58 protein-coding genes, 2 tRNA genes and 1 pseudogene are annotated in these 57,208 nt (G+C 46.6%); 21 read left to right on the top strand and 40 right to left on the bottom strand.

The genetic code is table 11. From position 1 onward, the window contains the following. Positions 1–174: 174 nt before the first annotated feature. The 3 genes from QTP81_RS13205 to purE all read right to left on the bottom strand — a co-directional run bounded on the left by QTP81_RS13205 (position 175) and on the right by purE (position 1,946). Positions 175–250, bottom strand: a tRNA-Thr gene (locus QTP81_RS13205). 68 nt (positions 251–318) lie between these two features. After that, positions 319–1,458 carry a 5-(carboxyamino)imidazole ribonucleotide synthase gene (locus QTP81_RS13210; RefSeq protein WP_289366160.1) on the bottom strand — a complete coding sequence of 380 codons (1,140 nt, stop codon included), beginning with the start codon at positions 1,456–1,458 and terminating at the stop codon, positions 319–321. Continuing rightward, positions 1,455–1,946 carry a 5-(carboxyamino)imidazole ribonucleotide mutase gene (purE, locus tag QTP81_RS13215; RefSeq protein WP_289366162.1) on the bottom strand — a complete coding sequence of 164 codons (492 nt, stop codon included), beginning with the start codon at positions 1,944–1,946 and terminating at the stop codon, positions 1,455–1,457. The genes QTP81_RS13210 and purE overlap by 4 nt, the downstream gene beginning before the upstream one ends. Before the next feature lie 194 nt (positions 1,947–2,140). Here purE and QTP81_RS13220 point away from each other — a divergent pair, with 194 nt between their 5' ends. Beyond that, entirely contained in the window at positions 2,141–3,031 is an 891-nt protein-coding gene (locus QTP81_RS13220; RefSeq protein WP_289366163.1) for a LysR family transcriptional regulator, read from the top strand. 24 nt (positions 3,032–3,055) lie between these two features. On the opposite strand, the gene QTP81_RS13225 is transcribed toward QTP81_RS13220, so the two are convergent. From QTP81_RS13225 to QTP81_RS13240, 4 genes are all read right to left on the bottom strand, one after another. Beyond that, positions 3,056–5,869, bottom strand: a complete 2,814-nt coding sequence (locus QTP81_RS13225) for an ATP-binding protein (protein WP_289366164.1) — start codon at positions 5,867–5,869, stop codon at positions 3,056–3,058. Between the two features lie 15 nt (positions 5,870–5,884). Further along, complete coding sequence (locus tag QTP81_RS13230) at positions 5,885–7,186, bottom strand: amidohydrolase (RefSeq protein ID WP_289366165.1); 1,302 nt, start codon at positions 7,184–7,186, stop codon at positions 5,885–5,887. Positions 7,187–7,300: 114 nt separating this feature from the next. Beyond that, complete coding sequence (rho, locus tag QTP81_RS13235) at positions 7,301–8,566, bottom strand: transcription termination factor Rho (protein WP_289366166.1); 1,266 nt, start codon at positions 8,564–8,566, stop codon at positions 7,301–7,303. 209 nt (positions 8,567–8,775) lie between these two features. Next, complete coding sequence (locus tag QTP81_RS13240) at positions 8,776–9,402, bottom strand: 2OG-Fe(II) oxygenase (RefSeq protein WP_289366167.1); 627 nt, start codon at positions 9,400–9,402, stop codon at positions 8,776–8,778. Positions 9,403–9,494: 92 nt separating this feature from the next. Here QTP81_RS13240 and QTP81_RS13245 point away from each other — a divergent pair, with 92 nt between their 5' ends. Next, positions 9,495–10,460 carry a calcium/sodium antiporter gene (locus tag QTP81_RS13245; RefSeq protein ID WP_289366168.1) on the top strand — a complete coding sequence of 322 codons (966 nt, stop codon included), beginning with the start codon at positions 9,495–9,497 and terminating at the stop codon, positions 10,458–10,460. Positions 10,461–10,535: 75 nt separating this feature from the next. Here the strand turns inward: QTP81_RS13245 and trxA are convergent, their stop codons facing one another. Further along, on the bottom strand, positions 10,536–10,862 hold the full coding sequence (gene trxA / locus QTP81_RS13250; RefSeq protein ID WP_289366169.1) for a thioredoxin TrxA: 327 nt from the start codon (positions 10,860–10,862) through the stop codon (positions 10,536–10,538). A gap of 100 nt (positions 10,863–10,962) precedes the next feature. On the opposite strand from trxA, the gene rhlB reads away from it, so the two are divergent. Next, a complete protein-coding gene (rhlB, locus tag QTP81_RS13255) occupies positions 10,963–12,237 on the top strand; it encodes an ATP-dependent RNA helicase RhlB (protein WP_289366170.1) in 1,275 nt (424 codons plus the stop codon). Between the two features lie 3 nt (positions 12,238–12,240). Then, positions 12,241–13,749: a Ppx/GppA phosphatase family protein gene (locus tag QTP81_RS13260; RefSeq protein ID WP_289366171.1), complete on the top strand. Its 1,509-nt coding sequence runs from the start codon at positions 12,241–12,243 to the stop codon at positions 13,747–13,749. Positions 13,750–13,762: 13 nt separating this feature from the next. Here the strand turns inward: QTP81_RS13260 and hemB are convergent, their stop codons facing one another. From hemB to tatA, 7 genes and pseudogenes are all read right to left on the bottom strand, one after another. Further along, positions 13,763–14,764, bottom strand: coding sequence for a porphobilinogen synthase (gene hemB / locus QTP81_RS13265; protein ID WP_289366172.1), 1,002 nt, complete (start codon positions 14,762–14,764; stop codon positions 13,763–13,765). A 2-nt stretch (positions 14,765–14,766) separates the two neighbouring features. Continuing rightward, positions 14,767–16,692, bottom strand: coding sequence for a sensor domain-containing diguanylate cyclase (locus tag QTP81_RS13270; protein ID WP_289366173.1), 1,926 nt, complete (start codon positions 16,690–16,692; stop codon positions 14,767–14,769). Further along, on the bottom strand, positions 16,685–17,467 hold the full coding sequence (locus tag QTP81_RS13275; protein ID WP_289366174.1) for a TatD family hydrolase: 783 nt from the start codon (positions 17,465–17,467) through the stop codon (positions 16,685–16,687). Before QTP81_RS13275 ends, QTP81_RS13270 begins: the two co-directional genes overlap by 8 nt. Next, on the bottom strand, positions 17,468–18,055 hold the full coding sequence (locus QTP81_RS13280) for a hypothetical protein (protein WP_289366175.1): 588 nt from the start codon (positions 18,053–18,055) through the stop codon (positions 17,468–17,470). Continuing rightward, the gene (tatC, locus tag QTP81_RS13285; protein WP_289366176.1) at positions 18,052–18,789 is read right to left on the bottom strand and encodes a twin-arginine translocase subunit TatC; all 738 of its coding nucleotides are present in this window, start codon (positions 18,787–18,789) and stop codon (positions 18,052–18,054) included. Before tatC ends, QTP81_RS13280 begins: the two co-directional genes overlap by 4 nt. A 70-nt stretch (positions 18,790–18,859) precedes the next feature. Beyond that, positions 18,860–19,153 (bottom strand): annotated as a pseudogene (gene tatB / locus QTP81_RS13290) (Sec-independent protein translocase protein TatB); the annotation flags it as partial. A gap of 5 nt (positions 19,154–19,158) precedes the next feature. Then, a complete protein-coding gene (tatA, locus tag QTP81_RS13295; RefSeq protein ID WP_289366178.1) occupies positions 19,159–19,392 on the bottom strand; it encodes a Sec-independent protein translocase subunit TatA in 234 nt (77 codons plus the stop codon). A gap of 193 nt (positions 19,393–19,585) precedes the next feature. On the opposite strand from tatA, the gene QTP81_RS13300 reads away from it, so the two are divergent. Next, a complete protein-coding gene (locus QTP81_RS13300) occupies positions 19,586–20,512 on the top strand; it encodes a hypothetical protein (protein ID WP_434532986.1) in 927 nt (308 codons plus the stop codon). Here QTP81_RS13300 and ilvN read toward each other — a convergent pair. The 4 genes from ilvN to QTP81_RS13320 form a co-directional block, all read right to left on the bottom strand. After that, the gene (gene ilvN, locus QTP81_RS13305) at positions 20,509–21,006 is read right to left on the bottom strand and encodes an acetolactate synthase small subunit (RefSeq protein WP_289366181.1); all 498 of its coding nucleotides are present in this window, start codon (positions 21,004–21,006) and stop codon (positions 20,509–20,511) included. The two genes, QTP81_RS13300 and ilvN, sit on opposite strands and share 4 nt — an antisense overlap. Next, the gene (locus QTP81_RS13310) at positions 21,006–22,724 is read right to left on the bottom strand and encodes an acetolactate synthase 3 large subunit (RefSeq protein ID WP_289366182.1); all 1,719 of its coding nucleotides are present in this window, start codon (positions 22,722–22,724) and stop codon (positions 21,006–21,008) included. Before QTP81_RS13310 ends, ilvN begins: the two co-directional genes overlap by 1 nt. Before the next feature lie 235 nt (positions 22,725–22,959). Beyond that, positions 22,960–23,337 (bottom strand): MaoP family protein, encoded by a 378-nt coding sequence (locus tag QTP81_RS13315; protein ID WP_289366184.1) that lies wholly within the window; start codon positions 23,335–23,337, stop codon positions 22,960–22,962. A gap of 117 nt (positions 23,338–23,454) precedes the next feature. Further along, positions 23,455–23,952 (bottom strand): DUF4442 domain-containing protein, encoded by a 498-nt coding sequence (locus QTP81_RS13320; RefSeq protein WP_289366186.1) that lies wholly within the window; start codon positions 23,950–23,952, stop codon positions 23,455–23,457. 161 nt (positions 23,953–24,113) lie between these two features. Here QTP81_RS13320 and QTP81_RS13325 point away from each other — a divergent pair, with 161 nt between their 5' ends. Further along, the gene (locus tag QTP81_RS13325; protein WP_289366187.1) at positions 24,114–24,863 is read left to right on the top strand and encodes a sugar-binding protein; all 750 of its coding nucleotides are present in this window, start codon (positions 24,114–24,116) and stop codon (positions 24,861–24,863) included. Between the two features lie 107 nt (positions 24,864–24,970). On the opposite strand, the gene QTP81_RS13330 is transcribed toward QTP81_RS13325, so the two are convergent. Together QTP81_RS13330 and orn are read right to left on the bottom strand one after the other, a co-directional pair. Next, a tRNA-Gly gene (locus QTP81_RS13330) sits at positions 24,971–25,046 on the bottom strand. A gap of 126 nt (positions 25,047–25,172) precedes the next feature. Beyond that, positions 25,173–25,712 (bottom strand): oligoribonuclease, encoded by a 540-nt coding sequence (gene orn / locus QTP81_RS13335; protein WP_434532987.1) that lies wholly within the window; start codon positions 25,710–25,712, stop codon positions 25,173–25,175. A 105-nt stretch (positions 25,713–25,817) separates the two neighbouring features. On the opposite strand from orn, the gene rsgA reads away from it, so the two are divergent. The 5 genes from rsgA to QTP81_RS13360 all read left to right on the top strand — a co-directional run bounded on the left by rsgA (position 25,818) and on the right by QTP81_RS13360 (position 30,129). Further along, positions 25,818–26,864, top strand: a complete 1,047-nt coding sequence (gene rsgA / locus QTP81_RS13340; protein ID WP_289366188.1) for a small ribosomal subunit biogenesis GTPase RsgA — start codon at positions 25,818–25,820, stop codon at positions 26,862–26,864. Between the two features lie 157 nt (positions 26,865–27,021). After that, positions 27,022–27,552 (top strand): CIA30 family protein, encoded by a 531-nt coding sequence (locus QTP81_RS13345; protein ID WP_289366189.1) that lies wholly within the window; start codon positions 27,022–27,024, stop codon positions 27,550–27,552. A 68-nt stretch (positions 27,553–27,620) separates the two neighbouring features. After that, positions 27,621–28,511 carry an archaetidylserine decarboxylase gene (gene asd / locus QTP81_RS13350; protein ID WP_289366190.1) on the top strand — a complete coding sequence of 297 codons (891 nt, stop codon included), beginning with the start codon at positions 27,621–27,623 and terminating at the stop codon, positions 28,509–28,511. Positions 28,512–28,519: 8 nt separating this feature from the next. Continuing rightward, positions 28,520–29,395 (top strand): DMT family transporter, encoded by an 876-nt coding sequence (locus QTP81_RS13355; RefSeq protein WP_289366191.1) that lies wholly within the window; start codon positions 28,520–28,522, stop codon positions 29,393–29,395. Positions 29,396–29,415: 20 nt separating this feature from the next. After that, positions 29,416–30,129: a glycerophosphodiester phosphodiesterase gene (locus QTP81_RS13360; protein ID WP_289366193.1), complete on the top strand. Its 714-nt coding sequence runs from the start codon at positions 29,416–29,418 to the stop codon at positions 30,127–30,129. Here the strand turns inward: QTP81_RS13360 and QTP81_RS13365 are convergent. Beyond that, a complete protein-coding gene (locus QTP81_RS13365) occupies positions 30,126–30,995 on the bottom strand; it encodes a divergent polysaccharide deacetylase family protein (protein ID WP_289366195.1) in 870 nt (289 codons plus the stop codon). The two genes, QTP81_RS13360 and QTP81_RS13365, sit on opposite strands and share 4 nt — an antisense overlap. 134 nt (positions 30,996–31,129) lie before the next feature. On the opposite strand from QTP81_RS13365, the gene QTP81_RS13370 reads away from it, so the two are divergent. Further along, a complete protein-coding gene (locus tag QTP81_RS13370; protein WP_289366196.1) occupies positions 31,130–32,110 on the top strand; it encodes a threonine/serine dehydratase in 981 nt (326 codons plus the stop codon). A 7-nt stretch (positions 32,111–32,117) separates the two neighbouring features. On the opposite strand, the gene QTP81_RS13375 is transcribed toward QTP81_RS13370, so the two are convergent. Together QTP81_RS13375 and gpmI are read right to left on the bottom strand one after the other, a co-directional pair. After that, positions 32,118–33,215 carry a murein hydrolase activator EnvC family protein gene (locus QTP81_RS13375; protein ID WP_289366198.1) on the bottom strand — a complete coding sequence of 366 codons (1,098 nt, stop codon included), beginning with the start codon at positions 33,213–33,215 and terminating at the stop codon, positions 32,118–32,120. Positions 33,216–33,384: 169 nt separating this feature from the next. After that, positions 33,385–34,929: a 2,3-bisphosphoglycerate-independent phosphoglycerate mutase gene (gene gpmI / locus QTP81_RS13380; RefSeq protein ID WP_289366200.1), complete on the bottom strand. Its 1,545-nt coding sequence runs from the start codon at positions 34,927–34,929 to the stop codon at positions 33,385–33,387. Positions 34,930–35,189: 260 nt separating this feature from the next. Here gpmI and QTP81_RS13385 point away from each other — a divergent pair, with 260 nt between their 5' ends. The 5 genes from QTP81_RS13385 (at position 35,190) to QTP81_RS13405 (ending at position 38,072) form a co-directional block, all read left to right on the top strand. Further along, complete coding sequence (locus tag QTP81_RS13385; protein WP_289366202.1) at positions 35,190–35,615, top strand: rhodanese-like domain-containing protein; 426 nt, start codon at positions 35,190–35,192, stop codon at positions 35,613–35,615. A 15-nt stretch (positions 35,616–35,630) separates the two neighbouring features. Beyond that, positions 35,631–35,894: a glutaredoxin 3 gene (grxC, locus tag QTP81_RS13390; protein ID WP_289366203.1), complete on the top strand. Its 264-nt coding sequence runs from the start codon at positions 35,631–35,633 to the stop codon at positions 35,892–35,894. 21 nt (positions 35,895–35,915) lie between these two features. After that, entirely contained in the window at positions 35,916–36,428 is a 513-nt protein-coding gene (secB, locus tag QTP81_RS13395; RefSeq protein WP_289366204.1) for a protein-export chaperone SecB, read from the top strand. After that, complete coding sequence (gpsA, locus tag QTP81_RS13400) at positions 36,428–37,429, top strand: NAD(P)H-dependent glycerol-3-phosphate dehydrogenase (RefSeq protein WP_289366205.1); 1,002 nt, start codon at positions 36,428–36,430, stop codon at positions 37,427–37,429. Before secB ends, gpsA begins: the two co-directional genes overlap by 1 nt. Before the next feature lie 76 nt (positions 37,430–37,505). Beyond that, positions 37,506–38,072 carry a GspH/FimT family pseudopilin gene (locus QTP81_RS13405; RefSeq protein WP_289366206.1) on the top strand — a complete coding sequence of 189 codons (567 nt, stop codon included), beginning with the start codon at positions 37,506–37,508 and terminating at the stop codon, positions 38,070–38,072. A 21-nt stretch (positions 38,073–38,093) separates the two neighbouring features. Here QTP81_RS13405 and QTP81_RS13410 read toward each other — a convergent pair whose 3' ends face one another. Next, a complete protein-coding gene (locus QTP81_RS13410) occupies positions 38,094–39,791 on the bottom strand; it encodes a protein adenylyltransferase SelO (RefSeq protein WP_289366208.1) in 1,698 nt (565 codons plus the stop codon). A 25-nt stretch (positions 39,792–39,816) separates the two neighbouring features. Then, the gene (gene pepF, locus QTP81_RS13415; protein ID WP_289366211.1) at positions 39,817–41,706 is read right to left on the bottom strand and encodes an oligoendopeptidase F; all 1,890 of its coding nucleotides are present in this window, start codon (positions 41,704–41,706) and stop codon (positions 39,817–39,819) included. A gap of 345 nt (positions 41,707–42,051) precedes the next feature. Between pepF and QTP81_RS13420 the strand changes: the two genes are divergently transcribed. After that, positions 42,052–43,116 carry a DUF2868 domain-containing protein gene (locus QTP81_RS13420; RefSeq protein ID WP_289366213.1) on the top strand — a complete coding sequence of 355 codons (1,065 nt, stop codon included), beginning with the start codon at positions 42,052–42,054 and terminating at the stop codon, positions 43,114–43,116. Then, entirely contained in the window at positions 43,113–44,498 is a 1,386-nt protein-coding gene (locus QTP81_RS13425) for a GTPase/DUF3482 domain-containing protein (protein WP_289366215.1), read from the top strand. Before QTP81_RS13420 ends, QTP81_RS13425 begins: the two co-directional genes overlap by 4 nt. Positions 44,499–44,501: 3 nt before the next feature. Here the strand turns inward: QTP81_RS13425 and QTP81_RS13430 are convergent, their stop codons facing one another. The 7 genes from QTP81_RS13430 to QTP81_RS13460 all read right to left on the bottom strand — a co-directional run bounded on the left by QTP81_RS13430 (position 44,502) and on the right by QTP81_RS13460 (position 49,765). Further along, positions 44,502–46,268 (bottom strand): GGDEF domain-containing protein, encoded by a 1,767-nt coding sequence (locus tag QTP81_RS13430; RefSeq protein ID WP_289366217.1) that lies wholly within the window; start codon positions 46,266–46,268, stop codon positions 44,502–44,504. Positions 46,269–46,478: 210 nt separating this feature from the next. Next, positions 46,479–47,390: a hypothetical protein gene (locus QTP81_RS13435; RefSeq protein ID WP_289366218.1), complete on the bottom strand. Its 912-nt coding sequence runs from the start codon at positions 47,388–47,390 to the stop codon at positions 46,479–46,481. Then, the gene (locus QTP81_RS13440; protein ID WP_289366219.1) at positions 47,387–48,247 is read right to left on the bottom strand and encodes an ABC transporter ATP-binding protein; all 861 of its coding nucleotides are present in this window, start codon (positions 48,245–48,247) and stop codon (positions 47,387–47,389) included. Before QTP81_RS13440 ends, QTP81_RS13435 begins: the two co-directional genes overlap by 4 nt. After that, the gene (locus QTP81_RS13445) at positions 48,244–48,609 is read right to left on the bottom strand and encodes a GntR family transcriptional regulator (RefSeq protein ID WP_289366221.1); all 366 of its coding nucleotides are present in this window, start codon (positions 48,607–48,609) and stop codon (positions 48,244–48,246) included. Before QTP81_RS13445 ends, QTP81_RS13440 begins: the two co-directional genes overlap by 4 nt. Before the next feature lie 119 nt (positions 48,610–48,728). Then, entirely contained in the window at positions 48,729–48,971 is a 243-nt protein-coding gene (locus QTP81_RS13450; protein ID WP_289366222.1) for a DUF2164 domain-containing protein, read from the bottom strand. Positions 48,972–48,977: 6 nt separating this feature from the next. Continuing rightward, a complete protein-coding gene (locus QTP81_RS13455; protein WP_289366225.1) occupies positions 48,978–49,295 on the bottom strand; it encodes a hypothetical protein in 318 nt (105 codons plus the stop codon). Then, on the bottom strand, positions 49,292–49,765 hold the full coding sequence (locus tag QTP81_RS13460; RefSeq protein ID WP_289366227.1) for a DUF4920 domain-containing protein: 474 nt from the start codon (positions 49,763–49,765) through the stop codon (positions 49,292–49,294). The genes QTP81_RS13455 and QTP81_RS13460 overlap by 4 nt, the downstream gene beginning before the upstream one ends. 125 nt (positions 49,766–49,890) lie before the next feature. On the opposite strand from QTP81_RS13460, the gene ppiC reads away from it, so the two are divergent. Further along, positions 49,891–50,175 carry a peptidylprolyl isomerase PpiC gene (gene ppiC / locus QTP81_RS13465; RefSeq protein ID WP_289366229.1) on the top strand — a complete coding sequence of 95 codons (285 nt, stop codon included), beginning with the start codon at positions 49,891–49,893 and terminating at the stop codon, positions 50,173–50,175. Here ppiC and trmL read toward each other — a convergent pair. Genes trmL through QTP81_RS13485 form a run of 4 tightly spaced genes read right to left on the bottom strand, consistent with a single transcriptional unit; the run spans position 50,172 to position 53,741 of the window. Further along, on the bottom strand, positions 50,172–50,636 hold the full coding sequence (gene trmL / locus QTP81_RS13470) for a tRNA (uridine(34)/cytosine(34)/5-carboxymethylaminomethyluridine(34)-2'-O)-methyltransferase TrmL (RefSeq protein ID WP_289366231.1): 465 nt from the start codon (positions 50,634–50,636) through the stop codon (positions 50,172–50,174). The two genes, ppiC and trmL, sit on opposite strands and share 4 nt — an antisense overlap. Beyond that, positions 50,629–51,615 (bottom strand): alpha/beta fold hydrolase, encoded by a 987-nt coding sequence (locus QTP81_RS13475; protein ID WP_289366233.1) that lies wholly within the window; start codon positions 51,613–51,615, stop codon positions 50,629–50,631. The genes trmL and QTP81_RS13475 overlap by 8 nt, the downstream gene beginning before the upstream one ends. Positions 51,616–51,621: 6 nt before the next feature. Continuing rightward, the gene (locus tag QTP81_RS13480; RefSeq protein ID WP_289366236.1) at positions 51,622–53,046 is read right to left on the bottom strand and encodes an ATP-binding protein; all 1,425 of its coding nucleotides are present in this window, start codon (positions 53,044–53,046) and stop codon (positions 51,622–51,624) included. Continuing rightward, on the bottom strand, positions 53,046–53,741 hold the full coding sequence (locus tag QTP81_RS13485; RefSeq protein WP_289366238.1) for a response regulator: 696 nt from the start codon (positions 53,739–53,741) through the stop codon (positions 53,046–53,048). The genes QTP81_RS13480 and QTP81_RS13485 overlap by 1 nt, the downstream gene beginning before the upstream one ends. A gap of 159 nt (positions 53,742–53,900) precedes the next feature. Here QTP81_RS13485 and QTP81_RS13490 point away from each other — a divergent pair, with 159 nt between their 5' ends. After that, the gene (locus QTP81_RS13490; RefSeq protein ID WP_289366241.1) at positions 53,901–54,665 is read left to right on the top strand and encodes a Spy/CpxP family protein refolding chaperone; all 765 of its coding nucleotides are present in this window, start codon (positions 53,901–53,903) and stop codon (positions 54,663–54,665) included. A gap of 1 nt (position 54,666) precedes the next feature. Here QTP81_RS13490 and QTP81_RS13495 read toward each other — a convergent pair whose 3' ends face one another. The 3 genes from QTP81_RS13495 to QTP81_RS13505 all read right to left on the bottom strand — a co-directional run bounded on the left by QTP81_RS13495 (position 54,667) and on the right by QTP81_RS13505 (position 57,142). Beyond that, entirely contained in the window at positions 54,667–55,497 is an 831-nt protein-coding gene (locus tag QTP81_RS13495; RefSeq protein ID WP_289366242.1) for a type 2 periplasmic-binding domain-containing protein, read from the bottom strand. Positions 55,498–55,622: 125 nt separating this feature from the next. Further along, positions 55,623–56,033: a methylglyoxal synthase gene (locus QTP81_RS13500; RefSeq protein ID WP_289366243.1), complete on the bottom strand. Its 411-nt coding sequence runs from the start codon at positions 56,031–56,033 to the stop codon at positions 55,623–55,625. Next, on the bottom strand, positions 56,030–57,142 hold the full coding sequence (locus QTP81_RS13505) for a Kelch repeat-containing protein (protein ID WP_289366244.1): 1,113 nt from the start codon (positions 57,140–57,142) through the stop codon (positions 56,030–56,032). The genes QTP81_RS13500 and QTP81_RS13505 overlap by 4 nt, the downstream gene beginning before the upstream one ends. Positions 57,143–57,208: the final 66 nt, after the last annotated feature.

Below are 57,208 nucleotides of genomic sequence, written 5' to 3' on the forward strand. Positions count from 1 at the left end.
GTGGGGTGTTGATACAACTGGTGGTCGTTGCGTTTCTTTCGGTGTGGATAAATGGTGCCGACTGCCGGAATCGAACTGCTGCTCTTACAAAGGCTACTGATTTATCAGTAGGGTGTCAGTTCGTGGGGTGTTGATACAACTGGTGGTCGTTGCGTTTCTTTCGGTGTGGATAAATGGTGCCGACTGCCGGAATCGAACTGGCGACCTACTGATTACAAGTCAGTTGCTCTACCAACTGAGCTAAGTCGGCACACGAAAGAACGCGCATTTTATGAATGCGGCATAAATTGTCAAGCCTTTAAATTATGTTTGCTTGTTTTATTGCTCTGCCAAGCGTTGAGCTTCGTCTTCTAACACTGGGAAAAACTCCAAAGGTAGGAGTCCTGCAAGCTCATCAAGCCGTTGTGCTAATTGTGCGTAACTCTCTGCAACCACATTAATGTGGCCCATCTTGCGCTTGGCGCGAACGGTTTTTCCATACCAGTGTAAATGGCAGCCTGGTACCGCTAACACTTCCTTAGCAATACTGCCGCAGCCGATAATGTTAACCATAGCACTGACACTGTGAGCAGACATATCACCCAAAGGCAAATTAAGCACAGCGCGTAACTGATTCTCAAACTGCGATGTCTCTGCGCCGTGAATACTCCAATGCCCAGAATTGTGAACGCGAGGGGCTAATTCATTAACGATTAATCGCTCGCCGATTTGGAACATTTCTACAGCTAACACACCAACATAATCTAAGTCTTCAACAATGGTAGTGAATATTTGCTGGGCTTGTTGGGTTAACTCTTCGGTAAGTTTGGGAGCAGGCGCAACCGATACATGGAGCTGACCTTCGTGATGGCGATTTTCAGCAAGAGGATAAAAGTTAACTTGCCCTTGCGCGTTGCGCGCTCCAATCAGCGATAACTCACGTTCAAACGATACCATTTGCTCTGCGATCAAAGGTACAGCGCCTAGGTCTAAATCAGCTAACTGCGCTTTCAATTCGGGTAGCTGAGAAGCGGCTTTTAAGCGCCACTGACCATAGCCATCATAACCATCTAAGCTCGCCTTGATAATGACTTTTTCACCCAGCTCTGCCACGATATTGTCGAGTTGACTGTGCTCAGTGATAATTTGATGGCGGCAGTTGGGGATCTGTAAGCGTTCTAAGAAACGTTTTTCTAACACGCGGTCGGCGCCAATGCGTATTGCCGTAAAAGAAGGATGTAACTTGCCTGACGCATCAGCATCTTCCAAGAGTCCCACCGGCACATGCTCAAATTCAACCGTCAGGGCTTTAGCGTCAGTAATGGCTTGTTTGAGTGATTCGGTGCGCGGCGCTTTGTCAACCGGGTTAACGATGCTGTGATCTTTTACGTTCACAGCAGCAACATCTATTCCCAGAGGTACACCGGCTAAGTTAAGCATTTGTGCTAGTTGGCCGTCACCATAAACGAGTACTCTCATTCTGGCAGTTCCAAATCAGCGCTAGCGAGCACTTTTTCAGTTTGCGCTGCACGGAAATTAATAATGTTTTGTCGCACAGTGTCATCGTGCAAGGCAATGATTTGAGCCGCTAGTAACCCTGCATTAGCTGCTCCGGCATCACCGATAGCAAGAGTACCTACCGCAACACCTTTTGGCATTTGTACGATTGACAGCAATGAGTCCATGCCACTGAGTTGACTGGAGCGCACTGGACAGCCCAGTACCGGCAAGTGCGTGTGAGCAGCAATCATTCCAGGTAAGTGTGCTGCGCCACCAGCGCCAGCGATAATCACATCAAATCCTTGCTCAGCCGCAGTTACTGCAAACTCTGTCAACCGATCAGGTGTACGGTGAGCAGATACCACCTTGGCCTCAAATTCTACGCCCATTTCGCGTAACATTTTGGCGGCGTTTTGCATGGTTGGCCAGTCGGACGTAGAGCCCATTACAATGGCAACTTTATTCATTGAAACTCCTACTGTAGCTAGGTTTGTTTATGTGACGTTCGGTGAATGTCAGAACGGGCGCAGATTATAGCCGTTTTTTTCTTTTGTTCCCAATCCCAAGTATTGACGTACATAAATACACGGTTATTTAATCGCTAAATTTACTTTCACCAATGGAAAGGTAATTTTTTTTTATACTAATCTATTATTAAATTATGAATTCGCTGACGTTTAGACTCTTACAAGTATACCAACAAGTCGTCGATAGTGGCTCGGTGACGGCCGCGTCTGCTGCACTTGGCCTATCCCAACCAACGGTTTCGTTGCAATTAAAAAAGTTATCATCACTATTTGGTATGGTGTTGCTGGAACAGCAGCACGGTCAACTGCAATTGACCGAAGCGGGTAAGGCCGTGTATCAATGTGCGCAAGAAGTGCTAACCTCGCAAGCGCGTTTAAATAGTTACATCCAAGCGTTACAAGGCATGGAAACTGGCACGTTAAAAATTGCGGTAGTTACGACGGCTAAATATGTTATCCCGCCATTGCTCGCAGATTTTTGCAATGCACACCCTGGCATTGAGGTTACTTTAAAAGTCGCCAACCGCGCTCAACTGATAGAGCGCCTAAAGAACAATCAAGATGATATTTATATCTTTAGCCAGCCACCAGAAGATATGCCTATCACCGCTGAAGCTTTTTTGCTTAATAAGCTAAGTGTGATTGCGCCGCATAACTACAGCGGCCCCGACCATTGCACTTTAGCTTCATTAGCCGACCAGCGGGTATTACTGCGCGAGCAAGGTTCGGGTACGCGCAAGTTAATTGATGAGTATTGCCGTAAAAATGGCATAGAGTTTACCCAACCGATGATCATTGAGAGCAACGAAGCGATTCGACTTGCTGTAGCAACAGGATTGGGGATCGCGATAATATCTGAGCATACCTTGGCACATACGCCAACGGATGACGTAAAGTTGTTATCAGTCAATGACTTTCCGTTGCACAACCATTGGCAAGCAGTGACGTTAAATAGTCGACCTGAAAGCCTCGCTGCATCTGGTTTCAAACAATTTTTGCGCGAGCATGGAGATGTGACAGGTTAAGTCTTCCGGCTCAATATCTGACTGTTAAGCGATATTTCGTGCGATAGTATTTAACAGTGCAGCTCGGGTTATGGGTTTACTTAAAAAGTCATCCATTCCGGCTGCCAGACATTTCTCCCGGTCCTCAACAAACGCGTTTGCTGTTACAGCGATAATTTTGGTTTTTGCTCGTTCATTCTCGAGATTACGGATTTTGATCGTCGCTTGTAATCCATCAAGCACAGGCATTTGTAAATCCATTAACACCGCATCAAACTGATATTTATTAACCGCCGCAATAACGTCTTCACCATTAGCAACTCGCAAGGTTCGAATATTTGCCTTGGCGAGCATATCACACAAAATATCGGCATTAACGTCATTGTCCTCTGCGACTAATACGCGCAAACCACTGGGTAAAACAGGTAAGCCTTTTTCACTGCGGATCACGGTATTTGCTGCCGTACTCATTGGTAGGGTAATTAAGAATGTAGAGCCTTGCCCCTTCACGCTATCGACGGCGATATTCCCACCCATAATCTCAACCATACGTTTGGTAATGGCTAACCCTAACCCGGTGCCAGCATGCGCTTTTGTCGAACTTAAGTCAGCTTGAACAAACTCATCAAAGATTTTTTGCAGATCGGTGTTAGTCATACCAACACCAGTATCTTTTACCATCAAGGCAATCATTTCATTGTCATAGTCTAAGCGCAGTGTAACGTTGCCAAAGTCAGTAAATTTGATTGCGTTATTCAACAAATTATTCAGTATCTGGGCGAATTTACCGGCATCTCCATTGACAGATTTGGGCACGCGCTCATTGATATCAACTACGAGGCGAACACCTTTGCGGGCTGCATTATTACCGTGTAATTCGGCAGCAGCACGCGTTGCTGAAACAATATCAAACGGTTTTTGTTGTAACTGCATCTCGCCCGATTCAATCTTTGACCAATCTAAAACACTATTGAGGATTAGTAATAGGTTATTGGCAGACTCAGCCACGATATTAATGCGATATTTAACCTCTTCGGGTAAGTCCTCGGCCAAGAGATTTTCACAGCTACCGATGATCCCGTTCATCGGTGTGCGAATTTCATGTGACATATTGGCTAAGAACTTAGACTTCGCCTCACTGGCCACTTCAGCCAGTTTTAGCGCCACACTCAGTGATTTTGTTTTTTCATCAACCCGCTGTTGTAAGTTAACATTTAAGTCCGATAACTCTTTGTTTAAAACTTCTTGCTCTGATCGTGCTACGCGCAACTCATTAAAGGTGTCAACGAGCCGGTTGCGCAAACTAATAAACTCACTGTTTAACGCATCTACTTCACGCAAATACAGCTTATTGCGTAAATCCTGTGGCGACTTTTGTTTACTTGCTGGGTCAAAAATAGCAAATTGATGCATCAGTGTTTGCATCGGCCGGGAAACCAATGTAGCCACTAAATATCCCATACCAATACCACCAGCACCCAATACCAGTAATACCGCTAAAGCACTGAAAATGTATTGAGACGTTAATTCAACAAACTCAGCACGCGGGAAGTAAACATGTGATGCCCAACCCATTGGGCCTTTAAAGCTCGAGCGGATGAACCAGTCGCGATTGGCAATATTGACCACATTAGCGGCGCATGTTTGCGTAAAGCAGAACTCTGCATTCAAGCTTGCCAATCGTGGAATATCTAGCTCTGAACTAGAAAAAACCACCTGTTGTCGCTTGTCGCTGATCATGATCTCAAAGCCCGTGAGGTTGCGATCATCGTAAAGATTAAATTGGTTTAATCCTAGTGAACCTTCAACTATACCTACGAACCTTCCTTCGCCGTCCAAAATAGGCGACGCAATAGCAACAATATTGTCGTTGCCGAATCCTCTGCCTTGGAAGGCGGATGAGATGTAAGGTCTCAATGTGCGTTTTGGCTCAGAAAAGTACTCGCGCTCAGAGACGTTAGTAAACCCAGAACGCTGCGATGCTTGTAACAGTGTCGCCGGATAACTGTGGGTGATTTGCCCCTCTGAATCTGTGATTAAAAACGTTAAAAACTGGGGATACTGAGCGGCCAAATCGGATAGAACCGCTTGTGAAAGATTGGGACTTCTAGAGACAACTCCAGCGGTTAGTTCAACCGCTGCCTGATGCTGTTCAAAAAAACTTGCCAGCTGATCATTGAGGACATTAGTCCGCTGCTGCATGTAATCGAGAAGTTGTTCTTTTTGCTGGCTTTGAAAACTACTGATATATGAAAATACAATACCGACCAAGGCAAAGAAAAACACGCCAGCGAAAAAGTACTGAAACAGAAACCGCACTTCAATCATTGGTGTACGGTCTGAAGGCCATACCATAAATCGCGCAATATACACAAAATGACCGGCAAGTAAGTTCACAATACCAACAAAACAGCACACCGCCGTTGCAGTTATCGCCAATTGGAAACTGGTTGGGTTTGCACTGTATAAAACCAACACAAATAGCGGAATACTAAACAGTAGCCAAAAGCCTAAGCCAACTGTGAGAGCACGTTTTACGGTGCGATCGAATGAGAGTTTTGTCACCATTATTGGCTGAAGCATCATCAGTGCAATGACGACCGGATGATACTGCTGAACATCTAGCCAAGTCACATCGATAAACAATACCAACCAGTATGGCAAGCTGATAATCAAAGAACTGATAGCGGCTGGCAGCAAGCCAAACATCAAACCAATAAAGATGGCAACAGAAAAGCCAAAGGCAAAAATTCCCCCAGTCTCAAAGGGCGCTGGCAGAATATGTAACAACGTCCCCATAACAATCATCAGCACGACACTGATTGACTTATTATTCAGAAGGTAACTTACCACTGGCATTTTTTCATTAATGTCCTACTGCGCGGCAAACAGATAATCAATAGTCATGTTGGTTAACAGATCAACACCTAACCGCATACCGCTATCGTCTACTATAAACTCAGGCGTATGATGCGCAGGCGCCTCATCGGCTGGCACATCTAACGGCTTGCCGCCTACCCATAAATACACACCGGGCACTTTCTCTTGGAAAAACGAAAAGTCTTCTGCGCCCGTTACTGGCTTAGATAACAATGCATTATCGACTCCCGCTGTGCGTTGAATAGTGGGTAGCATCTGAGCCATAAGGTCCGGGTCATTAAAGGTTATTGGGTAGTTGTAATCCAGTGGTAAGGTGACTTCAGCCGTTGCTCGCATGCTTTGTGCAATAGCGTGTACTTTGCGTGGTAGCGCCTCATAAATGTGATCGCGCGCTTTCTGATTCAATGTTCGAATGGTTCCAACCATCTCCACTTCACTGGGAATAATATTCGAACGGTTGCCACCGTGAATCGAACCGATAGTTACCACCGCTGCGTCGTCAATCACTTTAATTTCACGACTCACAATAGTTTGTAAACTCATAATCACTTGAGCGGCTGTGGTTATCGGATCCACGCTTAGCCACGGGTAAGCACCATGCGCTTGCTTGCCTTTGATCACAATTTTAAACGGGTCAACGGCTGCCATTACACCACCTGCGCGATAACGCACCTTGCCCACATCAGTATCGGCACTAATGTGCAAACCAAAAATAACATCGACGTCGGGGTTTTCTAATACGCCCTCGCGCACCATAACTTCGGCACCGCCTTCCTCACCAGCGGGTGATCCCTCTTCTGCAGGTTGAAAAATGAACTTAATCTGCCCGCGCAATTGATCCTTAACTGTAACGAGAATGTTGGCTGCTCCCATCAGCATTGCCATATGCGTATCGTGTCCACACGCGTGCATCACAGGTACTTCATTGCCATTGAACATACCGCGTTGCACTGATTTATAGGGCAGATCGTTTTGTTCTAAAACGGGCAAGCCGTCCATATCCGCTCTGAGAGCTACAACAGGTCCTGGTTTGCCGGTGTCTAGAACCCCCACAACCCCCGTTTTGGCCACACCAGTCGTTACTTCTAAACCCAGTGAGCGCAAGTAGGTTTCAATATAAGCCGCGGTTTGAAATTCACGATTCGATAATTCGGGAAACTCGTGAAAATGGTGCCTCCATGCAATCACTTGCTCCTCTACACTAGCAGACAACGCACTTAATTCAGCTTCTGTTGGTTTTGCATTGGCAGAGGTAACAAAAAAGATAGTGAGTAGGCTTACGATTATTTTTTTCATGGTCTCGCTCATTCCACACTAGGTTACTAAAGACTAACCGATTTATTAGCAACAGCCCATAAAAAAAGCCACATCGAATCGATATGGCTTTTCAATACAATTAATTTGTGAGCATTAGCTCTTTTGCCGTTTCATTGCATCAAAGAATTCATCATTGGTTTTGCTCATGGCTAAGCGGTTGATGAGGAACTCCATCGCGTCGATCTCTGACATCTCATGCACAATCTTACGCAAGATCCACATTTTCTGTAATTCTTCTTGGTTGGTAAGCAATTCTTCTCGACGCGTACCAGAGCGATTGAAATCAATCGCTGGGAATACGCGCTTCTCAGCGATCTTACGGTTTAAGTGCAGCTCCATATTACCGGTACCTTTAAACTCTTCATAGATAACCTCATCCATTTTTGAGCCAGTATCGATAAGTGCAGTCGCGATGATAGTTAAGCTACCACCTTCTTCAACGTTTCGCGCTGCACCAAAGAAGCGCTTAGGCTTATGTAATGCGTTAGCGTCAACACCACCGGTTAATACCTTGCCCGAAGAAGGAATTACGGTATTGTATGCACGCGCTAAACGGGTGATAGAGTCGAGTAAGATTACGACGTCTTTTTTGTGCTCGACTAAACGCTTGGCTTTTTCAATCACCATTTCGGCAACTTGCACGTGACGGCTAGCAGGCTCGTCAAAGGTCGAAGCGACAACTTCCCCCTGAACTAAGCGTTGCATTTCGGTTACTTCTTCCGGGCGCTCATCGATCAGCAACACCATTAGTTGACACTCAGGATGATTAGCGGCAATTGATTGAGCGATATTTTGTAGTAATAAGGTTTTACCCGCTTTCGGTGGAGCGACAATCAAGCCTCGCTGACCACGACCAATCGGTGAAGCTAAATCCAATACTCGGGCAGTAATGTCTTCGGTACTGCCGTTTCCACGTTCCATACGTAAACGCTCATTGGCATGGAGTGGTGTAAGGTTTTCAAACAGGATTTTATTACGGGAGTTTTCGGGCTTATCAAAATTTACTTCACGGATTTTCAACAAGGCGAAATAGCGTTCACTGTCTTTTGGTGGGCGAATCTTACCCGAAATAGTATCCCCCGTGCGCAAGTTAAAGCGTCGAATCTGACTGGGTGATACATAGATGTCGTCAGGACCGGCCAAGTATGAAGAATCAGACGAACGCAAGAATCCAAACCCATCTTGCAATATTTCCAATACACCATCGCCAAAGATGTCTTCACCGCCTTTAGCATGGGTTTTTAAAATCGAGAAAATGATGTCTTGCTTGCGTGCGCGAGCCATGTTTTCCAGGCCCATTTCTTCGGCCAAAGCAACAAGTTCGCTAATGGGTTTATTCTTAAGTTCAGTTAAATTCATATTGGTGGGTCTTTGTACGTATACGTCGCTCTAGGCGTTATTGTTATTCGAAAAGAGTTATATACAGCTCGGATTTGATAGAAAATAGGAAGCTCTGGTTGAGCTGTTAAGAAACTTAGCACCATATTTTCTTTTCGTCTAGTAAGAACGTTAAAACAGGACAAAAAAGTCACTAAAACTACGTATATCAGGGCTTCGGCAGAGTTATGTTAGGCAAAAATAGTATTTTTCCCTCCGCGACGCCGAAACCAACCTGCAATTGAATAACGCTCACGTCTGGCCGGCAGCACTTCATGCGGAAACTCTTCACTCAGAAAAACGACCAAGGTGGCAAACTCTGGCACCACTTTTATTCCTGTTTGGTCCTGTTCATCACGATACAGTACAAGTTCCCCACCAGCATCACTGGGCCAATCGCGATTTAAATAAGCTACCGTCGAAAGAACGCGATTATCTTGACCGACAAATGCATCAACATGGCGTTTGTAAAACGCTCCTTCGCGATAGTGTGCAAAATGACTTTCATAGTAGTCCAAACCAAGAAACAGCTGACGATTGATTGCACTTTGTAAGTCGCCCATCCAAGCAAGCCAATCGCGCCCTGTTGGGCTTTTTTCATCGATCCAATGGATAGTATCGCGACGCACCTGATGGTTTATTTGATGCAAAGTGTCGCGCCCGACACCTGCGGACTTGAAATCCTCTGTATCCATACCCACTATTGCATTAATGAGTGCGTCTGCCAGTTCGTCTGGTAGCGCGTACGGCTGAATACTGTACCCCTTAGTGCGCAGGTCGTTAACGATGGTTTCAAAGATTTTTTGGTCTGTTTGCATCCGGGTTACATATTGAAAGCATGACTGGTTTAAGACGCATATCTTACTATGCTTTAAGCTATAGCGGCAGAATCGTTTTTTATTAGGAAGTTATGACATTACCAATCCTTGCCATCATTGGTGGCTTAATTGTTTTACTCTGGAGTGCCGGTAAGTTTGTTGATGGTGCCGCAGCAACTGCGCGATATCTCGGTATGTCGCCTTTGCTTATTGGTATGATCATTATTGGCTTCGGCACATCCGCGCCGGAAATGATCGTTTCTGCGTTCGCTGCGACTCAAGGAAATCCGGGACTGGCACTGGGAAATGCCTACGGCTCGAATATAGCGAATATTGCATTAATTTTAGGCTTAACCGCCCTGCTAAGCCCAATTGCAGTAAAGTCAGAAGTGTTAAAGAAGGAGTTGCCACTGCTATTGGCCGTTACTTTGTTTTCGGTCTATCAGCTCATTGACCTGCGAGTGTCATACGATGATGCATACGCCCTGCTCGGTATCTTTGCCGGCCTAATGGTTTGGAGCATTGTTTCTGGTATGCGCGGCGGCGATGATGACGCCCTAGCCGGCGACGTAGCCTGTGAAGTCCCCGAGCACCAACCGCTGAAAAAGAGCTTAATTATTCTGTTGACCGGCCTGGTTTTATTAATTGCCAGTTCACGCCTACTGGTATGGGGGGCGGTAGAAGTTGCTGTTGCCTTTGGCGTTAGCGATGTAATTATTGGCTTAACGATAATCGCAATTGGCACATCTTTACCTGAACTCGCAGCAGCTATCGCGGCGGTAAGAAAAGGTGAGCATGAATTGGCGTTGGGTAATGTGATAGGTTCGAACCTATTTAATACCTTAGGCGTGGTTGGCTTGGCAGGTGTTATTGCACCGATGGAGGTCGCACCGGAATTCCTTTATCGCGACGCACTCATTATGATTGGATTGACCGTAGCGTTATTTGTCTCATGCATTGGCTTGCGAGGTCCTGGCAAGATAAATCGTGTAGAAGGCGGTTTGTTTGCGGTCTTGTACTTCGTCTATATGGGATACCTGATTCAGTCGTCGTTTTAATGAAACGCAGATTGAGTAATAGTGAGTATAAAAAAGCGGAGCAACTAACTCCGCTTTTTTTTGTGTGAATCCAGCTTAAACGTGGTCAGCAAGAAATTCTTCTAGCTGAGTTTTTGATAGCGCACCAACTTTAGTTGCTGCAACGTTACCGTCTTTGAACAACAACAGAGTTGGGATACCACGGATGCCATATTTAGGTGGCGTTTCATTATTTTCATCGACATTCAGTTTACCAACTGTTAACTTTCCTTCGTATTCACCTGCAATGTCTTCTAAAATAGGTGCAATCATTTTACAGGGGCCACACCACTCGGCCCAGAAGTCAACCAGCACAGGACCCGCAGCATTGATTACATCTGCTTCGAACTTATCATCAGTCAACTGGATAATTTTGTCGCTCATTCTTTTCTCCGTTAATGGTCTGTCGCTGATACTTATTCAGCACTACCGTAAGTGTTATATAGAATCTGTTTTTAATGCAAGCATTGATAAGCTATAAGCTATGCAAACAACACATTTAACTACTACACATTTTTCTGAACTTCCGATCCATAAAGATGTGATAGCTGCGCTAGATGCAGCAAATTTTAAGCACTGTACGCCAATTCAAGCCCTCAGCTTGCCGCCCAGTTTAGAAGGCCAAGACGTTGCCGGCCAAGCCCAAACTGGTACAGGTAAAACTATCGCCTTTTTGGTCGCTACATTTCATCACTTGCTGTCAAACCCAGTACCACAGTCAACTGCGCCGCGTGCCATCATCATGGCGCCAACTCGAGAGTTAGCCGTACAGATATACAACGATGCGGAATTGCTCAGTAAACATACTGGATTATCGCTTGGGTTGATATATGGGGGCGAAGGTTACCAAAGTCAACGAGAAAAATTAGAGAAAGGTGTCGATATCATTATCGGCACTACCGGCCGCATCCTCGATTACTTTAAACAAGGGGTGTTCAGCCTTAATAATATCCAAGTAGCAGTATTGGACGAAGCTGACCGCATGTTCGATCTGGGCTTTATTAAGGACATCCGCTTTTTATTCCGGCGCATGCCAAAGCCAACTGAAAGATTGAGTATGTTGTTCTCCGCAACGTTGAGCTTCCGCGTTCAAGAACTTGCCTATGAGCACATGAATAACCCTATTCATGTGCAGGTTGAGCCCGAGCAAAAAACCGCAAGTCGCGTTCAAGAGGAACTGTTTTATCCGTCCGACGAAGACAAAATGCGCTTGCTACTAACCTTGCTTGAAGAAGAATGGCCTGATAAAGCGATTGTGTTTGCCAACACCAAGCACAGTTGTGAGCAAGTTGAAGCATGGCTTAAAGCTGATGGCCACCGCGTTGGCATGCTTTCTGGCGATGTTCCGCAAAAGAAACGTTTGGGTATTCTCGACAAGTTCACCAAAGGTCAGCTCGACATTTTAGTCGCAACCGATGTTGCAGCGCGTGGTTTGCATATTGAAAAAGTCACTCATGTTTTCAATTACGATTTACCCGATGACGCTGAAGATTATGTACACCGTATTGGACGTACAGGCCGAGCAGGTAAGAGTGGCCATGCAATCAGTTTCGCGTGTGAAAAATATGCATTGAATTTACCGGCGATTGAGGAATATATTAGTCATGCCATCCCGGTAACTGATTATGAGAGTTCTGCATTACTCGATGATATTACACCGCCCAAACCCATCCATCGCCGTCGGCCCTCGGATCGTGGTCGAGGCAATCAATCTCGCGGAAACAAGCCCCGTCACTCAGGTGGTAGAGGACGCCGATAGTTTATGAATAACACCTTAGGACTGCCTACCTTACGCGGCGAATATTACGCCGCTATCGATCTCGGGTCTAACAGTTTTCACATGGTGATTGTTCACGTCGTCAACGGCAGTGTGCAGATTGTAGGTAAGATTAAACAGAAAGTGCGTTTAGCGGCAGGCTTGAACGATCAGATGGAGCTCGACAACCTAAGTATTGAGCGCGGGCTAAACTGTTTGCGTTCTTTTGCCGAACGCCTTGAAGATATTCCACGCAGTAATATCAAAATCGTCGCTACTGCCACATTGCGATTAGCGGTAAATGCCAGCGAGTTTTTGCGGCGTGGTGAAGAAGTATTAGGTATGCCCATTCCCGTTATCAGCGGCGAAGAGGAAGCTCGCCAAATATACCTAGGTGTAGCTTATACGTCGGCCAATCAAGGCAGCAGCTTAGTCATTGATATTGGTGGCGCCAGCACTGAAATTATTTTCGGTAACGATATGAACCCAGTCACCTTGACCAGTTTGGACATGGGTTGCGTTACCTTTATGGAGCGCCATTTCGCCGGCGGTTCACTAGCAGCAGAGTGCTTCGAGAAAGCCCAAACCGCGGCTACTGAATTACTCGTGCCAGTGCGCGAGGAGTTCTTGTGCTTCGATTGGCAAAACTGTCTTGGCGCGTCTGGAACGCCGCAAGCCATTATTGAAATTCTAGTCAATCAGGGGATCAGTGATTCAATTCGGCTTGATTATCTATACGAGCTTAGACGCCAATGTATTGAATGTGGTTCGATGGATAAGCTACAAATCGATGGGTTGAGTGAAGCGCGCAGAGCGATTTTCCCAAGCGGTTTAGCCATCTTGATTTGTCTGTTCGAGCAACTTGAAATTAAAGATATGAATATTTCCGGTGGTGCGCTGCGTGAAGGCTTGATTTACGGCATGCTCGACTCGATGCAAGACAATGACCGCCGTGAACAAACGCTCAATCAAACCATGCAACGCTTTCGCATCGACGTGGTGCATGCACGCAACGTACACAAGGTGGCAAAAATGTTGTGCGAACAAGTTTGCGAGCAAACCGGTATCTGTAACTTTGATACTAATGCCGTACTTGAAGCCGCTAGTATGTTGCATGAACTCGGCCTGCATATCGACTACAAACTCTATCACCAACACGGTGCATACGTTCTGTCTCACATCGATCTACCCGGCTACACCCAGTTGCAAAAAACCACGATTCGCGACCTAGTGCAGGGGCATCGACAAAACATTAACGTAGAAAGTTTTGCGGGCTATCACCCTGAAGTGAAACCCATGATCATTAATTTGTTGCGTATATTGAGACTGGCTGTAGTGCTGTGTATACGACGGGCAGATTTAGATATACCTAAGTTTGAACTTGCCATCGAAGACCAACACTGGCGGTTAACTTTTCCCGATGGTTGGCTCAAGACTCATCCACTCCTCAGCGCTGAGTTGAGCAATGAGTCTTGGTTGCAACACAAAGCAGGGTGGCAGCTTAGCTGTAACTAGGGTCTGTCCCTATTTACTCGTTAAGGTAAGCTGCCGCTTGTTTAGCAAAATAAGTCAAGATGCCGTCTGCTCCCGCGCGTTTAAACGCAAGCAGTGACTCCAGTACTACAGGTCTCTCAGCCAACCAGCCATTGGCAAAAGCGGCTTTGTGCATCGCATATTCACCACTGACCTGATAGGCAAAGGTTGGTACGTTAAACTCTTGCTTACAGCGTTGCACCACATCTAAATAAGGCATCCCAGGCTTAACCATTACCATGTCAGCCCCTTCAGCGATATCTAAACCTATTTCATAAAGGGCTTCATCGCTGTTGGCTGGGTCCATCTGATAAGTTTTCTTATCTGCGCCTTTCAAATTACCTGCAGAACCGACCGCATCTCTGAACGGCCCGTAATAATGTGACGCATACTTTGCCGAATAGGCCATGATACAAGTGTGGATATAATTTTCTGACTCCAACGCTTGTCGAATTGCGCCAATGCGACCATCCATCATATCTGATGGCGCGACAATATCAGCTCCCGCGTGGGCATGGCTTAATGCTTGTTTGACCAACACTTCAGTGGTTTCGTCGTTAAGCACATAACCGCTGTCGTCGAGTAAACCATCTTGGCCATGCACAGTAAATGGGTCGAGGGCTACATCGGTAATAAGTATCAGCTCAGGGAAACGTTGTTTCAACTCACGCACAGCTGTTTGAGCTAAACCATCTTCGGCATATGCATGTTCCGCCAACAACGACTTATGTTCCGCGGGTGTTACCGGAAACAGCGCTAAACTATTCACGCCTAACGCCAGCAATTGCTCAGCCTCTGCAAGCAGTAAGTCAACCGATAAACGCTCTACACCAGGCATTGAATCAACCTGTTGACGTTGGTTAGTGCCCGGTAAAACGAACATTGGGTAAATTAAATCATCAGTTGTTAATCTGGCCTCAGCAACCATATCACGCAGTGCCGCAGTGCGGCGCAACCGACGTGGGCGTGCATGCGGAAAAGACCGACTATAGTTCATTATCAATAATCCTGTTGTTTATCGGAAAATGCCCGGTTGATGACACAATTGCGCCCATTCTTTTTCGCCTCGTAGAGTAGCGAGTCGGCAAATTCGAGTAACTGTAACTCTTCACCTTCGCGGCGCATGGTCGTCGCTGTTACACCTGCACTCAACGTCACTTTAAACGTGTGTTCATCCGTTTCTATCTCACTTGCTTCAACCGTTAAGCGAATATTTTCAAGCAGCTGAGTTGCGCCCAATACATCGGTATTGGGTAGGATAAACGCAAACTCCTCCCCCCCGAAACGGCACACTTCATCAGTTGGGCGTTTTAAAGCGTCGGTGAGTATTTTTGCTACCTGTTGTAAACATTGATCGCCACTAATATGGCCATATTGGTCATTCACCTGTTTAAAGTGGTCAATATCGAGCATGGCTATAGCCAGTGAAGTTTGCTCACGGCGGCTACGGCGGCTCTCAGCTAGCAGGCGTTTGTCGAAATGACGACGATTGGGGATCCCCGTTAACGGATCCATAGCGCTGAGTTGTTCGAGCTCGCGATTGGCTTCAGACAACTCCCGTAACGCTAAATCCAATTCCAGCGTACGCTCTTGTACTTTGTATTCCAACTCATCTTGGCTTTCTTGTTGCACCTTAATCAATTCATCTTTGGCTTTCGTTGCCGCCTGCTCTTGCTCCAGTGCGATAGCTTGAGCAGCCGTCAAACTATCGCGCTGTTGGCTGTAACGCATCGCCAAAATTAACCCGAGTAACAAGGTTTCAACTGATGCACCAAAGATCAAAATATAATGCGATGAAACGGGTAATTCGACGATGTTCAAGTTATCTAACGTTGCTGAAAAAGCACTTAGTAATAAAAACGACCATGCCAGAGTGTAATATCGTGCCACTTCACTTCCCCGGGCTGATAACCAAATACCACAGGCCAAAATAGACAAGACCGCAATGATTAGCATCAGCATCAATAGCTTGATCATGATTGCATATGGCGCAACCCAACTGACCAAACTAAAGACAAAGAACATCCCTGCAAGGAACTTTAAAAACTTTTCTATTGTCTTGCTGTAACGCACAACATCGAGAGTCTGGTTGGAGAAAACAACGGCAAAACACAAGGTTAAACTGGCTAAAATAGCAATAGCTCGCCCCTGTAAATACAGGTTGTTAGGCCATAAATATTGAAACGCAAACCCGTGCAGAGCTGCCAATGACAAACCTAACGTCACTACGTATCCGGTATAGACTAAAAACGTCATGCTGCGCGTAGTGATAAAGAAAAATAAATTACATATCGCCATTGCCACCATAAAGCCGAAGAACAAAGTCATGATGCTAGCGTGCTGGGTCGTGTAAGCGATGTAATCGTTTGCCAGCCAAATACTTGGCGGGAACCTCACGGTACCAGCGGTCTCTATGCGCGCGTAAATATGGCTGATCCGCTCAACATCGGTCAAAGGCACCAGGAATACTGCATGATCAATCGGGCGTTGCGAAAAGACCTGTAAATCACCTAATTGGTGTCGCGCAATAATATCGAAACTGTTTTCTGATTGATTGACCAAATAAATTTCTAAGTGATCCAGCATGGGATAGTCAATCTCGAGCAACTTTTCCTTGCTGTCTTGACGGATAACATCAGGCACACTGAATCTAAACCAGTACGCATCATCACTCATACCGAGTGAGTTGTCGCTACCGATCGATTGCCACGTCTTTTCGTCTACCAGCGCCGCTTGTTCAACGGTGAGCGCAGTATCAGCCGTACTAAAATAATAAATATCACCAATGACTTGCTGGCGCTTTTCGACCAAACTCAGAAAAACAAGACCCCACAGACATACCAAAACGAAAGCACTGAGAATGCCAAGATGCCAACGCTTAGTTGGTGCATTGATCGCAATAGCGGATGCACTTATTTCAGTCATGGGTACGCCATAAAAGCTTGTTTGTATTGATAATACTGACTTGGCTCAGTTGTTCAACTGAGACTTGTTTTAATTCTGCCACACGCTCGGCAATAAAAGGTAAATTCGCCGGCTGATTATTGCGTTGACGGGGCTTCATTCCCTTGGGAAACAAGTAGGGCGCGTCGGTCTCCAGCACGAGCCTATCAAGGGGTAAATAAGCTAGAGCCTCGCGTAATTCAACACCGCGTTTGGTATCACAAATCCAACCTGTGATACCGATATAAAAACCGAGCTCCAAGTATGCTTTTAAATGCTCTGTATGTGACGTAAAGCAGTGCACAAGACCACCGTTTAAATCACCAACATACTGATTGAGTAACGCGTATTGATCGGGAAACGCATCGCGTTCGTGTAAATAGACGGGTAACTGTAACTGTGTGGCGACATTCAACTGATGCTCAAATACTTGCAACTGATTATCACGGGTTGAGAACATGCGGTTGTAATCAAGCCCACATTCGCCAATAGCGGCAACATTGCTTTGCGAAGCGAGTGTAGTGAGCTTAGACACCCAATCTGAACTAACATTATCAGCATTGTGCGGGTGAACACCAAGGGTACAACATATTTGCTCTGGGTATTGGTTTTGCCAAGCCAAAGATGATGACCACTCGGACTCCTCGGTGGCAATGACACAAAGCCGAGTCACGCCTGCGCGCTCAGCTGCGGTCAGTGTTTGCTCAATAGGCAGACGTTGATCAAATTGATTTACACCTGCATCAAACCATCGCACCTAATTAACTCGTTTAACCTTCATACGTTTGTTAACGTCATCAGTACTCATATAGAATGCACCAAGAACACCGCGCTCGATGTAGATCGTATCGCCAACCGAGATCTTCAGCGTACTGCCATCTTGCTGTTGCCATTGTTGACCATTATCTAGAGTTACCGTGCGCTTGCGACGCTGATTGGTCGAAATAGAACTGATTTGCGCGTACAGCTTGCTAATCATCGCATCGGTATCGCGCTTATGCTCTAGGCCAAACTCTTCCTCAGCAGTCGGTGCATTTCGCGTTGCCACCTCTGCTTGCTGTTGAACTTGCTGTTGTACCTCTGGAGCGGCAACACTCGCTGCGGGGGTCGATGGCCTTACAACCGCTGGTTGACGGGACACCGTTGGCAACTGTTGTTGCGCCCCCGTGTATTCTCTTACCGTTTTTGCCAGGCGGTCAAAACATACCAAGCGCTGCAAGCTATTAGTTTCCTTACTGCATTGGCTAATGGCTTCTTCGATACTCTGCTGAGCGTTAGCAGTAGCTGCTATGCTAAGTGAAAACACGGTGATTAGCGCAGCATCACGAATAATACTGAATTTCATGAAGATTCCTGTTGTTGTTTTTTCGAAGAATATAGACCACCGATTATGACGCCAAGTTCAAATAGAAGCCACATTGGTAGTGCTAATAATGTTTGTGAGATCACATCGGGCGGTGTTAACAACATACCAACGACAAATACACCGACAATGACATAAGGTCGCTTAGCGCGCAGTGAATCGGCATTCGTTGCACCGGTCCAGCACAGCAAAATAATTGCAACGGGGATCTCAAATGCCAACCCAAACGCAAAAAATATCTTGAGCACGAAATTTAAGTAACTGGTGATATCGGTACTGACAAGCACACCTTCCAATTCCAGGCTATTAAAAAACGCGAAAGCTAATGGGAAAACTACAAAATAGGCAAAGGCCATCCCTGCGTAAAACAACAGAGTACTAGAGAAAAGTAACGGCGCTACCATATTTTTCTCATTCTTGTACAAGCCCGGTGCTACAAATCCCCAAATCTGATAAAGCACGTAGGGAATTGCAATAAAAAACGATAATACGAGGGTTAACTTAAACGGGGCAAAAAATGGCGCAGCAACGTCGGTTGCGATCATGTTTGAGCCTTCAGGCATCGTTGCCAACAAGGGCATAGCGAGCAAATGGTAGAGGTCTTGAGCAAAATAAGCTAAGCACAAAAAGACCACTAAGACGCTTACAATAGCGCGTAAAATACGGCTGCGAAGCTCGATCAGATGTGAGATGAAGTTATTCTCTGGTGCTGTCATCAGGTTTTGACTTATTAGCGATAGCAGGGTCAGCAATGGTATTTTCAGGCGTTCCCTCGGATTCTGTGTTTTTCTTATACGGCTGCTGCACTGACGCTGCCGCCGCTTTAAGCTCATCAACCGTTTTCTGTAGCTCTGGCGACAAATTGTGCATACTCATCGCTTCAGCCTTTTTCAAATTTTCATGTAGCTCATGGATACGAAGTTGCTCGTCGATTTCTGCTTTAAAACCGCCGGCGATATTTTTTACCCGACGGATCGTGCGCGCGGTCGAGCGGATCGCTCCGGGCAATCGTTCTGGCCCAAGCACCAAAAGTGCCATAACACCAATGACCAGTAGCTCCCAAAAACCAATATCAAACATAAAGATTACGCGTCGGATTTATCCGTTTTTTTTGTTTCGGACTGCGCAGTTGGTTCCGAGTCAGCGGCTTCTACCTTCTTTTGTTCTTCAAAGTCGGCGTCTTTATCACTTACAGCCTTTTTGAAGCCTTTAACCGCGGAGCCCAAATCACCGCCCATTCCACGGAGTTTCTTAGTACCGAACAATAGAACGACAATCAATAAAACAATCAGCAACTGCCAAAGACTTATGCCACCCATTTTTCACCTTTTCTGGTATTAGAAATGCATATCCTACATTGTGTCACAACGTAGCTATTCAATGCTATGAAGATTTGTCATTATAGGTATACAGGTTGATAAAAAGTCATCAATCAGCGATAAGGAGAACGCTATTACACCCTACTACGCGTATGTATTAAATGGACTCAAGGTACTGGTGCTTTGCGGCGCGATGGTACCGTTGACAGCACAAGCAAATGACGCTCAAGACAATGAGTCGGAGTTGGCTGTGCCACAACCTGTTCCGATCCATGAACCACAATGGTTTGATCAATGGCATATGAACTTTGAAGATGCCATGAACAATACCGCGCGCAGTATCGATAACTTTTTCGCGCTGTCAGGTGATAGCTCGCATGAAGACGCCACAGCATCTGGGCGCGTCAGGCTGGGATGGGAACCTCGCTCTCGGGACTTTGCCGAAATGGATTTACGCTTTCGCATTCGCGTGCGCCTACCCGCATTAAAAAACCGCGTCGATTTGCTCCTTACCGACGATGAAGATGATCTGCAAGAAAACAGCGTGAAAGCGACGCGTAATGACCAGTTAGGCAGGCGAGATCAAGCCACGCTAGCTTTGCGTTTTCGGCACAGCCCTGATGCAAAATTATCCCATCGTATTGGCGCCGGTCGACGGGATCAGGTGTTTGTCAAAAGTCGCTATCGAGATAGCCACGATTTTAATGCCGAAATGGGTATCTTTTACGACGCCGAAATTTATTATTACAGCCGTGATCAACTCGGCGGTGAATTAGGCCTGAGTTACCAACACCTTCTATCGGAGCACTCGTTGGCTCGATTAAACAACCGCTATTACTATCGCGATAATACTAACGATTGGCGCTGGCGACATGAAGCCCAGTATTTGAGCCAAGTTAGCGACACCAGTGCTTACATCTATACCCTCTTTGTTGAAGGTTTATCACGCCCCAACATGCATACCGAACAAGTGTTTTTAAGTGCTAGATGGCGCACAAACCCCACGCGTGAATGGCTGTATTATGAAGTTGAGCCTTTCGTGCTATGGCTTAAGGAGGAAGACTTCAAGCCGTCTTTCGGCGTCGCCCTGCGACTTGAAGTCTTTTACGGTAAGATTTAAGGACGCAAGGCCTTTTCACCGCGCGCTAATCCACAAACCCCTGTACGAGACGACTCAATAATATCGGTGTTTTGTGCCAAGGTTGTAGCAAACGCATCGAGTTTGTCACTGGTTCCGGTAATTTCAATGGTGTAGTTCGACGCGTGCACATCAACGATGCGCGCACGGAAAATATCGACGTTGCGCTTAACTTCGGCACGCGCCAATTCAGTGCGTGTCGCCACTTTGATGAGCATTAATTCGCGCTCAACATGTGAGCCTTCAGTTAAATCGACAACCTTAAGCACATCGATGAGTTTATTCACTTGCTTGGTTATTTGCTCAATGACCTTATCGTCACCGTGAGTGATGATTGTAAGACGCGATAGACTTGGGTCGTCTGTTGGGGCAACACACAATGAATCAACATTATAACCGCGCTGAGAGAACACCCCCACAATTCGCGAAAGTGCACCCGGCGCGTTTTCCATTAGTACTGATATAATCCGCTTCATTATGTACGCTCCGTCTTACTTAAACGCATGTCATCCATTGCGCCCCATTTGATCTGCATTGGATAAACATGTTCATTTTGATCAACAGCGATATCCATAAATACCAATCGGTCCTTGAGCGCAAAGCACTCGGCCATCGCATCATCTAAATCAGATAATTGGTCGACCTTGATCCCTACATGACCGTACGCCTCAGCCAAAGCAACGAAATCGGGCATTGAGTCCATATAACTGTGAGAGTGGCGCCCCTTGTAGATCATATCCTGCCATTGGCGGACCATTCCCAAGGCGCGGTTGTTAAGCGAAATGATTTTGATGGGTAAGTTGTACTGTAAACAGGTCGATAATTCCTGAATGTTCATTTGAATACTACCATCCCCAGTGATAACCACAGACGTAGCTTCAGGATGAGCAAACTGCACCCCCATAGCGGCTGGCAAACCAAAACCCATAGTGCCCAAGCCGCCGCTGTTTATCCATTGACGTGGTTTTGCAAAGGGATAGTAAAGTGCAGCAAACATCTGGTGTTGACCAACATCCGAGCTAACGAATGCCTCACCATTAGTATGCTTGTATACCGCCTCAACCACTTTTTGTGGCTTGATCACATCACTGGCGTCTTGATACTTAAGGCATTGACGCGCGCGCCATTGCTGGATTTGTTCCCACCAGTCAGCGAGTTTATTGGTTTGGTCAGACAAGTCGTGTTTGTCTAGCTCAGCCAAAAACTGCTCACACACTTTGTTGACTGAACCCACGACAGGAATATGCGCATTGACTGTTTTTGAAATCGATGCAGGATCAATATCAACATGAATGATGTTCGCATGCGGACAAAACTTATCGACGTTATTGGTCACACGGTCATCAAATCGAGCCCCTAAGGCAATAATGCAATCGGAATTATGCATGGCTTTGTTAGCCTCAAGCGTACCGTGCATACCAAGCATGCCCAGCGACTGCTCGTGAACACCTGAAAAAGCGCCCAGCCCCATCAAGGTACAAGTAACTGGCGCATTGAGTAATTCGGCCAATTGCGTCACTTGCTCGGCCGCATCGGCATTTATCGCTCCACCGCCAACATACATTACCGGACGCTGGGCTTTGACTATCGCCGCGACCGCTTTTTTAATTTGACGACTATGTCCTTTTTCGGTCGGGTTATACGAACGCATCGACACGTCATCAGGAAAGACATAAGGATGTTCTTCAAGGACGTTAACCAAATCTTTAGGCAAATCTACAACGACTGGTCCAGGTCGACCAGAGTTTGCAATGTAATAAGCTTTGGCAATTGCCATAGGAATATCTTCGGTGCGCTTGACCAAAAAGCTGTGCTTAACCACAGGGCGTGAACAGCCCACCATGTCAGTCTCTTGGAATGCGTCTTCACCAATGTGCATCGATGGCACCTGACCTGACAATACAACCATTGGAATGCTGTCCATGTAGGCTGTCGCGATACCGGTCAGCGTATTTGTTGCGCCGGGACCAGATGTTACTAAGACAGTGCCCGTTTTGCCGGTTGAGCGAGCATAACCATCAGCCATATGTGCAGCAGCTTGTTCATGACGGACGAGGACATGCTTGACATGATCTTGCGCGAATAGCGCATCATAAATGTCGAGTACGGCACCTCCAGGGTAGCCGAAAACATGGGTAACTCCTACATCTTTAAGCGCCTCAACCACCATGGCTGCGCCTGACATCATTTTCACAGTTATTACTCCTACGATTGTTCATAACACACTGCGTTTTGGGTCTTTTGACCTAGCGTGTTTCAAGGACTATACCGACAGCATCGGAGCAATAAAACCGATATTTAGATAAAAGTGAGACACATATCCCAATATAGGGATATTTTAGGATGAGCATCCTAATAATGCCGAGCAAACCTCGGCATTTTGGGATGAATTTACATATTATTTACAATTAAACGAAATTTTCATCCGCTTAAACATCATCAGTAATAATGTCGGAATCTTCGATGTCGGTCACGCTATCGTCATCGTCATCATTGCTAGACACTTTACTTGAACCGTAAATACTGCCGGTTTTAGGCCGGTTGATCCGACGTTGGTATCTGACCCATGCCTTCTCAATCGCCGTCTTAGGCTCTTGCTGACCGTACGCCGCTTTTAAAAATTCGTGATCTTCATCCGTTTCCGGTTCAATCTTGCCATCGACTAAAGCCGCCATTAAGCACCCATACTGGGAAAGAGCTTTACTTTCGTTGATAGAAAAATCACCGGAGCGAGAAAATCCGTAAGGGTAGTTCTTGGGGTCGCTGAACATGCGCTTTAGCAAATCAAGTCGAGTTGTATTCGCCATAACAATTACCATCCTAAAAAAAGAGTGAAGGACTATGTCATCAGCTTGTGTTTTAGGGCTAAAATCGCGCGCTGTCAAACAACTTTTTGATGAATTTTGTGTGACAGCGCTAAGCTATTATTTTTTCTGATTTTTTGGTATCCACGCCCAAATCATTTCACAAACAACCGGCTCTATATTAGCAGCATCAGTGACGGTTACTTTGACTGTCACCTCGCCTTTCTCATCACGCTGTAACATCGCTAGTTGTTCATCAGATAATTCTGCGACCGCTTGCATGTCACCAGAGGCACGCTTCACATACTTTAGATTCATACTTTTCATCAGCGGTAACTTGTCGCCTGGCAAGTTAACGCCCACGATAAATCCCGTTGCAGATTCAGCTAACAGCGCCATCCCTGCAGCATGAACACTACCAATGTGGTTTTGGACTTTTTTGCGATTTTTTTGCCGAAATACCACTGACTTGAGATCCGTCTTGAGAATTTCGAGACCGACCGTGCCCACTAATTTCACTTTACTGCGAAATAACCATGTAAGTAGACGACGGCTCAACCAACTTGGGTACCGATTGACCTTGATAACAAATTGACGAAGGGGGTTGGAACTAGACATAAATACGACCTCTGGTTTGACCAGTTGACGCTAACTAAAAGTCAGAAAGAATGCAACAACTCTTCGCGGGGCATGAAAATACCATTATGATAGTTTCGTACGCAGCCTAAGCACTCAAGATTCTGAAGTGTGTATCAATAAGTCAATTGGAGGAGGAGTAAATGCAAAGAGCATGGCATAAAGCAGGTCTGGTAGTGAGTATTGGCTTACTCTGTGTACAAGCAAATGCAGATGAAGCCATATTTGCAAAGACCGCTCCGACTATCGATGGCAGTGGCACTGACACTGTATGGCAAAATGCCTCTTGGTATCCTATCGATTTCCCTATCATTGGTGATTTACCAGCGAAGAGCGATTTTTCCGGTCGCTACAAACTGGCTTGGGATGAGAATGCCTTATATCTACTCGCTGAAATTCAAGACGATGTGCTGTTTGACCAAAACCCAGATCCTAAAATCGCCTATTGGGATGACGACTGTCTGGAAATTTTTATCGATGCCGATGCGTCAGGTGGTATCCATCTGAATGATTACAATGCATTTGCCTATCATGTGGGATTAGATAATCAGGTCTCTGATATCGGCCCTGATGAACAAGGAGGCGGAACACCAATAGTGTTAAATGATCATATCGACAGTCAGTGGCTTCGTGCTGCATCAGCGCCATTCATGATCACGTGGGAGCTCAAGATCAACATCTACGCCGATGACTTTCATCACAAGCGCCCAACCCAACCCATAGCACTAAGTGCTAACAAAGAGATGGGCTTTATGCTGGCCTACTGTGATAATGATGGCAGTAAACATCGGGAGAACTTTATCGGCTCACACCCTATTGAAGCTGTCGAAGGCGATAAAAATCGAGGTTATATCGATGCGTCTGTTTTCGACCGATTAAAACTCATACCTTAGAAAGGCAAGCTAGCCTATTCGAGCAGAGCACTACCCGGCTTCCGGTCGCGGCCCACAGGGTCGCTAGCAACAAAATTGATTAATTTGAAATTCTAGAGATAGAAATTTGGAGCGGGAAACGAGACTCGAACTCGCGACCCCAACCTTGGCAAGGTTGTGCTCTACCAACTGAGCTATTCCCGCTTAAAGAGGTGTCTTCTTTCGAAGAGGTGCGCATTTTACAAAAATATTGCTGCAACGCAACCGAATTTTGCAAAAAAAATCATCTTCGGCAAAATTTTTAGTTTGAATGGACAAATTGCAAGCAAATTAGATTGAAAAAACGTGCTCTCGATAATACTGCAGCTCAGCAATTGACTCGCGAATGTCATCTAATGCCAAGTGCACATTTTTTTTCTTGAAGCCATCTAGCACTTCAGGTTTCCAGCGCGCGACAAGCTCTTTGATTGAACTGACATCGACGCTGCGATAATGAAAATAATCCTCGAGCTCTGGCATGTACTTAACCATAAAACGGCGGTCTTGACCGATCGTATTGCCACACAAAGGTGATTTCCCCTTGCCCACATATTGCTGCAGAAAAGCAATGGTTTGCTGTGCTGCTGCGGCCTCGTCTACAGTGCTCGCGCGACAGCGCTCAGTGAGTCCAGTCTTACCGTGCGTATCGATACACCAAGGGTCCATATTATCCAATACACTGTCAGGTTGATGCACCGCAATTACCGGTCCCTCAGCAATAATGTTTAGCTGTGGATCAGTAACAATAGTGGCAATCTCCAACACAACACATGTGTCCGGATCTAGGCCGGTCATTTCCATATCTATCCAAACTAAGTTTTGATCATTCATATGCACCGTCACCCTTACAGTAATACTGCCACCTAAAAATAGCGTGGTATCTAATCGCTGCAAACGTTAACATGTAAGGGCTAATCAGCCAACGAATATTGACGAGTGAAGAAGAAGCGCCACCTTACCCAACAGCAAAAACGTCGGATCAAAGCCAATCGCCAACGACGTATAGACCAGCGCAACGACTCACAAGAAGTTGCTGCCACAGACTCGCAGAATTGGCTTGCAGGTACGGTTACTGGTCGTTTCGGACAGCATGCAGATGTAGAGATTGAGCGCGAGCAAACGCTGCGCTGCCATATTCGTCGTTCAATCGACTCGATAGTCTGCGGTGACCGCGTCGAGATCAGTACAGAGCAAGACAGTTCTGGTGGTATGGAAGGTGTGATTGAACTGGTGCATGACCGGCAGTCACTTTTGTCACGTCCTGATTTTTACGATGGTATCAAACCCATCGCAGCAAACATTGACCAAATTATCGTCGTCAGCTCAATTCGGCCCGACCTTTCAACCCATATTATCGACCGCTATTTAGTTGCCTGTGAAGAAACGGGAATACCAGCGGTAATTGTCATCAATAAGATTGATTTGTTAACCGATGAAGAGCGTCAAACAGTTGAGACTGAACTTCAGGTTTACCGCGATTTAGGCTATCCCGTGGTTTATACCAGCTGTAAAACCGAAACTGGCATGCTGCCACTTCAAGCTGTACTCAATAACAAAGTGAGTGTGTTTGTCGGTCAAAGTGGGGTCGGCAAGTCCAGTATTATCAATGTACTGCTACCCGACGCTGATGAGCTTACGGGTGCCATTTCAGATACATCTGGCCTTGGGCAACACACAACCACCACAGCCAAGCTGCTGCATTTCCCATCGGGGGGTGATTTGATTGATTCTCCCGGTGTTCGTGAGTTTGGCCTGTGGCATATTCCTGTCGAACAGATCACCCGGGGCTTTGTTGAATTTCGCGATTACCTTGGCGGTTGTAAATTTCGCGACTGCAAACACCTGAACGACCCCGGTTGTATTATTCGTCAAGCGGTTGAAGACGGTAAGATAACGCAAGCCAGATTTGACAGCTATCATCGCATTATCGCCAGCCTCGATGAAAATCGTCCCAGCCACGCCGAAACTGCCCCGAAATCTTGATCGAAGTCATCGATTAGCTCTTATAAATGCCTATTAGTCGTTTCAAAGGCATACTTTTATGGGCCTTAAAGCCAGTTTTTATGACGCGCTCTTAACCACACGAATGGTCGTGCGGAGCGCACAAGTTATAGTGCTTTTAGGCGTCAGCGGAATCACCATGGCAAAAACAGCAGTCATCACCTTTACCGACCCAACCGAGTTAGATAATTGGGTTATCATCAATGATACCGTTATGGGAGGGCGCTCAGTAGCGCATATCGAACCAACACCAACGGGTACGCGCTTCAGCGGTTTGTTATCGCTCGAAAACAACGGTGGATTTGCCTCTATACGTCGTATCCCCGAACCGCTTGGGTTAAGTAGTAACAAAGCTATCGAGCTTACCGTCCAAGGTGATGGACGCACCTACCAGTTTCGACTGCGTACCAATCGGCAACTCGATGGAGTGGCTTACGTAGCAACCTTTGCCACGCCTCCCGAAGCCACCACTGTTGTGCAGTTCACAACGAAAGACTTCACACCGCAGTGGCGTGGTCGCATCGTGACCAATGCAGCGCCATTAGCATTTGAGGATGTTCAGCAACTGGGTTTTATGCTGGCGGATAAAACCCCAGGGCATTTTGCCTTGAACATAATGTCTATTGCCCAAACAAACACAGTCGATATAGCCAACAAGACTGACTCATAACACTTAAGTTCACGTGCGAAGAGCAAAATGGTGTACAATTCGCGCGTTATTGTTTTGGAGTTTCTTTTGTGATCAATTGGCTTAAAGTGAATTTACAGTATGTCTTGCCCAAGCATTTAATCTCGCGCTTGGTTGGCGGCTTAGCTGCAGCGCAGGCAGGCTCATTAACAACAGGTCTGATTAAGCTGTTTATCAAACAGTTCAATGTGGATATGAGCGAGGCTGCAAATCCGGATCCAGAGAGCTACAAGACCTTTAATGACTTCTTCACCCGTGAGTTAAAGTCAGGTGCTCGCCCAATAGTGGCTGATGAAAACGTGTTAGTGCACGCAGTAGACGGAGCCGTTAGTCAATGCGGCCCAATCAAAGACGATGCCATTTTTCAAGCCAAGGGCCATGAATACAGTTTGACCGCGTTACTTGGTGGTGACCCTTCAATTGCACAACCATTCAAGAACGGTGACTTTGCTACGATTTATTTATCACCGCGCGATTACCACCGCATTCACATGCCAATCGATGGTGTGCTTACCGATATGGTCTACGTGCCCGGCGATTTGTTTTCAGTCAATCCGCTAACAGCTGAAAATGTGCCCGGCTTGTTTGCGCGTAATGAGCGCGTTGTCGCTATTTTCGATACTGACGTTGGCAAGATGGCCATTGTATTGGTTGGCGCCACCATCGTTGCAAGTATTGCGACTGTCTGGGCGGGAACCGTTACGCCACCAGCTGGACCGAACGTAGTGCATTGGCAGTATGACACAACCGGTGAAAATGCGGTTACGCTGCAAAAAGGAATGGAGATGGGTTTATTTAAACTCGGCTCTACCATCGTGGCCTGTTTTGAACCTAATCGGGTTGCGCTTGAAAGTATGCAGCCTGGTGACGTCACGCGTTTGGGCACGCCATTCGCCTCAGTTTTAGAACAGCAAGCATCGACCACTGACGCTGAGGCCTAAGCGCACTTATGGATCCGGTTAAACGCAGCTTAATATCGCTGCACTTAACGGTTATCTTGCTCAGCGCCGCCTCGTTGTTCTCCAATATAATACCGCTCAATGCTATCGACATTACCTTCGGTCGCTCTTTGTTCGCCTGTATTTTATTGTTCGTATTTATTGGCCTGACGCAATCCAGCCTAAAACTGCAATCACGCCGTTGTTACTTCATCGCAATTGGCTTGGGTGCCTTGATGGCCGCTCACTGGACCAGTTATTTTGCCGCGATGCAATACGCGGGAGTGTCAGTAGGGATGATCGCTTTATTTACCTTTCCGGTGATCACCGTGTTAATCGAGCCTTTTTTCGAGCGCTTTTCCCTCGCTTGGCAAGATGTGGTCAGTGCTCTGGTCGTGTTGTTTGGCATCTATTTAATTGTGCCTGACACTAGTGTTGAGAATGACGTGACCTTAGGTGTGCTCATTGGTGTCGCGTCAGCAATCTTATACGCAATAAGAAACATTCTGCATCGCAAACATTTCGCCCATTACGGTGGCGCAAAGGCCATGGCATACCAAATATTAGTGGTATGTGTATGCTTACTGCTGTTTGTTTCGCCGGAATTTTTTGCATCAACCCATACCATGTGGCTACAAATGATAGTGCTCGGCACCTTGTTTACCGCTGTACCTCATGCTTTGGTGGCGACGAGTTTACAGTATCTTCGCGCTAAGACGTTTTCGTTAATTGCTTGTATGCAGCCCTTGTACGGCGTAATACTGGCTATTATTGTATTGAACGAAAATCCTACATGGACAACGTTGTTTGGTGGCCTTTTGGTTATTTCTGCATCTGTGTACGAAACGATTAATGCACATCAACGTCAGCCAGCAGTAGAAAGTTAAGTACAATTTAGGAGCGCGTAATGCAAGTGTTTGCCCATCGGGGAGTCAGTGGTGAAGCCCCCGAAAATACCTTAGCTGCGATTCAGCTGGCACTTAAATTACCTATATGCGGTGTTGAAGTTGACGTTTTCGCCTGTGAAGATGAATACATACTTATTCACGACCGCTGGTTAACCCGCACCGCTGGCCTGGCAAAACGACTAGACCAAATGTCATTGGCTGAATTGTTAGATACTCCGGTCGGTGAGCACAACAGCGAAACCCAATATATTCCCACTTTGGCGCAAGTACTCACGCTTGACTGGCGCAATCACTTACTGAATCTTGAACTTAAATCCATACCGAATATGCGCCATTTCTGTGATTATCTGGTTCAACATTGCAAAGCGGCAAACATTGCGCCTACACAGCTTTTGATCTCTTCATTTCATCACGGTTATCTCGATGAAATTCATCAGATTGCAGCACATTACACGCGAGGCTGGTTAACCGCCTCATATCTGCTTAATCGAGCAGAGCAGGCAGCAAGAATGGGATGCCAGTGGTTTAACATCGATGCTGATGTGGTAGACCTGGCGATTGTCAGCGATGCGCATAAACGTGGACTCAAAGTGGCGGTATACACTGTTGACGAGTCAGCAGACCTTATTTGGTTGCAGCAAATCGGCGTAGACGCCGTGTTTTGTAATCACCCTGGAAAAGCGCAAGCGTATCTTGACAAACGCAAGGCTTAATTGGACGGTGAGAGTGTAGTAACAACTTTGCTGGCATCGTCGATAGCGACGTTTTCGCGCTGCGGAGCCGAACGCTCTGTATCAGTCTTTTGCTCACTGTGCGCAAAGCGTAGGCCAAGCCCAGCATTTGGGTGAAGTGTTGCCACTAACTTCGCCAAACTAACAAATTCGACATTGTAGTGTTGTTGTAAACGCGCATTTAACCGTTCTACTGTTAGCGGGTGTGGATGGCCAATGCCAATTGCATGGCCGTATTTATGCGCTAGCCGGATCAAGCGATCAAATTGCTCATCAATAAACGCTTCCGTTATTTCGTGATCGAGAAATACTCGCCGTTGTACGGCCGGGACACCGGTCTGATTAGCGATCCGAAATGCCTTACTGTAGCGAGTAGTCCGACTATCCATAAAGAAGAGGTCTTGGTCTTGTAAGGTTTGCATCAGAATAGTCATCGGCAGTGTCAGCTGTGTCAATTTACTGCCCATGTGATTGTTCACACCTTGCGCATGCGGCACAGTGGCTAACGCTTGGTTGAAGGTATCGACCATCATTTGTCGATCCATGCTATCTACCAATGCCCCCTCACCTAGATTGCGCGGCCGCTGCGTTTCCATCGGCAAGTGTAAAATCACGGTGCGACCTTCTTGATAGGCTTGTTCAGAGAATTTTTTAGACTGGAGAGTGTGCGGCAAAATCGCAAACGTGACATGGGTTGGCAACGAAAATGCGTGACTATCCGACTGACGATATCCCATATCATCAATGACGATTGCGACTTTGGGTAGCACAGCAGCGTGATCCAAATCACCATCAGCCAATGCCGTTAATGCTACCGTCAGTAGTGTAAGTAAAGTCAAAAATCGCACAAGTGCCCTCCATCGGCTCAAAGAATATCAATGCCTGTTAGCAATTGCGAGTTGAGTCAGTATTGTTTTCGATTTATACGTATTAATTGCCATGGTAGCCTGTATATAAATCTTCCAAGTTATCGGAACAGTTAATGTCACTTACGCTCAAACAATGGCACGATAAAGTTACGTCAGCGGCACAGATACTCGGTCAGAGCCAATGTCCGCCTTACCAAACTGCTGTAGAGTTTTCGCCGTTTTTCAGTGCCGGGCATCATGGCCACATTTACCTAAAACACGAACATATGCAGCATACTGGCTCATTTAAATATCGCGGCGCGCTGCACAAACTACTGAGTCTTTCAGCCTCTGAACAGCAAGCAGGCATAGTAACCGCCAGTTCAGGCAATCACGGTATGGCGTGTGCCTTTGCTGCCGCACAATTAAACATTGAAGCATCGGTATACGTGCCAGCAACTGCCAGTGAATTTAAGTTAGCGCAAATATCCCGTTTAGGTGCCAATGTCATTACCGTCGATGGTGACTGTTTAGAAGCTGAAATGCAGGCTTTAGCTACGGCAAGGGCACAGGGGTTAACTTATATATCGCCGTATAATGATGCCGAAGTTATCGCCGGACAAGGGACCATCGCCGTTGAATTACTTGAGCAACTGCCCGATCTTGATGCCGTTTTCGTGGCTGTCGGTGGTGGCGGTATGATCGGCGGTATCGGTAGCTACTTAAAAGCCGAACATCCACACATTGATGTTATTGGCTGTTGGCCAGAAGTCGCTCCGGCGATGGCAAAATGTTTGCAGCACGGCGGTATCATTAACGTAGATGAAAAACCAACACTCTCTGATGGTACGGCAGGTAATGTTGAGCCTGGAGCTGTGACCTTCGAGCTTTGCCAACAGGTGATCGACAGACAGGTATTCGTTTCAGAACAACAAATCGCCACCGTCATTCGTCAAATGGCCGAGCACGAGCGGCAAATAATTGAAGGGGCTGCAGCTGTTGCAATTGCCGGTGCGCTCGCGCTGAGTGAAGAATATGCGCACAAGCAAACGGCGGTTATCGTGTGTGGGCGAAATATTGCCTACAGCAAGTTTTGTCAGATCTTAAATGGCTAATAAGGCACTAACGCCATTTGAGCCAAGCACTGGGGTTTAGCGCTTTGCCTTTGTGGCGGATCTCGAAATACAAGTTAGGGCTCGCTTGACCGCCACTGCGTCCAACTAAGCCAATCGTTTGTCCGGCTACTACGACATCCCCAGGCTGGGTTAACAATGCTTGGGAATGACCATAGACACTCATGTAACCGTCGCCGTGATCAACAATGGTTACTAGGCCGAAGCCTTTTAACCAATCAGCATACAAAACACGGCCCGGATGAACAGCGCGGATTGGACTGCCTTCACTCCCTTCAATGATGACGCCTGTCCAGCGCACTTGCCCTTGACGACGATCACCAAACAAACGGCGAAAACGCCCATCAGCAGGCATTGCTAATTGACCTTTAACATCAGTTAGACCATCAAACGACGTGGGTCGTTGCTGAGCATCAATACGGGCTTGTTCAATCGCCTGTAATAATGCCTCCGCGCTGGCCTGTAACTGTTCTACGCGCTCGGCATCGGTTTGAATCCCACGGTTTAGGGCTTGTAACGCAGTTTCTCGTTGCTGTTGTTGTTCAGTTAAACGCGCCTGCTGCTGTGATTGGGTGGCGAGTAATTGGTTTAGTTCAGTGATAACTGCAGTAATATCAGTTTTAACTTGCTCGAGCTTTTTGATATCCGCGCGAAAGGCTTCGATCGCATCTCGCCGCGCATTACTGACATACTGATAATATGCCAATACCCGCTCAAACGTGCCTGCGTCTTCTTGGTTTAACAGGATCTTGGCGTAATCATAATTACCCGCCATGTAAGCGCTTTTGATTTGCGCAGCAAGTGCCTGTTGTTGCTGTTCGATATTACTTTCGAGTTCAGTTTGCTGGGCTAACAACTCGGTTTGACGCGTCCGATTCGTTGCCAGTGAAGCGCGGGTTCGCGTTAACGCTTGAGTAGTGTCAGAAATTGCAACTTCAGCTTGCTTCAACTGCTGTTCGATCGACTTAGCTTGTGCTTGCTTTTCACGCAACTGCTGCTGCGTCTGCTCTATCTGTTGTTGGATCTGTTCCAGTTCTTGCTCAGTTTGTTGCGCTGCAACGGGGCTGCTAATGAGTAGTGATGGCACAAAAAATAAAGCGCACAACCTCAACTGGCTGGCGCTTTTTTGGGATGATATCGTGGTGCTCTTTAGCTTATTCACTGCTGCTTAACACGGCTAGTTAACCGACTGTTTCCATGCGAGTTATACGGCTCAGTCTAGCTGAGTTAGCCGCAACAAAAAAGTGCTTAACACCTTAATTCAAGCTCACAATCGATTGTCCTGTCATTTCAGCAGGTTGTTCCATTCCCATTAGATACAACATGGTAGGTGCAACATCGCTCAAGGTCCCTCCCGTGCGCATTTTTGCATCGCGCCCAAAGTAAATGAAAGGCACGGGTTCGCTGGTGTGCGCGGTATGTGCTTGGCCCGATTGATGGTCGACCATTTGCTCGGCATTGCCGTGGTCAGCCGTGATCAAACACTCTCCACCGTGTGCCTCTAACGCCGCTACAATCCTGCCAATCGCAGCATCTACTGCTTCACAAGCTTTTACTGCAGCATCAAAATTGCCCGTGTGCCCCACCATGTCACCATTCGGGAAATTACAGACAATAACATCAAACTCGCCAGATTCGATCGCTGCCACTAACTCGTCGGTGAGCTTCACTGAATTCATTTCTGGCTGCAAATCGTAGGTGGCTACATCAGGTGATGGGATCAGCACGCGCTTCTCACCACTGAATTCATCTTCACGGCCACCACTATAGAAAAAGGTTACATGCGCATATTTCTCAGTTTCACTGATACGCAACTGGGTTTTATCATTTTTTGACAACCACTCACCCATTACATTGACTAAGTCTTCTGAAGGGAAAGCGACTTGTGATTTGATATCGGTAGCGTACTCGGTCAAAGAGATAAATGCGCCTAGAGCTGGAATGACTTGACGTTCAAAACCGTCAAATGGATTGTCGATAAAAGCGCGACTCAGTTCACGTGCTCGGTCAGCACGGAAATTCATAAAGATCACGCAGTCATTATCTGCTATCGGTACACTCTCGCCAATGACTGTTGGTTTGACGAATTCATCGTCTTCGTCACGGCTGTAAGCGGCTTCTAAACCTTCTACCGCTGAATTAACGGTGTAATCACCTTGGCCTAAGGTCAACAAATTATACGCTTGCTCAACGCGATCCCAACGGTTATCACGGTCCATTGCATAGTAACGGCCCACTAAGCTGGCAGTTTTACCCGTACCCAGTTCAACAAACAATGCATCGGCCTTCTCAAGGCTAGCCTTAGCGCTGCGTGGTGGAGTGTCACGACCATCTAAAAATGCATGCAAATAAACCTTTGACGCTCCGCGAGCGACTGCCAATTTCAATGCGGCAAAAATGTGATCTTCATGACTGTGCACACCGCCTGGCGAGAAAAGCCCCATAATGTGTACTGCTGCACCATCTTGGACCGCTTTATCTATACCGCCGGTCAGCACTGGGTTGTCGTCAAAATCGCCATCAGCTATCGCCTTACTCACCTTGGTAAAGTCTTGGTATACCACTCGGCCAGCACCTAAGTTCACGTGTCCAACTTCACTATTGCCCATTTGCCCATCTGGCAAACCAACATCTAGGCCAGAGCCAGATATTAAGGTATTTGGAAACTCTTGATACAAGCGGTCTAGATTCGGCGTATTGGCATGTGCAATAGCATTGTTATCGGTATCTTCGCGATAGCCCCAACCATCTAAGATTAAAAGTGCCAAGGTCTTTTTACGCACAGGTGCTGACTGACTCATAGATTCCTCATATATATAATACGCGAACAAGGTTGCTTAAATTAGCAATGGTGATTATTCGCAAAAGCGTTTAGCAAAATATTGTGCACGAAAAATACCAGTTCGGCGGTCTTTATGAAACAGATTTGCTATGACGAATGGTTTAAACCTAGATCGAGAAGGCATAGTGAAGCGCTATTGTGTTTTGATCGCTTTTAATACTGTGAATTTTCTATATACTTTGCGTTCATTTTTTGCAGTGGTAGAAAGGGCAAACATTCATGCAACAAGTCATCGAATTCGCTGGTAACCACCCGTTCCTTTCAGGTGCATGGGTAATACTCGCTATAATGTTGGTTTACAGTTATATCAATAGTGCGTTCTCGCCTGTCAAAGAGCTGGGAACTCACGAAGCGACTTTACAGATCAACAAAGAAGATGCCTTGGTTTTGGATATTCGTCCCCCTGCTGACTTCAAAAAAGGTCATATTTTAGGGTCTCGTCAATTGAAGCCCGAAGAAATCCGTGAGGCAGATTTCAGTAAGCTTGAAAAACACAAAGGTAAACCCATTATTGTAGCTTGTGCTATGGGTAATAGTGCGCGAAAGACCGCACTACAGTTAACTAAAGCTGGGTTCCCGAATGTTTCTGTTTTAAAAGGCGGTGTTAACGCTTGGACAGGTGCTGGGCTACCCGTTAGCAAATAAGATTCGGAGTTTTTCATGAGTAAAGTCGAGTTATACACCAAAGGTTATTGCCCCTATTGCCGCCGTGCGAAAGCACTCTTGAGTGACAAAGGCGTTGACTTTATTGAGTACCCCATAGACCAAAAACCTGAGTTACGCGACGAAATGATCGAGCGTGCCAACGGTGGTTACACCGTGCCGCAGATCTTTATTAACGACCAACATATCGGTGGTTGTGATGACATGTTCGCATTAGATTCACAAGATAAACTTGATCCGCTATTGCAAGCGGCATCTTAAACACTATATACAGGCAGTAAAATGGCAGACGAACAGCAAGCAAACGGTGCAGCAGCCGCTGAACAAAATCAAGCGCCACAATTCAATATTCAGCGCATCTACACTAAAGACATCTCTTTTGAGACGCCAAATTCTCCAGGCGTATTTACCAAAGAGTGGAAGCCCGAAATCAAGCTTGATTTAGACACTCGCACAAACCAAGTAAACGATACCACGTACGAAGTTGTGCTCGCTGTAACAGTAACAGCATCGCTAGGCGAGGAAACTGCATTTTTGTGCGAAGTTCAACAGGCAGGTTTATTTACCTTTGGTGAAATGCCCGACCAAAACAAGGCTCACATGCTAGGTGCATACTGCCCGAACCTACTTTTCCCGTATGCACGTGAAGCGGTATCTAACATGGTAAATCGCGGTACATTCCCACCGCTTAATTTGGCTCCGGTTAACTTTGACGCAATTTTTGCAGCCTACATGCAAAAACGCGCACAAGAACAGCAAGCGCAAGGTGACCAACCACAGGTTCCTAACGCTTAATGAATCAATCTGCGGTTACGGTTCTCGGTGCCGGTTCTTACGGAACGGCATTGGCGTTCTGTTTGGCCCGCAATGGTATTGATACCTACCTATGGGGCCGTGACCCGGCCCATATGCAAGCCTTAGCGCAGGCACGGCAAAATGAACGTTATTTGCCAGGAGCCAGGTTCCCTGAGGCACTGCATATCGAAGCAGATTTCAAACAGGCACTTGCTGCAGCAAGCGATATATTGGTTGTTGTACCCAGCCATGCCTTTCGTCAAACGTTGGAAGCTATGCAACCGTTGCTGACCCCCGAGCACCGTATCATTTGGGCAACCAAAGGGCTTGAACCAGGTACTGGGCGGCTTCTGCGCCAGGTTGCATTCGATGTCTTCGGTCAAGAGCGGCCGTTAGCCGTTCTTTCGGGACCGACCTTTGCCAAGGAAATGGTTGCCGGTTTGCCAACGGCTATTTCATTATCGGCAACAGATGAACAGCTTGCGACAGATTTTGCGGCAAAGCTTCACTGCCCCAAATCATTTCGCGTCTATCGCAACGATGATTTCATTGGTGTGCAATTAGGCGGCGCGGTTAAAAACGTTATCGCAATTGGTGCCGGACTGGCAGACGGTTTGGGGTTTGGCGCAAACGCGCGCACAGCATTGATCACTCGTGGTCTGGCAGAGCTTACGCGACTGGGGGTAAAACTCGGTGCACAGCCAGAAACTTTTATGGGTATGGCTGGCTTAGGAGATTTGGTGCTGACCTGCACTGATAATCAATCGCGTAATCGTCGTTTTGGTATCGCACTCGGTCAAGGTCATTCTGTGCAGGAAGCAATGGACAGTATTGGTCAGGTCGTTGAAGGTTATCGCAACACTGAAGAAGTGCACATTTTAGCGCAGCGTGAGGGGGTAGAAATGCCCATCAGCGAACAAATCTATCAAGTCCTATACCGTGGCAAGTCAGCAAAATCAGCCGCCATGGCGTTACTGGGTCGAGAGCAAACCTCCGAGTAAACTCGTCTTCGATGCAGTTATAAAAGCTTATATCAGCGGTTATCGTGATACCCATGACAATCGACATGGGTACGTGATGAAAAGGCTGATGGTACGTTTAAGCTCTGCTGGCGTGAGCCTAATCGAGTTACTTATTAGCGTGTGCATAGTGACCGTGGTTGTCACTACTGCTGCACCTAACCTCACGCTATTTATTCAGCGCCAACGCACCATTGCCGAGCTCAACGAGCTAAGCTATGCCATCCGCATGGCGCGGCATCTAGCCATCGATACACAACGCCAGATATCTTTATGCCCCGCTGCAGACTTTGTTCACTGTGACCACAGCAACTGGAGTGTGGCCAAAATTATCTTCCACGATCGCAACAACAATCGACAACGAGATGCTAATGAGGAATTGCTTTATGGTTCAATGCCAGCTCGCACAGGTATCGATATCAGTGGTCCGAAACGTATAGTGGCGTTCTATGGCGATGGTGCTTCCAGTACACCCGCCACGTTTAGACTCTGTCCCAGTAAATCTCAAGCAAAGCTAGAACGGGCCATTGTTATCAGCCTACAAGGCCGAGTGCGATTGAGTAGAGACTACAATCACGACGAAGTGCATGAGTTGCGCCCCGGTATTGGGATAGGCTGCGTCTGACCACGAGTGTGGATTACGCACTTAGGAGGAGCAGCTATAGTGCGACACACCGCCGGCATTAAAAAATTCAGCTGGCTTCAATTGGTAATACTTAGCTTCGATCTCTGCGGTTTGCTCACCATAAGGGTCACTAAACACTTGTTGAAGCTCAGCAATTAGACTGTAGTCACCGCTAGCCGCCTGTTGATAGGCGGGTACAACCAACCACTCTCGCCAGGTGTACTTAGGATTAACTTCCTTCATTCGCGCAGCTATACCAGCCACATCCCCCTGATGCTCGATCCGCACTCGCCACGTTTTAAACCACGCTTGCCACTGCGCCAAGCGCTCGCCATTCGGGCGGTGATAAAAACACTTCAGTAAAGTGTCAAATGCATTGGGAACGAACGACAGTTCACGGAAAAACATTGTGTAATCGACGGATGACTTGGCCATTATTTTCAACAATTGCAAGACAAACTCTGATTCGACTTCGATAAGCCCCAGCTTGGCAGCCCACATCGTATTGAGCTCGTACTCCATTTCCGCAGAGAAAGCCCCGCGGATGTCTTCAAGCTCTGCTTTGCCATCTGGGGAAAGTAATGGTTCCAGCGTTGAGCAAAAAGTTGCGAAGTTTAACTCGGCGGCAAACGGCTGGTTGAGAAATGAGAAGTGGTCACCGCCACCTGTCCAAGGCTGAAAGAACGGATCAAACTGCTCACAGAATCCAAACGGACCATAATCCAAAGTAAAACCGCCGCCAGCGCAATTGTCGCTGTTGAAGTTACCCTGGCAGTAACCCACGCGGATCCAATTTGCCATCAACTTGGTCAGGCGGCTGCGATATTCGCGCGCAAGTGCAATTAGCTGTTGTGTGAAGTCCAATGTGGCGTCAATAACATCGGCATATTCTCGTTCGATTAGATGAGCCACAATCGCTTCCAACTCATGGCGCGCCGATTCGTGTGCATTGTTACGCACCCGGCGGCTGAATAACTCCAATTGACCAACGCGTAAAAACGAAGGCGCCACGCGAGTCGTTATTGCAACTGGATTTGAAACAAAGGTATCTGGGTCTTCAGAGTATGCATTTTCAGAATACCAAGGACGTTCAACAAACTCGGATGTAGAGGCAAACAAACACAATGACCGCGATGTTGGAATGCCTAATGCGTGCATATACTCTTGGGCGAGAAACTCTCGCACACTCGAGCGCAACACAGCTCGACCATCGGCGCCACGACAATAGGGCGTTCGGCCACCACCTTTGAGTTGCATTTCCCAACGCTTGCCATTGGCGACCAACTCTAACACGGAGATCGCGCGGCCATCGCCGTAACCGTTGCCAGTGCGAAACGGACATTGTTGGTTGTACTCAGTGCCATAAATCGACAATGCATAACCTGTTGCCCATCCCATTGGTCGAATTGGCGCGGGCACATCACTTAAGTCGCCAGTAAAGAGCTGCGCAAACTCGGGGGTTGTTGCCAGACTTTGCGCAAAACCAAGCTCATCAAACAAAGTAGCGCTGTGCGCGACGTATTTTGCTGCGCCAATAGGTGTTGGTTTTACGGGTACGTAATGACCACTATACACTTGCCTGGGGTTATGCTCCTCGCCATCAGCGCTGGCTTGCGGATCACACTGTAAAGTATCCATCAGTGAATAGTCGACTAATCGAGCCATGTCGTTGACACTATTTACTTTAATGCTTTGTTTAGCCTTTGCATCAGTAGTCATTCGAATTCAAATACCCATTATCGATTTATTTGCGTTTATCTAAGATGGCCTCGATTTCGTCCATTACAACCTCCATCCGGTCAATAACTGCATTGTAGGGATCTGGACTTGCCATATCGAGACCGGCACCTTTTAAGATTTCTACTGGATAATCAGAGCCACCCGCCTTGAGGAAATCTAAGTAAACATCAACCGCGTCATCACCGCCTAATTTCATTTGATCAACAAAATACGCAGCACCCGCAATTGAAGTTGCATACTGATAAACGTAAAAGTTGTAATAGAAGTGTGGGATATATGCCCACTCAATCATTTCGCGCTCAGTGATCTGCATCACCCCTTCATCGTGACCGTGATAGCGCTTTAAGATTTCTCCGTAAATCTCCGTCATTCGAGCACCTGTCAATGCACGACCTTTCTCTACTTCCTCGTGTATCGCCAACTCAAACTCTGAGAACATCACTTGGCGGAAATAGGTGCCGCGCATTTGCTCTAGGGCATAACCCAAATAGAACAAACGCTCATCATCACTTTGTGCCTGCTCAAGCATGTGCTCTTGGAGTAAAATTTCTTTTGCGATTGCTGCGATCTCAGTCGTAAAGATGGAGAAATTGGCTAATTCAAAAGGTTGGTTTTCGTTCGTAAGTACTTGGTGCATTGCATGGCCCCACTCGTGCGCATAGGTCGAAGCACTGCCGTAGGTGTCTTGATGGTTCAGAAGGATCAGAGGATGGACATCATAAGCTGAACCTGACATATACGCCCCCGAGCGCTTGCCAGGCTGTGGGTACACGTGCATCCATCGGTCGGCAGAGGCACGGGCAAATTTATCCGAAAACTCTTCACCTAATAAACGCACTGATGCCAGCATGTGCTCGCGTGTTTCGTCGATTGGGAAGGTCAAATCAGTTTCGACTAAGTTGGGATAAATATCGTGGTAACCCAAATCGTCAATATCTAACATACGAGCACGCAATTCGAAGTAACGGTGTAACACGCCGATACGGTCGTTTGTAACCTTAACCAAGGTGCGGTAAACCTCTTCTGGGATGTTATCGCCTGACAAGAAGTACTGTAAGGTGTTGTCATATTTACGTGCTTTGGCCATTGCTACATTGCCTTGTACTTCGCCGTTCAAGGTCACACCAAATGTGCTTTCGAAATCTTTGTAACGCGCCCAGAAAGCATCAAATACAGCAATCCGATCCTCACGATCCGGATCTGCGCGGTGCAGCGAGTATCCCGCGTTAGTCAGGTGCACTTCTTGACCATCGCTCAACGTGATCCGCGGCCACTCAATTTCAGCATTGGCGAGCATGTCGCGCGCACCTTGTGATGCTGATAAGGCAGTACCCATCAACGACAGGACTTGCTCTGTTTCTGGTGAGAGAACATGTTTACCCTGGCGTAAAGTATCGCGTAAGAATAATGCGTGTTTACGCAAACTAGGCTCTTCAGCAATAAATGCTTCAATCCGTTCTGCGCCTAATGCAACGAGCTCTGGTGCCATATAACTGGATGCTGCACCTGCGGCTTGCGCAAGTGACTGCAAACGACCGACCATATCTTGTCCGTTGGGGTCACCCAAATTTGTGTTGCGAATGTTAGATGCGTAAGTCCAGACCCTGAGTAATTCTTTGCGGTACGCAGAGCCTGCGTCTAAAGCCGCTAACAGCGTGCTGGCATTATCACCTAACTTGCCCTTATACGCTGCAATTGAATCGACTTCACTGCGCAATCTGGCTAGCTCAGCCTCCCAGGCTTCTTTGCTTGGATAGAAGTCGGTCAAGTCCCATGTGTATTGCTCATTTATACCAGATTGACTCTCTTGAGCCTGTAATAATGTGCCACCAGATAATGCTAACAGCCCTGTACAAATAAGGCTTATAGCGGTGCGTTTGAAGTGCGTTTTCATGCTTGATTCCTGCGGTTCAATGTCTGAGTGATAGAAGCCATTAACCTTAAGGCACGGATTTCACAAAAGCCACGTGAGTGTATAAGCAAAAGCGTAACAAGATTTGTCGTTTTTTTGTTCATCCCAATAACCCAGACAATAAACGCTAGTGTGTTGCGTAAGCCGCCTAAGCCCTTATCGGTCTTAGACTGCTTAACAGCCACTGATTGTGTTCGAAGAATTATATATCTGAGTTTGTTGCCAAACTTATTACAGCTGAGCGACATCTGAGCGCGATTAAAACCTTCAAAACTGACCGCTTTTAGTTACACTCAATAGCCAGAATCAAAATAGTCTAGGAAAGACGTGACAAACACAGCAACGCAAATTTCTAAGCCAATCCTCTTTTTGAGTGCAGCACTTGGCTTTTTACTGACATTGGCCGTTATGAACGGGGATGCTAGCGGTCGTGTTAACCTACTCTATTTATTGCTTATTTTTGTTGCCGTTCCACTTTTCGGGGCATTGCTTTCAATCGTTGGGTTGCTCAGCCGCGACGGTATCAATAGTGCAAAATTGGTCAAGGCCCTACCCATTTGGACTAATTCTCAGCGCGCCAATATGCGCATGTTAGAACGCCAGCAGCTTTCCAAACCTTGGTATTTTGTCCAAAGTCAGGCTGCGGCACTTGCCTATTCGATTGCGTCTTTAGCGGCGTTTATCGTGTTGCTGCTAACCACCGATATTAATTTTGTATGGCGCAGCACACTGCTCAGCGCTGATGATCTTTTGCCCATTTTACGAGTTGTGGCAGCTCCTTGGTGGTTCTGGGAATCAGCACAGCCGACTATGACGTTACTCGAACAAACCCGCGACTCTCGACTACTCAATAGCATGGCCAATGCTCAAGTCGTGGGTCAATGGTGGTTGTTTGTTCTGGCCACACAGATAACCTATGCCTTCTTACTAAGAGGTATATTGTTAACCTGTGGTCGCATGTATCTGGCTACTCAATTTGCCAAATGGCGCGTTACTCACCAGCAGCAATCTAAGTTACCACCGTCGAACGCGGCAGAACCAACTGTGGACTTAGCAGAGCCAACTCAGGTTTTACCTACCGAATATGTACTGCTCAACTACGCTAACCTACCTCTCGAGATAACTAAGACTTTGGGATTGGGAAACGCTAAAGCCATCGACCTAGAACAACGCTACAACACCGCAGTCGTTGTGCTTGTCAAAGCATGGGAACCCCCACTCGGAGAGCTGCATGACTTTATGCGCCTCAATCACGGGGTGCTTTGCCCGGTTTACTATCGACATGAAGCGGCACTGCCTATTCCCGCCCAATACCTCGATGAATGGCGCCGATTTACACTTCAAGCACCAAACTGGCAGCTGTATTTAGCGCCCCAAGGAATTGTTCAATGAGTGCAAAAAACATCCCTCGCTTTGCTGTCGTCGGACATCCGAATAAAGGAAAATCCTCTATCGTTTCTACCTTATCGCGCAACGACAATATTGCTATATCAAGTCGGAGCGGCACCACTGAAACGGCGCATAGCTATCTAGTGGAAACTCTTCACGGCAGCTATGCCTTGATCGACACCCCGGGATTTCAACGTCCGCGCAAAGTATTGCAATGGCTGCAAAAGCATTGCAATTCAGCAAGCGAGCGAGCAGCTACCATCAAACGCTTTATCGCTTCGGACGAATGCCAGCACATGTATAAGGACGAGGTAGAATTGTTACGTCCGATCGCAGCAGGTGCAGCAATCTTGTATGTCGTCGATGGCTCACACCCTTATGGCAGTGAGTACGAAGCGGAAATGGAAATACTGCGCTGGACCGGTCAACCGTCAATGGCCCTAATCAATCCGATTCACAGTACGGATTGTATCCCCGAGTGGGAGAATGCACTGGCCCAGTTTTTCAAATCAGTGCGTGTATTCAATCCTTTGGCAGCAGAATTTCACAAACATACCGAATTACTCGCTACTTTTGCCCACCTCAACCCTCAGTGGTCGGCCAATATTGAGACGATCATCAATGATCTTAAACTCGCACGGCAAGCACAGCAGCATGAGTCCATTAAAGTACTTGTAGAGTTGTTAGAAGAGCTTTGCGCGCACCAGCACACTCAACGAGTATTGAATAAGCAACAGGCTGAAGCTGTAAAACCAATGCTCGAGAAGCAGTTCAAACAATGGGTCAAGAATCGTGAAGAGCAGGCATCCGCCGCGTTATTACAAATATACGCCCATCAACAGACTCAGGTATCGCTTGATAAGATGCAATTGCCACCAGAGCTATTTGATATTGATGAATGGTATATCTGGGGACTCGACAAAAAGCAGCTCACCTATGCCGCTACAATTGCGGGCGCTGTCAGCGGTGCTGCGTTAGATGTCGCCGTTGCGGGTCACAGTTTTATGTTAGGCGCTTTCGGTGGTGGTGTGATCGGTGCCTCCAGCGCGTGGTTTGGCTCTTCGAAATTACTCGAAATGAAGCTCAAAGGATTACCGATTGGCGGCTATCAGGCCACTGTGGGACCGATTAAAAATCGCAACTTTCCATATGTTGTGATGGGGCGCTTTATTCATCTATATCGTCAAGTAGCCAACTTAAATCACGCCAATCGCAGTGCCTTAAACATCAACGCCGAGGACTTTAAGCAACGCGTTGAACAACTCGAAAAGTCGGATCAAAGAGAATTACACAAAGCATGCGAGCGACTACTGAAACAAAAATCAGTGGATGATCTAGCTGCTACGCTGGCACCACTATTTGAACTCGATGAACCCTCAAGCTAGCACTCAAATATCAAACGAACGCGTCATATCGTCGAGAATTTCATCGAGATCATCAAACGCCGAAGTCGCGATATAAATACTAATCGCTGAACGCACTGATATAGACTGATTGGCGTCTTCACCTAAGTCAGTATTCTCTAAAGCTTCACGGATGCGTTCAAAAAAGCTCTTAGCAGTTTGCTCCTCAATATCTGGTAAGCACAAGATGAATTGTTCAGGCGCAAAGCGTCCAACCACATCAGTACCGCGCGTAACGTCTCTGAGTGTATTGGCTATTTGTTCTAACACTAAATCCGCTTTTGTTGAGCCTACCAGACGATTGACTTCACGGAAGTTCCCCAAGTCAAAAATCGCTAATGCATTGGTTTTCCCCTCCGATGGAGGAGCAATACGCTCAATACGGCGTAACGCTGTGCGGTTGTTGAGTAGCTGCGTAACTGGGTCGATCGATTCGCGCGTCATATGCCAGTGATAAAGGAATGCAGCCAAAATCAATAAAGAAACTATGGCTGCCGCAATACCGGCAATAACTAAACGATCGCGATTGCGCTGGGAGCGCTCCAGGCTTGCTTCTAAGCTATTGATTTGGCTGTATAGGTTAGCAATGCCTAGAATTCTCGCAGACGCTTGATCGGCGCGACTAGATTCAAGTAATTGGTCGGCAAAACGCTCATATGATTGCTGTGCTTGCTGATAATTGCCTAACAAAAAATGCACGTCAGTAATAAACTTAAGGTAATCCTTATTGCGACCAACATAGGCTTTATACGAGTCGCTTGTTTGCGCTTCGGCATCTAAAAAGGTTTGTAAACAGGCTTTATCTTTGTCAGCTAAACACAGTACAGCGGCATACCAACGAAATAAGTTTCTGTACGTCACATTATTGATGTCGTTTTTCATTTCTTGCCACTGCGCAATACTCACGCGCAGTTCATCGTACTGCGCCGTGCGATAGAAGTAGCCAGCTTCAGCGAACAGTAACCAAAAATTCGATAAAGTGGTGTTTACCCCGTAGTTAATGCGACGGAACTCTTCAATCGTTTCTTTCGCTTGGTCAAAATTACCGCTGGCCATCAACGAGGTAATAGCGCTGATCAATATAGAGAGTTGATTACTGCCGGTATAAACTTCAAGGCCAATTTCATGCGCCTTTATATATTGCTCTGCAGCGAGTACGTGTTGTCCGAGCGTTCCAAATAACAAACCGATATTATTGTGAATATGCGCAACTGCTCCCGGCTCTTCGGCAACTGAATAGCGCTCAAGTAGCGTAAACAGTTTACCCAATCTTACGCCTTCGTCCTCATTGCCTTCGCATTCTGTAATCAACCCTAAAGACGCACTTAAATGGACATCGGTATAGATGTTTTCGGCCAGTGATTGAGCCCGTTGATAGTATTCACAGCGTCGCGTGTCGCCGCGCACATCATAAATAAAGCCTAACTGATAGAGAGCGGATGCATAGTATAAGGTTGAGCGGTCAACGTCGTCTCGCGTCAACAGAGCGTTGAGTGTTTGTTCAGCGATATCATTTTTCGCATCGCAAATCTGTCCATGAGTTTGCATTACAGTGAGTGCATAACGCTGTTGCTGCGTAAGTGATGCGTTTTGAAAAAAAGCATCGATACGCCCAGCCAGTTCGCTTGCCGGGCAATCGTATGTTGGCGTTTGCGACTCGGCAATAAAGCGGTCGACAGATTGTTGTTGGGCGTAGACTGGGTTAAATCCAGCTGTCACCATAACGAATAAAATTAGAATAAACTTTAACAATTTTAACTACATCGCTCTTTTGCAATTGCACATGCAAGACTGTTTCTACATTTCCATTTCACAGTCAGTCGCGGTTGCGTTTATCTGGGAGTTCAAGTGTAGGGGGAGTTCACTGAACCTACAAGCATTTCGGAAGTACGCTAAAAGTAGTTGCCGATTTTTCAAACAGATGCGGATACTTGGCGCAATGCCAAGTATCCGAACGTGAGACTAAGCCGCTTCTGAACGATGCTTTCTGAGCCACAGAGTTGCACCAAGAAAAACGGTACCGACAATAGTTCCGAATAAGGAAATCTTATTCGTAAAAATGCTGAATAGCGAAGTGCTGCTTGGCTCTCCATGAGCTAATTCTTCAGGCAATAAATCTAGACTTACTTGAAAGTAGTCGAGCAACAACCCAGCAAAAAAGCGCTCATCTAAATGAAAGTACGCGACAATGAATGACTCGACCATCAGCACAATGACCACAGGCAGTATTGCCCAAAGTATCGGTGCTCTGCTTGCAAACGCTGAAGCCAACATCAACCAGGCATATACTGGCAGTAGCCAAATCGCAAATGGAAGAATGTTTAGCCAAGCCATGACCAAGTTGGTCACTAAGTTTGCCTCGCTCCAAATCGCCCATATAGAGATGTCATAACCAACGGAAAGAACCGTGCTAACGACGAGTAACGCCAGTAGTGCAAGCGCATAGACAGCTGTCGCTGCTAGACAAAATACACCCGGTACAACGAACATTCCGGTTGCCAGTTTAGTCAATACCGTTTGCGTATCAGAGACGGGTAGTGAGCGCCAAAAATAAATCGATAGGTCACGGCGTTCATCAAACAAGCAGTTCGTAAAATAGTAGAGCTGAATGAAAAATGCGACTGTCAAAAATGGCATAAACAAGCCCGTTGTCAGGGCGAAACCAACCTTGGAGAAAAACTCCGGATGTGATACCCCATCCATCTTCTCTAGATTAAATGGGATATTTGCGAATTGATAATCGTGGATTAACAATAGCTGCAGCAAGGGCGCCAAAATCAATAGGCCAGCAAGGATTACTGGGACCCAAAATAAGGTTTTATTAAACTCCCAAATTTCGCGCTTAAATCCTGCGTGAATAGCTGTAATATTCATGCTAATTCCTCCCGTGACATAATGCCGACAAACACATCGGCTAAGGATGGTGAGGTTACATTGCCTAAAGCGGTCAATGACTCCTCATCAGCGTTGTCGAACAGCATTGTAGTAATGCCCATCATGCTATTTGAAAACAAAGGCTTAAGGCTCTTTGCTTGGTCCATCTGCTGATTCGCTACCGCTAATATCTTGAAACGATTGCGTATATTGTCGACACTCTCATTGAGAACAATCTCGCCATTTTGAATAAACGCCACATCCGTCAGGATGTTCTCGATCTCTTCGATTTGATGAGTCGTAACAATGATACATTTACTCTCATCATAGAAATCTTCCAATAGGTGATTGTAAAACTGCCGACGCGTCAAAATGTCCAAACCCAATGTTGGTTCGTCAAGAATCAAGACTTTGGCATCAACCGCCAAAATAAGCGCTAAATGCAATTGCGTGACCATACCTTTCGATAATGCCTTGACTCGCTTATCGAGCCCAATATTGGTCTTACCTAAAAAGGTTAAGGCTTGCTCGCGATTGAAGTTAGGGTGAACATCAGCCATGTATTCAATGGCTTGACTAACTTTAAGCCACTTCGGCAACACCGCCACATCAGCGATATAAGCAACATCATTAAGCATTAAATGCCGTTTCTTACTCGGATCGTGCTGCATGACTTCAATTTTGCCGGTGTATTCTGATAAGCCTAGTAGCGCTTGTAAGCACGTTGTTTTACCTGCACCGTTCGGACCCACTAAACCTAGAATCTGTCCCGGCTGAACGGTTAAGTTAATATCCTTGAGCACCGCGTGTTGACCATAAGATTTATTTACGTTCTCGATTGTAATTAACGCGTTCATACCGACCCCTCCTGTTTACCCTTCAGCAGATTTTCTGGCGTTAAAGCCAGACGTTCAATACGACGCATAATGGCTGGCCACTCTTGCTGCAAAAAGTTTTGCCGCTCACGCTGCAACACGTCTTCTCGAGTACCCGGCCGGATAAACAGGCCCTTACCGCGTTGCTTATCAACAATCCCTTCTTCTTGTAACATTTGATATGCCTTACTGATGGTTAGTGGGTTCAACCGGTATTCAGCGGCTACCGTTCGCACGGATGGCAACGCCTCACCTTCGTTAATTACGCCATCTAATATTCGCTCAATCACTTGCTGGTAGAGCTGCAGATAAATGGGCGTGTCATTGCTCCATTGTGTTGTCATACACAACCTCCTCTATCGATATACTAGTGTTATACATCACCAACACACCCTATTTAAAGTATGCCCCGATTTGGTTTGTAAAAAAGTGTTTCAGCGGTAGGAAGGGTAAGCCGGTGAACCTAGCGCGTCACCGGTTTCTCGAGCTCAGCAATGGCGTCATTAAGTGTTTCGAGTTTATCTTGTAACACTGATTGAGAATCATAGAGCCCTTGGTTGTAGAAGATTGAACCAAACTCTTTAGCAAAAAAGTCGAGTAAGAAGTCAGCATCAAACTGACCGATTTCCACATCCAACTCGCGACTTAAGTAAGCTTGTAATTGAAGGATAATATGCGCTTTATCTTCGGATCTTAGTTCAATCATATGTCGTTATTGCTCCTGATGCGCTGCTTTTACATGTTTTTGCGCCACTTCCAACATTATCAATACTTGGCACGGCGGAAATTGCTCAAGTAGAGAAACTGAACGAAAGTTGCTCCATTCGGCGACGGGATCAAAATCTGTTTTTTGCCGAAAATTAAGCGCTTTTAAACCTACCAAGCACTCGCCTTGCATGGTTGCATCGCGCACTTGCTTATCCGAGAGTTTTACCGCGGGGTATCGCTTAGCGATCTCAGCATAGGAAAATTCCTCACCCTGCACATGGCTGGTCAGTAGCAATAAAAAAACTAAACTGAATATTTTCATTTAGGCACTCGCACTGCGTCAGCAACCAATTCGTATTGCACACCCGCGGTAATCACCGCTTCGGTTCCGGCTAAATCACTATTAATATGGTCAGCCTGTGCCTCACTGATTTGTTGCTTTATTAACTCGCCAACCAGAGTAACTTGTTTACCACTGATATCCGTCGGCACGAAGAATCCATAATCGCGAAAGGACACGCGAATTACGTGTTCTTCTTGCTGCGCAATGAAAAAGCAGCCTTTCTTCTGGCACACTTTGCTGATGCGAGTATTTACCTTTACGGGTTCGCCTAAGTAGTCGGTAGGCGCCTCCAGCAATTGTGCCAATGCTACATCCGTCACTGTTTCATCAATCACAGCGCCAAAAGTCTCAGTCGTAGACGTAGTTGCAACCGGCTCCGATAAGCGTAATGTTTGTGCGTATGTGAGCGCGCTAAAAGCGAGTAATGCTAACAGCGTGATTCGACGCATAGTATTTCCCCAAAATCATTTACTTAAACGCAATGGTAACCTTCCTGCGATGGAAGATCACTTTCATTCATTCCAATGCCATTTAACCGTATACTTAATGCAGAGTAACTTAACTGGAACAAATTATGGCTGTAGCTAGCGCCTTACACATTTTGGTAAAATCGGAAAAACAAGCGCGTGATATCATTGCCAAGCTAGAAAAAGGTCAAGACTTTGGTACATTGGCGAAACGTTACTCTATCTGCCCGTCGGGCAAAAGGGGAGGAGATTTAGGTGAGTTTCGTCGGGGCAAAATGGTTAAAGCGTTTGATGACGTGGTGTTTAAAAAGCCGGTCCTGACTATTCAAGGTCCGGTGAAAACACGCTTTGGCTATCACATCATCAAAACGCTATACGTCAACCGCTTTTAGCGTGCGTCCGAGTAGCCCAACTGGCGCCAAGACTCGTATACAAACACCGACACAGCGTTAGATAAATTCATGCTACGACTTCCGGCCAGCATGGGGATCCTGACGCGCTGCTCGTAAGGCAAAGCATCTATGATCGAGTCCGGTAAACCGCGTGTTTCGGGCCCAAAAAGCAATGCATCACCGGTTTGATAAGCCACATCAGAATGGAAGGTTTTACCTTTGGTGGTGCAGGCAAAAATACGCTTGGGTTGACGCTGCTTTACATAGTGTTCAAGACTCGGATAGCGCGCCACGTCAGCAAACTCGTGATAATCCAGCCCTGCTCTACGCACTTTTTTGTCATCCCAATCAAACCCCAATGGTTCGATTAAGTGCAACGCAAAACCGGTATTGGCACATAGGCGAATGATATTCCCCGTATTGGGTGGGATTTCTGGTTGATACAGCACTATATCAAGCATTGTTTACCTCAGTTTCTGCCTCCAAAACGAAGGCTAGTACCGCCTGTATAGCAGGCGTTCTATATTGATCACTTTCAAATAGCAGTTCGTGTCGTGCACCTTCGATAACCTCAACATCCGCATCAGGGAACTGCTGCACTACACGATGTATCCGCTGATTATCAACCACTCGGTCAGCCCCGGAAATCAATACTTTGGTTGGCAGCGGAAAGTTTTTCGCACTTGCTTCAATTTGATTCATAGCATCCATTGCCGTCGACAACCATTGGTAGGTCACCCCCCCTAATTGCAATGCCGGTGCGCGCTTGTATTCTTCGCGAAACAACTTATAGCGCACTTGACTATGGGTCAGTGTGTTCAGACGAAATGGTAATTCGATGTAAGGCCCTTGCCCGAATGCATACCACGGTTTACGCCCAAACAGGTAGTTTGCCGCTAAACCTGACATAAGGAGAACGCTCAACAAAGGTTCTGGCACTGTTGGTTTAATTCCAAACATTGGGGAGCAAAACACCACTCGACTAAATAGCTCGGGCTCGCGCGAGGCTGTCAAATAACCGATTGCACAACCCATCGAGTGACATACAAGAGCAGGCTTAGAGGGTGCTCTAGGCTTTACAATATCATTGACGAAAACGCTAAAATCGACCACGTAATCATCAAACTGTTCGACGTAACCTCGTTGATGATCAATTGCCATCCGACCGGACAGCCCTTGACCGCGATGATCCATGGTATAAACGGCAATATCGTTGCGATAACAGTCGTAGATAAATTCTTTATATTTTACAAGCGTCTCGATGCGTCCGTTTGATAACACAATTGCTGCTCGTGGCGACTCCGGCTCACAAAAAGCATAGTGGATCTGGACATTTTGTTGGCCCGTGAAGGTACCCAACACTACATGTCGATCCCAAAACTCAGTAATCTCTCCATGGTAGAGGGTGGTCAGAGACTGTTCATCAAAGAGTTGCCGCATTTGTGCCTATTTGTTTAGCGGCACCTCTATCCGTACCGCCAATCCATGTTGTTCATTCAATTTGGCGCTTATGTTACCACCATGGCGTTCAATTGCACGCTGTGCAATGCTCAATCCAAGCCCTACTCCTCCGGTACCGCGCGTACGGCTTTTATCGGTCCGATAAAACGGCTTAAACAGCATACCGAGCTCTTGCTCGGGAACGCCGTCACCGTCGTCTTCCACGACTACACAGAGGGTATCTGCAGTTACAGACAGCTTAATAACGATGTTCCGGTTCGCGTATTTAATCGCATTGCGGCAAACGTTTTCTAACGCACTGTTCCAAAGTTCGGGATAAAGCTGAACACTGCCTTGACTACTGAAATTAGCGCAATCGAGAGAAACCTGTTTGTTGACTTGCTCTGCTTCAAAGGCGAGGTCTTTGTATAAGGGTTTTATGGCACTGCCGACAAACTCATCCAATCTGATGCTCTGTGGATGATGTTCATCAGCACTCACCTCCAATTTTGACAACCATAACAATTGCTGAATCATTGCCTCCATGAGCTCTGATTCTTTACTAATCCGCGCGATAATATGCGCACCGACACGGCTATCGTCAACATTATCAGGGCCTTGTGACTCAAAGGTTTGCTCAGCAATGCCTACGGCCAGTTGTAAGCGCGTTAGCGGTGAACGCAATTCATGAGAGACATCCGCCAAGAAGCGTTGATGTTCGCTAAATAAACGCTGCAATTGCGTTGCCATATGGTTGGTGGCATCAGACAGCGCGGCAAACTCGTCATGGCGCCTCTGGGTAAGCGTAACCCGACTGGTTAAATCGCCTACCGCAAGCCTATCTGTCGCCTGTTTAATTTCATTTAAGGGTTTGGCAAAACTGCGCGCCAACAAATAGCACAACAGTCCACTAACAACTAGAGCAACTCCGATAACAACCAGTAACAATGGCCCTCTAGATGGCGGCTTAAATCGTGTAGTACCGACAAATAAGGCATAGTTATTACCGTTGACAGTTACCGCGACCGGTCCAATAAAACGTGTACTTCCGCGCGTTATCACCACCGGTTTGGGTTCGTTGATCAGGTCGCGATAGGGTCGAATAGCCGGACGAGAAGGCGGTGGAAATCCAAATATGATGTCATCGCTATTTTTGTCAATAAGAAAAACGTCGAGATTGCGTGCTTGACTAAACTGGCGAATGCGCCGCACCAATTGATCTCGCGATGTAAGCCGCATGCGCTCTAAACGCTCAACTGCTCGTTCTAACTGGCTCAACTGACTTTGGGTCGGCTCACTATACTCTGGTGCGGGAGCGAGTGCATATGCCACTAAAACGCCCGTCCCTATGCTACTTAACGTTACCAGCCAGAACCAAAAAAAGATCCGTCCAAAAAAGCTATTGCGCGGATTAAATCGCTGCCAATTCATCAGTCAATCTGCCTAAATATATAACCCGCGCCACGCACGGTCTTGATAGGTTCGGCGACGTCTCGCTCGGCAAGTTTTTTGCGGATATTACTGACATGCATGTCGATGCTTCGATCAAAGGCGGCAAGTCTGCGACCTAAAACTTGCTCACTGATTTTTTCCTTAGTGACCAGATCGCCAACATTCATCATCAATAGGCGCAGTAACATGAATTCAGTACCGGTGAGCTCGAGTCGCAGACCATTAGCATGAACTTCTTGTTTTGCTGGATTTAAAACAATACTACCGATACTTAAAGACTGTTGTGTACTGCTTTGCAGCGCATGCTCAGAGCGGCGGATCATCGCTTTAATTCGGGCAGATAACTCTCTGTGATTAAATGGCTTGGGCAAATAATCGTCAGCACCGAGCTCTAAACCTAACACGCGATCGTAATCATCGCCTTTCGCTGTGAGCATTATTACCGGTGTTAGGTGCGATTGGCGCAGTCGTTTTAAGACTTCGAAACCGTCCATTGCTGGCATCATGACGTCCAGTAGTATGACGTCTATATCACTATGTGATGTGGCATACTCTAGACCGCTAAGGCCATCGTGACAGGCCTGAATATCATAACCCTGTGGCGAAAGATATTCGCTAAGCAGCTCAGTGAGTGCAACATCATCATCAATTAATAACAGCTTCTTATTTGTCATATGTCTTACCCAGTTAGACCTGTAGCATAATGGATCTTAACCTGCACAAGCAAAATCGCGTTTAGCCTTTACATAACCTTTACACTCGATTTGCGTTTCTTTGCATTGACGGCGCTAGACTTATCAGCACTGAATATCAGTTTTCCAATGAGGTGATTTATGAAGAAATTAGTTTTATCAGCCATCGGTGTAGCGCTATCTATACAACTAGCCACTGCAACAGCAGCACCACGTCACGAGCCGGCAATGGTAAAAGCATTGCAACAGCTATCACTGAGCGAGCAACAGCAACAACAGATCAACCAAATCATCGGCGCACGTCGTGCGGACGTTGACATTTTTGCGACCGACGGTCGCGAATTACGCCGTGAAATGAAAACGCTAGTCCAAGCGGACGTGTGGGACCAAAGTGCAATCGAACGAGCCTTGCTCGCTCGTGCAGAGCTACACCAAAGCCGCAAACTAGAGCAGGCGCAAACCCGCCATCAAGTTTGGAATGTATTATCTGCAGAGCAGCAGGCACAGATGTTGGCGTTAATTGACGAGCGTGGACCCAGAAATAGAGACCGGGGACAGTTGCGAGAGCGTTTATGGGAACGCATCAGTGATCGTTTAGCCCTAACTGATGCACAATACGAAGCCATTAGTACGATTCGAAGTGATTTCGCTGACCAACGAGAACTGTCTAAAGCGCGGATGACGGAGTTTCGCCAAGCTGAACAAGCATTGATCCGCACTAGTGAGTTTGATATTGCCGCTTGGCAAGACTTATATACTCAATATCAGAGCGTTAAACTTCAGCAAGGGGTTGCCAAGGCATACATGCATCATCAGGTTTTGCAGGTACTTACGCCGGAACAACGCGAAAAATTAAACCAGGCAGAACGAAAAATCAGACAACGAATGCACGGCCGAGGCGCTTAAGCTAGTCGGCACGATTCTTACCTTGCTGATAAAATTGATAAATCGATTGTTTGTCAAAATTGTCGAGTTGGGTAAGGATCGTCTTTGCAATATCGGCGTGTTGCGTAGCGAACGCTTCACTGAAAACCACATAGGCTTGATTGGCTACATAGGGTTCATAGATAGTGCTTATATCCTGCATACCGGCGTAGTCAGCTTTAGTTTTAATTTGCGTTTGGTCAATACTGCAAACCTCCGAGATAGCGTCTACTCGACCTCGTTCTAGCAGCGTAAATTTTTCCAGATAATTGTAAATAACTAACCAGTCAATCACCATAGACTCGCCATGGCTTTGCGAGAACCCAGCTTCTACGCCGACTGTCAATTTGGTTTCACCGCGCAAACCCGCCTGTGCTTTGGCAATATAGTTCGGTCGATTTAACGTGGTTAAACAAATTTCGACGTTTGAAAAATAACTGTTCTCAAGGGCTGGATCTATCTCTTTAGGATACAGGCCAAACTGATCGCGCTGCTCATTGTAACTACCAATAATCATATCAACTGTACCAGCGCGTAATTCAACGTCGCAACGCTTCCAAGGTCGCATAATGTATTGTATTGCGACGTTCTCTAGTTGCCCATGGCCGAAAACTTGGCTAAGGATTTGCGGGTTGATGCCTGTGACTTCACCTTGATCAGTGAAAATGAAGAAAGGATATACGTCAGCGTTTGGGGTACAAAAGCGCACTACTGTTTGCTCTTTCGCCGTCACTTCAACACTAGTTAAAAGTAATAAAACCGCTGACAATAAAGCGATAAATATTGGGCTATGGCCTTGGGTTGTGCGTTGCATTGATACCTCTGTAGCTATTACGCCGCTCTTCATAGCACGTAAGCTAAATTACTTTAGCTTGTTTAAATATAGGTAATAACCAGCACAGAGTAAACTGAGCACCGATATATCTACACAGTTTCACATTAATAGTTGGGAACTTCTCGCTGATAATCCAACGATAAAAACAGCGGTGAAGTGATCAATAAATCTGCTGTCGAACGGTTACAAGCCACCGGTACATTCCACACTGAGCACAGACGCAGCAATGCTTTTACATCAGGATCGTGCGGTGCGGGATTGAGAGGATCCCAAAAGAAAAATAACGCATCGAGCTCACCCTCTGCAATCAGCGCCCCAATTTGCTGATCACCACCGAGGGGTCCACTTTTAAAACGCTGTACAGTAAGCCCAGTTTGCTCTGCGATCAATCCACCTGTGGTGCCGGTACCAACCAGACGACACTGCTCTAAGCGCTGCATGTTTGCGTTAGCCCACGCTAATAAATCAGGTTTTTTGTGATCATGCGCTACCAGCGCGATGGTCGGCTTACTCATGGCAATATCTCACTTATATTATCAATAAAAATTTTATCACTGACCGATTGCTTAGCTTGCATCCCACCTACCCTCAATAGCTCATCCTCTACAACTAAAAGCCCTCGGTGGTCCATACTCGCATGGCCCGACGTCACTACTTGCCATTTGCCAGATTCTATTTGATAAAGCCAAACATCAGCAGATGGCTCCGCAGGCGCACCGTTGTAGCCAATGCCGTTAAAGTTGTATGGATTAGTCGCGCCACCGACGAAGGCAATCACTCCCCTATCATCTAAACCAGAAGCTGCCATCCGGTAGCGTCCTGTTGCTGTTGGATGTGGCACAGTAGTCCAATTTATTCGGCTCTGGTTCTTACTGTCGATCTCGCCTCTAAAGCAGGCGCTCTCCATAGTGAAATCTCGCCGTTTCTCTGGGTGATAACGAACGCTAACACCATCACAAATCAACATGACATTGCCAACTATACCGCCCGCATGACCAAATACTGCCTTGCCCGGAAATGGCGAGGCCTGTTGCCACGCATTGTTTTCGATATCGTAAATCTGCACCAAATTGACATTGCCGTCGTTATGCCAACCACTGATCAGATATATAAAGCGCTCTTGATAAACTAAGGCAACGGCGTCATCCACGGGTACAGGTGAAGGCGCCAAAACGTCATAAGTATTTGTAAGTAGCGAATAGCGATAATTGTCGGGACTGGAAATCTCTTCGTGGTCTTCCGCAACCGTATAACCGCCAAACAAGTAAGCGTCTTCACCTATTCCAACCGCAATAGCAGCGAGCCGTCCAGTTAAGGGCAAGCTGCTGGGCACGGGTTGTCTTGGCTGCCACGCGTTTTGCCCTAATTGATAACTGAAGACGCGATTGTGAACCGCACGCCAGTCTTTGTCCTGTGCTAACCCCATAAAGGATAGAAGTACCGGATTGTCTTTAATTCTTACTAATGCTACAGCATTATTAGATACCGGCTCCGGTAATACAGGCCAGCGATTGTCGGCTTGCACCGCAAGACCGACAATAAGCAAAAAAATGGCTACAAGCGGATACATTGACCGGTTGGGAGTTATTTTTATTCTCATCGTTAAAACGAAATCTTTATTCATTTTCGGCAATAGCCTTAAAAATCGCACAGAATAAGTTAAAAAACTATGCCATTTGTGTTTTTAGAC

It is taken from the genome of Neoalteromonas arenosi, from assembly GCF_030362855.1.
In the GTDB taxonomy this organism is placed as follows: domain Bacteria; phylum Pseudomonadota; class Gammaproteobacteria; order Enterobacterales; family Alteromonadaceae; genus Alteromonas_E; species Alteromonas_E arenosi.

Bases quoted from the DNA above. Each gene is read 5' to 3' on its own strand.
- gpmI (WP_289366200.1), bottom strand. From the start codon at position 34,929: ATGAGTCAGTCAGCACCTGTGCGTAAAAAGACCTTGGCACTTTTAATC.
- QTP81_RS13315 (WP_289366184.1), bottom strand. From the start codon at position 23,337: ATGGCGAATACAACTCGACTTGATTTGCTAAAGCGCATGTTCAGCGAC.
- QTP81_RS13500 (WP_289366243.1), bottom strand. From the start codon at position 56,033: ATGAGTAAGCCGACCATCGCGCTGGTAGCGCATGATCACAAAAAACCT.
- QTP81_RS13505 (WP_289366244.1), bottom strand. From the start codon at position 57,142: ATGAATAAAGATTTCGTTTTAACGATGAGAATAAAAATAACTCCCAAC.
- QTP81_RS13480 (WP_289366236.1), bottom strand. From the start codon at position 53,046: ATGAATTGGCAGCGATTTAATCCGCGCAATAGCTTTTTTGGACGGATC.
- rho (WP_289366166.1), bottom strand. From the start codon at position 8,566: ATGAATTTAACTGAACTTAAGAATAAACCCATTAGCGAACTTGTTGCT.
- QTP81_RS13455 (WP_289366225.1), bottom strand. From the start codon at position 49,295: ATGAAAATATTCAGTTTAGTTTTTTTATTGCTACTGACCAGCCATGTG.
- QTP81_RS13210 (WP_289366160.1), bottom strand. From the start codon at position 1,458: ATGAGAGTACTCGTTTATGGTGACGGCCAACTAGCACAAATGCTTAAC.
- QTP81_RS13220 (WP_289366163.1), top strand. From the start codon at position 2,141: ATGAATTCGCTGACGTTTAGACTCTTACAAGTATACCAACAAGTCGTC.
- QTP81_RS13425 (WP_289366215.1), top strand. From the start codon at position 43,113: ATGAGTGCAAAAAACATCCCTCGCTTTGCTGTCGTCGGACATCCGAAT.
- QTP81_RS13385 (WP_289366202.1), top strand. From the start codon at position 35,190: ATGCAACAAGTCATCGAATTCGCTGGTAACCACCCGTTCCTTTCAGGT.
- purE (WP_289366162.1), bottom strand. From the start codon at position 1,946: ATGAATAAAGTTGCCATTGTAATGGGCTCTACGTCCGACTGGCCAACC.
- QTP81_RS13405 (WP_289366206.1), top strand. From the start codon at position 37,506: ATGAAAAGGCTGATGGTACGTTTAAGCTCTGCTGGCGTGAGCCTAATC.
- QTP81_RS13450 (WP_289366222.1), bottom strand. From the start codon at position 48,971: ATGATTGAACTAAGATCCGAAGATAAAGCGCATATTATCCTTCAATTA.
- orn (WP_434532987.1), bottom strand. From the start codon at position 25,712: ATGAATGATCAAAACTTAGTTTGGATAGATATGGAAATGACCGGCCTA.
- trxA (WP_289366169.1), bottom strand. From the start codon at position 10,862: ATGAGCGACAAAATTATCCAGTTGACTGATGATAAGTTCGAAGCAGAT.
- secB (WP_289366204.1), top strand. From the start codon at position 35,916: ATGGCAGACGAACAGCAAGCAAACGGTGCAGCAGCCGCTGAACAAAAT.
- QTP81_RS13325 (WP_289366187.1), top strand. From the start codon at position 24,114: ATGCAAAGAGCATGGCATAAAGCAGGTCTGGTAGTGAGTATTGGCTTA.
- QTP81_RS13345 (WP_289366189.1), top strand. From the start codon at position 27,022: ATGGCAAAAACAGCAGTCATCACCTTTACCGACCCAACCGAGTTAGAT.
- QTP81_RS13440 (WP_289366219.1), bottom strand. From the start codon at position 48,247: ATGAACGCGTTAATTACAATCGAGAACGTAAATAAATCTTATGGTCAA.
- QTP81_RS13445 (WP_289366221.1), bottom strand. From the start codon at position 48,609: ATGACAACACAATGGAGCAATGACACGCCCATTTATCTGCAGCTCTAC.
- QTP81_RS13245 (WP_289366168.1), top strand. From the start codon at position 9,495: ATGACATTACCAATCCTTGCCATCATTGGTGGCTTAATTGTTTTACTC.
- QTP81_RS13240 (WP_289366167.1), bottom strand. From the start codon at position 9,402: ATGCAAACAGACCAAAAAATCTTTGAAACCATCGTTAACGACCTGCGC.
- QTP81_RS13485 (WP_289366238.1), bottom strand. From the start codon at position 53,741: ATGACAAATAAGAAGCTGTTATTAATTGATGATGATGTTGCACTCACT.
- QTP81_RS13370 (WP_289366196.1), top strand. From the start codon at position 31,130: ATGTCACTTACGCTCAAACAATGGCACGATAAAGTTACGTCAGCGGCA.
- tatC (WP_289366176.1), bottom strand. From the start codon at position 18,789: ATGACAGCACCAGAGAATAACTTCATCTCACATCTGATCGAGCTTCGC.
- QTP81_RS13355 (WP_289366191.1), top strand. From the start codon at position 28,520: ATGGATCCGGTTAAACGCAGCTTAATATCGCTGCACTTAACGGTTATC.
- ilvN (WP_289366181.1), bottom strand. From the start codon at position 21,006: ATGAAGCGGATTATATCAGTACTAATGGAAAACGCGCCGGGTGCACTT.
- rhlB (WP_289366170.1), top strand. From the start codon at position 10,963: ATGCAAACAACACATTTAACTACTACACATTTTTCTGAACTTCCGATC.
- QTP81_RS13410 (WP_289366208.1), bottom strand. From the start codon at position 39,791: ATGACTACTGATGCAAAGGCTAAACAAAGCATTAAAGTAAATAGTGTC.
- pepF (WP_289366211.1), bottom strand. From the start codon at position 41,706: ATGAAAACGCACTTCAAACGCACCGCTATAAGCCTTATTTGTACAGGG.
- QTP81_RS13460 (WP_289366227.1), bottom strand. From the start codon at position 49,765: ATGCGTCGAATCACGCTGTTAGCATTACTCGCTTTTAGCGCGCTCACA.
- QTP81_RS13230 (WP_289366165.1), bottom strand. From the start codon at position 7,186: ATGAAAAAAATAATCGTAAGCCTACTCACTATCTTTTTTGTTACCTCT.
- ppiC (WP_289366229.1), top strand. From the start codon at position 49,891: ATGGCTGTAGCTAGCGCCTTACACATTTTGGTAAAATCGGAAAAACAA.
- QTP81_RS13495 (WP_289366242.1), bottom strand. From the start codon at position 55,497: ATGCAACGCACAACCCAAGGCCATAGCCCAATATTTATCGCTTTATTG.
- QTP81_RS13435 (WP_289366218.1), bottom strand. From the start codon at position 47,390: ATGAATATTACAGCTATTCACGCAGGATTTAAGCGCGAAATTTGGGAG.
- gpsA (WP_289366205.1), top strand. From the start codon at position 36,428: ATGAATCAATCTGCGGTTACGGTTCTCGGTGCCGGTTCTTACGGAACG.
- QTP81_RS13270 (WP_289366173.1), bottom strand. From the start codon at position 16,692: ATGACTGAAATAAGTGCATCCGCTATTGCGATCAATGCACCAACTAAG.
- QTP81_RS13300 (WP_434532986.1), top strand. From the start codon at position 19,586: ATGGTACCGTTGACAGCACAAGCAAATGACGCTCAAGACAATGAGTCG.
- QTP81_RS13320 (WP_289366186.1), bottom strand. From the start codon at position 23,952: ATGTCTAGTTCCAACCCCCTTCGTCAATTTGTTATCAAGGTCAATCGG.
- trmL (WP_289366231.1), bottom strand. From the start codon at position 50,636: ATGCTTGATATAGTGCTGTATCAACCAGAAATCCCACCCAATACGGGG.
- QTP81_RS13260 (WP_289366171.1), top strand. From the start codon at position 12,241: ATGAATAACACCTTAGGACTGCCTACCTTACGCGGCGAATATTACGCC.
- tatA (WP_289366178.1), bottom strand. From the start codon at position 19,392: ATGGGTGGCATAAGTCTTTGGCAGTTGCTGATTGTTTTATTGATTGTC.
- QTP81_RS13475 (WP_289366233.1), bottom strand. From the start codon at position 51,615: ATGCGGCAACTCTTTGATGAACAGTCTCTGACCACCCTCTACCATGGA.
- grxC (WP_289366203.1), top strand. From the start codon at position 35,631: ATGAGTAAAGTCGAGTTATACACCAAAGGTTATTGCCCCTATTGCCGC.
- QTP81_RS13225 (WP_289366164.1), bottom strand. From the start codon at position 5,869: ATGCCAGTGGTAAGTTACCTTCTGAATAATAAGTCAATCAGTGTCGTG.
- QTP81_RS13490 (WP_289366241.1), top strand. From the start codon at position 53,901: ATGAAGAAATTAGTTTTATCAGCCATCGGTGTAGCGCTATCTATACAA.
- QTP81_RS13360 (WP_289366193.1), top strand. From the start codon at position 29,416: ATGCAAGTGTTTGCCCATCGGGGAGTCAGTGGTGAAGCCCCCGAAAAT.
- hemB (WP_289366172.1), bottom strand. From the start codon at position 14,764: ATGAACTATAGTCGGTCTTTTCCGCATGCACGCCCACGTCGGTTGCGC.
- QTP81_RS13280 (WP_289366175.1), bottom strand. From the start codon at position 18,055: ATGAAATTCAGTATTATTCGTGATGCTGCGCTAATCACCGTGTTTTCA.